Here is a 57671-nt window from a genome sequence, read left to right on the forward strand (position 1 = left end):
ATTTCTTTTAACTACAGAGCGTAAATCGCCTAAAGCTAGCACTAAATTATCTCGATTAATTTCTAAAACCTGTCCGCTAGTTTCTGTATTTACCAGTTGCACCCAATCTCCAACTTCAATAGCAGAATCATCAATTTTAACGACAGGTTTACGTTCTTCTTTAACTTCGTTTTTAACTAAGCTTTTTTGCAGATTTTGTCTTAATTCTTTGGTTATTAATTTATCTGCTTGTTTTTCTTTTATTTCAGCAATGGTATTTTCTACTAATTTATTCGCGTCGCGGATGATGTTTTGAGCTTCTAGTTTGGCTTCTTTAATTAAAACCTTTTTATTTTCTTCTAAAAACAGTTTTAATTTTTCATTTTCTGCAACCAAATTTTTAACCTTGTTTTGCTGATTTGCTAAATTGATTTTAGTTTCTTGGATTTGCCTTTTCTCTTTCTCTAAATCTACCAGTAAACTATCAATACTATTCTGATTTTTTCCTGTTTTCTGTTTTGCTAGTGCTAAAACTTCTTTTTGCAAACCGATATTTTGAGCAATTTCAAAAGCATAAGAACTTCCAGGTTTACCTAAATCTAAAATATAAAGCGGTTTCATTTTGCTATTATCAAATAGCATGGAAGCATTTTCCAATCCACTAGTATTGCTGGCAAACAATTTCAAGTTAGAATAATGCGTAGTGATTACACCGCGAACTTTTTTCGCATTTAAAACTTCTAAAACAGCCTCGGCCATTGGGCCACCAAATTGAGGATCGGTTCCTGTACCAAATTCATCAATTAAGACTAATGTTTTTGGCGAGGCATGTTCAACAAAATAGCGCATCTTGGTTAGATGAGCGCTATATGTACTCAAATCAGATTCTATTGATTGATCATCGCCAATATCTGCAAAAATCTGATCAAATATTCCCATTTCGCTAGCTTCATCAACTGGAACAAGCAAACCCGTTTGCACCATCATTTGTAGCAAACCAACAGTTTTCATACAAACCGATTTACCACCAGCATTAGGTCCAGAAACTAAAACAATCCTTAAATTCTCATTCATATGAATATTTAAAGGAATAACCATTTTCTTTTCTGCTGCAAAAGACAACAGCAATAATGGATGCTTGGCGTTTATCAACTTTGTTTTAGCTTCCTTTAATAATACTGGCATATTTGCCTGAATATCAATTGCAAAAAGTGCTTTTGCTCTCACAAAATCCAATTTAGTCAAGAACCCATGATACGACAATAAAAGTGGCGTATATGGCCTTAATTCGGTTGTTAATGCAATTAAAATCTTAATAATCTCTCTACGCTTATCAAACTCTAAATCACGAAGTTTATTATTTAAGGTAAATACCTCTTCTGGCTCTAAATAAACGGTTTGTCCACTTGCAGATTCATCATGAATAAACCCTTTCAATTTCCTCTTGTTTTCCGCCAAAATGGGAATACAAATTCTGCCATCACGAATAGTTAAACTCCCATCAGCAACCCAATTTTTGCCAACTGCCATTTTATAAATAGAATCCATTCTTTTACGCACTTCTTGCTCGCCTTTGGCAATTGCTGCAGTAATTTCTTGTAGTTCTAGCGAAGCATTGGGTTTCATTTTTCCCTTTGGGTCTAAAACAGCTTCTATTTTTTTAAGGATGTTCTTTTCTATTGGCAAGTGCTCGAAAAGAGCTTCAAGATTGGGATACATTTCTTTTCGCTCATCAAAAAATCTGATTACAGAAAAAACTGTTTGTAAGGAGGCATAGATCTGGAAAAGTTCATCTTCCATTAAATAGGTTCCTTCTACTCTAATTTTATCAGCGAAAACTTTAATATCAAAAAAAGTACTGATTTGTAAAGGTTCTTGATTTTCTAAAATGCTTTTAAACTCATTGGTTTGACGAAGAAATTTATTTATTTGGTCGTATTTCGTCATTACCTGCATTTTATTAACCAATGCTTGGCCCATTGTACTTAAACAATGTTGATGCACCATTTGTCGAACTTCATTAAAGCCTAACCGTTCTTGGCAATTTTCAGGATACAGCATATGCTTATTGAACAGGATAATCGATTGAATACATTTTTAATGGATTAGTACCCATTTTAAAAGTTGAATCTAAGGGTTTTACTGGTGGAGCCAACAATGCAGCACCAAATAATGAACTTTTACTATTTTCTACTGCGATAATTCCTGAAAAATATTCTTTTTCCTTATTCAAATTAAGACTGATATTATCGTACATTTTTTTCATCACATCTGGATGCTTGTAATAATAATCAAGACTTTGATTGTACAAAGCAGAATCAATTCCAAATTTTTTATAAATACCCTTGTAGAGTGAAGAAATAACCTTTTTAGAACTATCAATGTTTACAAAAGATGAAGAATATCCATCAACTATGTGAATATCATGCAATACTTTCTCCATTTGATCTGGCTGGATAATGTCTTTTGGAATACCTGGCTTACAGGCATAAAACAAGGCACATAGTATAAGGATGACAAAAAATCTTTTCATTATTTATAAAACCTTTCTTATTTCTTAGCCAAATTGCGCTAAGGTTGTTAATTTTACCAAAAATACTGATAAATGAGCATTACAGATAACTTATTAAAATATAAAAATGAATTAGACCAAGCCGGCGTTAAGTTGGTAGCGGTTTCTAAAAATCATCCGGCAGATGCCGTACTAGAAGCTTATAATGCTGGACAAAGAGTTTTTGGAGAGAATCTAGTGCAAGAGATGGTAGAGAAGCAAGGTCAATTACCACAAGATATAGAGTGGCATTTAATTGGTCACTTGCAAAGCAATAAAGTAAAATATATTGCTCCTTTCGTAAAATTAATAGAATCTGTTGATAGTCTTAAATTATTAAAAGAGATTGATAAGCAGGCTGCAAAAAACAATAGAATAATAGATTGTTTATTGCAAATTTATATTGCTGATGAGGATACTAAATTTGGTTTAGGTTTTGATGAAACCATCGAACTTTTACGCTCAGAAGAATTTGGAACATTAAAAAATGTCAGAATTGTGGGCTTAATGGGGATTGCAACTAATACTGCATTGGATGGACAAACAAAAGCAGAGTTTCATGAGCTTAAAGTACTTTTTGATGGAATAAAATTGAGTTTCTTTAGAAAGGATGATAGTTTTAAAGAGATTTCTATGGGCATGTCGTCAGATTATAAATTGGCAATTGAACAAGGAAGCACGATGGTAAGAATTGGAAGTAATATATTTGGAAAAAGAGTAATTAAACATTGGAAAGCCTAATGAATGTAACTATAAAAGTAGCAGTTAAGGAAGATTGCATTAGATTATTAGAATTAATTAACGAGTTAGCTGTTTATGAAAAGGCACCTGAAGAGGTTACGGTAACATTAACTGAATTTATTGATGCAGGTTTTGGGCAAAAAGAAAATGGGTTAATTATTGGCTTTGCATTATTTTATACCAGATACTCAACATGGAAAGGTTGCCGTTTATATTTAGAAGATTTCTTGGTAACTGATGCTTGCAGAGGAAAAGGAGTTGGCAAATTGTTATTTGAAAAAGTAATTGAAGAAGCAAAAAATGGAAATTATAATGGCATGGTTTGGCAGGTTTTAGATTGGAATGAACCAGCTATAAATTTCTACAATAAATATACTGCTGCTATTGAAAGCGGTTGGTTAAATGCTTCATTCTCGAAAGAGCAAACAAAAAATTTAGTATGAGAAAATTAGTCTTATTTTTTATTGGAATCTGCATTTTCTCTGCATGTAGAAACGAAAAAAACAGAGATAATAGCAAAAATGATATTGCTATCGTTGATACGTTAACTTTTACTTACGATTCTGTTAAGATTTATAGTAGAAATGTAGTTAAAACTACTGTTAAAATTTCAGATACTACAAAAGCAGTTATTACCTATCCAATATTTAAAAATGAAACCTTAAACAATTACATTTTAAGACAAGTTTTTAATTATATTGGTGAAGATGAAAAAGCTACTTCTTATAAAGATATTGCAACTAGTTTTGTAAAAGGATACGATGACTTCCACTTACAAAATGCAACTAGCGCTCAAGCTTGGTGGTTAATTATTGATATTAAAGTACTTCATCAAACTAACAATTACATCGCTTTACAATATATAAACTCAGATTATTCTGGCGGAGCTCATCCAAATACTAGCTTTTCTTATCTGAATTATAATCCAAAAACTAATGTAACACTAACATTAGATTCATTGGTAGCAACTAACCAGCATGAAAAGTTAGTAAGCATTGCTGAAGCAATTTTCAGAAAAGATGAAAAATTGTCGGCGACAGAACAATTAACTGGAAAGTATTTTTTCCGAGACGATAAATTTCACTTACCAGAAAATTTTTATGTAAGCAACAAAGGTTTGGTGTTTTTGTACAATCCTTATGAGATTAAACCTTATTCGGAAGGAATTACAAAATTAATCATCCCATTTTCAGCCTTAAAAGGCATTGCTAAGCCAAATACCATTTTAACAGAAACAAATTAATGCAAGTATTTAAATTCGGAGGAGCTTCTGTAAAAGACGCAGAAGGTGTTAAAAATTTGGCCAAAATTGTGCAGGGATATCCATCAACTAATTTATTGATTGTGATTTCTGCCATGGGGAAAATGACCAATAAGTTAGAAGAATTAACTTGGGCATACGTTAATGGCGAGGAAAAAACACTTCAATTATTTGAAGAAATAAAAGCTTATCATTTCGATATTATTTCAAGTCTTTTTACTGATCATAAAAACCCTATATATGATGATGTAGCAAACACTTTTGTAGAAATAGAATGGCTTTTGGAAGAAGAAGCAAGTGATGGTGCAGATTACTTATACGATCAAATCGTTTCGATTGGAGAATTGGTTTCCACCAAAATTGTGGCAGCTTATTTAAATTTAATTGGTTGTTTCACCATCTGGGGCGATGCTAGGAGCTACATCAAAACAGATAATAATTACCGTGATGCAAATGTAATTTGGGATAAAACAGAACAAGAAATCCAGAAACATTTACCTACTTATTTGGATAAAGGAATTGTGGTAACACAAGGCTTTATCGGTGGTACAAGCGAAAACTTTACCAGTACTTTGGGCAGAGAAGGTTCTGATTATTCGGCTGCTATTTTTTGCGCTTGCCTAAATGCAGAATCAATGACGATTTGGAAAGATGTACCTGGCGTTTTAAATGCAGATCCAAAATGGTTTGATGAAACGGAAAAAATACCTCAATTATCGTATCACGATGCAATAGAACTTACTTATTATGGCGCAACGGTAATTCATCCAAAAACCATAAAACCTATTCAGAATAAAGGAATTCCGCTTTATGTGCGTTCATTTTTGCAACCTGAAGCTGTGGGAACTGCCATTACTGGAGTTGCAACACCGCTACCTGTAGCCTCTTTTATTTTCAAAGTAAATCAGGTTTTGATCTCTATATTTCCTAAAGATTTTTCGTTTATCATTGAAGAAAATCTAAGCCATATTTTCAATATCTTACATAAAAACAAGGTAAAAGTGAATACCATGCTTAATTCAGCCATTAGTTTTTCGGTAAGTGTAGATAATGATGAGGAAAAGATTAAGCAGTTAATTACAGATTTATCTGAAACTTTTAAAGTAAAGTATAACAAAGGATTAGAGCTCGTAACTATTCGTTACTACAATCAGCAAACTATTGACAGAGTTATTATTAACAAGGATGTATTATTGGAAGTAAAAAGCCGACATACTTGTCAAATTGTGATGAAAGATAAAGCGTAAGCTTAGCTAAAATGAATGAGAATATTTTAAAAAATGAGCTTCAATGCTATATTACTGAGCATATTAATGCGGATGTAAATAAAATTGCACTGTCAAAATCGTTGTTTAAAAATGTAAGTTCAGCAGAATTAGCCGGACAAATTGCAGCTAAAAAAAAATCCATTCACAAACTCCCGACATGGTTTAATCACGATAAGATTTATTATCCAGTTTTACTTTCAATAGAACAATGTTCATCTGAAACCACAGCAGCATATAAAGCTAATTTAGCTATTGGAGGTTCATTAATAGATCTAACGGCTGGTTTTGGAGTTGATAGTTATTTCTTTTCTAAGAAATTAGATGAAGTATATAGTTGCGAAATCAATTCAGAATTATTAGAAATTACAGCTTATAATGCTAAAATTTTAGGAGCAAATAACATAAATTTTGTAGTAGAAGACGGAATTGAATTTCTCAAAAAAAACAAGCTTAAATTCAATACGATTTATATTGATCCGGCAAGGAGAAGCCATAGCAATAAGGTTTTTAAGCTCAAGGATTGTACACCAGATGTAACCGAACATTTACCTCTTTTTTTAGAGAAAACGAAGCGAATAATTATTAAGACCGCACCATTACTTGATATTTCTGCTGGTTTAAGCGAATTACAAAACGTCAGTGAAATTCATATTGTAAGTGTAAAAAACGAGTGTAAAGAAATACTTTGGGTAATCGATAAAGGTTTTATTGGTGAAACTAAAATTATTTGTGCGACCTTAAATACTACTACAAAAACCTTCTCTTTTCCTATAAGTGATTTACGATTAACAACCGAAATCGCTAACACATTACCTGTTGGATATATATACGAACCTGATGTGGCTTTATTAAAAAGTGGAGCATTTAATTTGATAGCTGAAAGATTTGGATTGAAAAAGTTGCACTCACAAAGTCAATTATACTTTAGTGAAGAAATAAAATCCGAGTTTCTAGGTAGAATTTTCGAAATAAAATCACTATTAAACTTAAATGAACTAAAAAAAGAAAAAAATCTAAAAGGAAACGTTATTGTTCGAAATTTCCCTGAAAAAGCAGAGAACTTAGTTAAAAAATATAAAATCAGTTCAAGTCATGATGATTTTATCCTGTTTACTCAAACTAATGCTGGCTATTTAGTAATTAAAGCTAAAATCATGCAGCATTATTAAATAAAAAAAGCCTTGCGAAATCCGCAAAGCTTACTATTTTTATATTTCAATTTACGCTTTTTTAACATTCACAGCCTGCAATCCTTTCTTACCTTCTGCAGTTTCAAATTCTACTTCGTCATTCTCTTTAATACTATCTATCCCCCCTACTACATCTTTAAAGTGAACAAAAATCTCTTTATTTCCGTCATAAATAATAAATCCATAACCTTTTTGGATATTAAACCATTTTACTTTTCCAGTATTCATAAAATTGAAAGTTGCATTAATATTTTATATAGTAACTGATTTAAAGTTAATTACAAAAAAATTTAAATGAAAAAAAAGTTGAAAATTACTTATTTGGCTGAGGTGTGGTTCTTAAATAAGGTTTTATCACTTTGTGTCCTTTTGGAAATTTAGCAGGAATATCTTCTGTCTTAATACTATTTACTACAATTACATCCTCGCCATCTTTCCAATCAGCTGGTGTTGCAACGCTATAATTAGCTGTTAACTGCAAGGAATCTATTACCCTTAAAACTTCTGTAAAATTTCTGCCTGTAGATGCAGGGTACGTAATCATCAGTTTTACTTTTTTATCTGGAGAAATGACAAACAATGAGCGAACTGTCATCGTTTCAGAAGCATTCGGATGAATCATATCATATAAATCAGCTATTTTCTTATCCTGATCTGCAATAATTGGAAAATCTACATTAGTGTTTTGAGTTTCATTAATATCGCTAATCCAACCCTTATGCGATTCTGCCGAATCAACACTTAATGCTAGAACTTTTACATTTCTTTTATCAAATTCAGGCTTTAAAGATGCTGTACGACCTAATTCAGTAGTACAAACAGGCGTGTAATCTGCTGGATGTGAAAATAAAACACCCCAGCTATCACCTAAATAATCGTAAAAATCTATTTCACCAATAGATGTTGTTGCCTTGAAATTCGGAGCTGTATCTCCTAATCTTAAACTCATATTCAATTGTTTTTAATTAATAAAATGATATAATAATTGAAGTTACAAAAAGTCTATTAAAACAGTAGATTATTTTGCGCAATAAAATTTATGCGTGACAAATCACTACCCAAACGTTTATTAAATTCTTGAATAGTGTAATCGGCAATTAGTGGCGTATCGGCTTCATCGTGCTGGTGCAAAAAGAAATACACGCTTTGTAAACCATGGTCTAACCAATTTTTAATTCTCACCACCCATTCATCAACTCTAGCTTTATCAGAATCTAAATACTTACCGCCATTGCCTACAAATCGGATAAAAGCCTCTGGAGTTGGTAATTCCATATGTACACAATCTCTTCTTCCACTGGCGTCTGTAATCGCTGCTCCTTTTTTTAGTTTTGCCAATAACATAAAAAGTTGTTTTTTGGCATCGCCGATAAACCAATCCTTATGTCTAACTTCTACAAAAGTCTTTAAATCAGCTGGCAATTTTTTTAGATAATTTTCCAATATTTCAATGTTATTTGGACCAAAATTATCACTAACCTGTAAAAAGCATGGTCCTAAATAGTTACCAAATGCAGAAATAGCTTTAATATATTCGTCTGTTAAAAAATCAGCATCTTTTAATCTTTTGATGTGTGTTATCGTTCTAGAAAATTTTGGACAGAATATAAAATCACCTTTAGTATTTGCGGCAACCTGCTCTTTCCATTTTAAAATTTGTTCTTCTTTCGGAATACTGTAAAAAACTGCATTTAATTCAATCGAATTAAAGTGTTTTACGTATTCACCTAAAAAATCTGCCTCTTTGGTTTTCTTCGGATAAATAAGATCTTTCCATTCTTTTCTGCCCCACTTAGCGCAACCAACATAATATACTGGTTTTGCTGATGACTTCAAACTCTTTAAGGTGATAACAGTTTGCTCCCCGTCTGGTGGCAGCATAAAATCAATTGTATTAATTTCTGCTTCGCTAACTCTTCCAAATTCCATCTTAAATCTTTTTTAATTAAAAACCCCGAAACTTACTAAAAGTTCGGGGTTTCAAATTTAATATTTTGGGAATATTAATACACTTTAATCATAAAAACATAATCTTGCATTTTTTCTACCTGCTTGTTACGTTTTAAGCCTTGCAATTGACTTCTTTTCCCGTAAGGAATTCTTTTACTTAATGAATCTTGAGGAATAGAATTAACTGCTTCTACAATATATCTCGATTTTACTGCAAATGCAGCACCATCCGTTTTATTCTCTTTACCATTAATTACACCAACAATATTACCAGCATTATCTAATAATGGACCTCCACTATTACCCGGGTTTACTGGAATAGCAACTTGATAAGCTAAAGTATCGCCATTTAAACCTGTTTTAGAACTGATGTAACCATCACCTAAAACTACATCATCTTTTGGATAACCTAATGTATATACGATTTCACCAATACCAGCACCAGCTTTTTTGATACTATATGGAAGCGAACCTAAATGATCGAAAGAAGAATCGTTTATTTTTAAAATGGCAATATCATTAATTGGATCTGTATAAAATCTTTTTGCTTTAAATGAAGTTCCTCTACTATTTTGAACGTAAATCGAATCTGCATCCTTAATTACATGATAATTAGTTAAAATGTAACCATTGCTAGAAATTGCAAACCCAGAGCCACCAAATTTAGCTGGCGTTATAGTGGTATTCTGCACTTTGGTGTTAATGTTTCTAATTAAATTATTCTGAGAACGTTTAATTTGACTTACTTCTCTATTTAACGCTTCAAAACTTCCATCTTGTTTAGATTGGTTTTGTATAGAATACAGCATCACCATTGCTAAAATCAAAAATGAAGCAGCAATTGCAATTGCAGATCTATTATTACGCCAAACTCTTACAATTTTAGATGAATGCGGTTTTACTTTAGCACTAATAGCGGCAACATCTAATTGATTATGAGCTGCATCCATTTGTTCTTTCAATACTAAAATGTCAGCATATTGCTTCATCGATTCTAAAAAAACTTTATGCGCAACTACTTTATGATCAACAATTGCATCATTATTTCTCAATTGCTCAAAAGCCTTTTGCTCATCAACGGTAAGTTTACCATTCAGATAATCTTCAATAATTGCTTCTAATTCTATCTCGTTCCTCATTTTATGATTGAAAAAATAACTTTTTTAACCTTTGTAAACACTTATATTTCTGTGTCTTAGCATTATCAGTATTGGTATAACCAAATTTCTCACATATATCATGCATAGATAAACTATGTATGTAAAAATCTTCAATAATTGTTTTACAAGGTTCGCCTAAACTATCTAAGGCCGCCTTCATCTTGTCAAACTGCATATCCTTTTGCTCATGCCATTCCACATCTTCATCAACAGGTAAAACATCTTCAAAGTCGGCTATATTATTTGTTTTTTTGCTTTGTTGTGTAAGTTTCTTCAACCAAATTCGTCGACTTACCGAATACAAATATGTTTTTAACTTACTGCTAAGCTCAAAATTGCCGCCTTTAATTTTATTATATAAAACAATAATAGCTTCTTGATACACATCTTTCGCATCGTCTTCACCACCATTATTGTTTAAAATAAATTGTAAAACCATCGGATAATACCCCGCATACAACTTATTTAATGCTTCTTCTGAGTTGTTAAGTATACCTAATACTACTTCTCTATCTGTTGGAACTGAACTGCTTAACTTAATACTCACCAATTAATACATTTAAACGTGAATGGTAACCCAATGATAGACAAAAAAAATATTTTTTGCTGTAATTATGACTTTCTAATTGAGAATTTTCTTCTTCCAAAAGCTATAATGGCTGCATCAATTCACGTTCAGTCATACCTTTGCTTCAATCTTTATGCCGTCCATATTGTGCAAACACTTTAGCTGTTAATACCAAAAAGCTAGTAATAGTAACCTTTAAAAAAAAAAAATAAAATTTTAAACTATGGGTTACTTTTTCAAAATATGTGCATTAATGGTAGCTTGCAAAAGAAATATGTTTTATAAAATGATTGTCTATTCTATGAAAACAGCCATTTAAAAAATATTTTAACTTTATTTCATATTTGCGGGTTACCTTTTTACCTTTGCGGTATTAACATGTAAATTAATTAATTATTTAAACAGAAAATTAAAATGAAAAACTTATTCAAATTTGGCTTTTTAGCTTTAGCATTATCTTTAGGAGTAGCAGCTTGTAATTCAGAGAAAAAAGCAGATGCAACTGATTCAGCAGCTATCGATTCAGCTAACATGGCAGTAGATTCAGCTAAAGCAGCAGTAGATACAGCTAAAGCAGCAGTAGATTCAGCTAAAGCAGCAGTAGATTCAACTAAAGCTGTTCACTAGTCAATAGTAAATCTTACAAAAAAGTCCTTGCAATTTGCTGGGACTTTTTTGATTCTAAGCATTTTATCGGCTTTTTAGCTATCATAAATGCTTGATAAATGTTACCTTTGCGGCTGAATCAATTTCCTTATTCAAATGAACTTATCTCCGCTTAAAGCTATCTCTCCTGTAGATGGTCGTTATAGAAAAACCACATCAAAACTCGCTGATTATTTTTCTGAATATGCTTTAATAAAATATCGTGTTTTTGTAGAAATCGAATATTTTATCGCACTTTGTGAAGCGAAAGTACCTGGATTAGAACAATTTGATACCAAACTTTATCCGAAACTCAGAATCATTCATCAAAATTTTAATGATGATGATGCACAACAGGTAAAAAATACCGAAAGCATTACCAATCATGATGTAAAAGCTGTAGAGTATTTCATTAAAACAAAATTTGATGAACTTAACTTACAACCTTATAAAGAATTTATTCATTTTGGATTAACATCTCAAGATATTAATAACACAGCTATTCCTTATACTTTCAAACTTGCATTAGAAGAAAGCTATTATCCAACTATCACAGAACTTATTGAAAAAATAAATGGTTTAGCACAAGAATGGACCAATGTTCCATTATTAGCACACACACATGGGCAACCTGCATCGCCAACAAAATTGGGTAAAGAGTTTATGGTTTTTGCAGAACGGTTGAACGTCCAATTACAAAATTTAAAAAATATTCCTAACAGCGCTAAATTTGGCGGAGCTACCGGAAATTTTAATGCGCATCATATCGCCTATCCAAAAATTAATTGGGTTGACTTCTCAAATAACTTTGTAAATGAGGTTTTAGGTTTAAATCGTGCTCAGTATACTACTCAAATAGAACATTACGATCAGTTTGCGGCACAATGTGATGCGCTGAAACGTATTAATAATATCATCATTGATTTAGATAGAGATATTTGGGCTTATATTTCTAAAAATTATTTTAAGCAAAAAATTAAAGAGGGCGAAGTTGGTTCTTCGGCTATGCCTCATAAAGTAAATCCTATTGACTTTGAAAATGCAGAAGGAAATGCCGGAATAGCAAATGCTTTATTTGAATTTTTTGCTGCTAAATTACCCATTTCTCGTTTGCAAAGAGATTTAACAGATTCAACTGTGTTAAGAAATGTGGGTGTTCCTATGGCGCATACAATCATTGCTATCAGTTCTACATTAAAAGGGTTAAATAAAATTATACTGAACAATGAGGCAATCGCGGCAGATTTAGAAAATAACTGGGCTGTTGTTGCTGAAGCTATACAAACGGTATTAAGACGCGAGGCTTATCCAAATCCTTATGAGGCTTTAAAAGCATTAACACGTACTAATCAAAAGATTACTGCGCAAACTATGTCTGCATTTATTGATGAACTAGATGTAAACGATAACATCAAATCAGAATTGAAGCAAATAACACCTTTTAATTACACTGGCATATTTTAACCTCACCCAACCCTCTCTTGAAAGACAGGTAGCTTTCATTATAAATGACCTAAAATAGACATCTACTATCTACTATTTAGAATTAGAATTAATTATTTTTGTAGCATAAAATTAAAGACATGACTATTAACGTATATACAGAGCAAACACCAAATCCTGCTACCATGAAGTTTATGGTTAATAAACTTTTAATTAACGGTAGTGAAGATTTTGCAACTAGAGAAAGTGCTGAACACTCTCCTTTTGCTAAAGAATTGTTCAAATTTAACTTTGTAAGTGGTGTATTTTTCGCAAGCAACTTTGTAACGATTACTAAAACTGAAGATGCTGAATGGGGTGATATTGAGGTTATTTTAAAAGAATTTGTTAAGGGTGCTGTAGAATCTGAACTTAAAATAAAAGAAAACACAAGTGAAGAAACTCCTGCTTTTGAAGGGACAGAGTTAGAAGTTAAAATCCAACAAATATTACATGACTATGTGCGTCCTGCTGTTGAACAAGATGGCGGTGCAATTAGTTACAAATCATTTGATGAAGGTGTAGTAACTGTTGAATTAAGAGGTTCTTGCAGTGGTTGTCCATCATCTACAATTACATTAAAATCTGGCATCCAAAATTTATTGCAACGTATGGTTCCAGAAGTTAAAGAAGTAGTTTCTATGGCATTATAAAATATTAGTTCAATGGCATAGAAAAAAGTCCTAACATTATTGGGGCTTTTTTTTTACATTTTATTTTGAATTTCTTTCCTTACACCATTTGCCCAATCTGTTAATACTTTTTTCTCTTCTGGGGTAAGTTTAGCTTCACTATGTACTATCTTATATGATTTCAAAGGCATTTCATCAACTATTTGTTCGGTTACTTCTTCTAATTTGTGATCTTGTTTCTTTAAAGCATATGCGCCGAACTCTGAAAAATTAAGCTTACTTTTTCCTTCTTTAATATGGTCATCCATCCACCAAGCAACAGGTTGAATATTAACATACCAAGGATAAATAGTAGTATTTGAATGGCAATCATAACATGCTTTTTTCAAAATTCCAGTAACATTTTGTGGAACTATATAAGCTCTATCAATTGATTGTGTTTGTTCAGCAGTCGCTATATTTTTTGTAGGTCTAAATAATTGGATTACAATTAATAAAGCTAATAACGTATATACAATTTTCTTTACCATAAAATTTCAATTTTCTTATAACTAAATATAAAGCAAATTGTCTTTAATCGAAGTATTTTTTGATAGTAGTTAAGATCTCATCCGTGATTTTGCTATTGGTTGCTAAAACTTCCCGAGTTTCTAAAAATTCATCTCCGCCAGCAAAATTCATAATCCTACCTCCTGCTTGTTGCACCAGATATGCTCCGGCAGCAACATCGTATGAGTTTAAATTATATTCGAAATAAGCATCAAATCTGCCGCACGCTACATAAGCGAGATCTACTGCTGCAGAACCAATGCGTCTTAATCCGTGGCATTTTTGCATCATATCGGTAAAAAGCTGAATGTATTGTGCTTGTTTATCAAATTGATAATACGGAAAACCAGTTGCTAAAAGGCATTGAGATAGATTAGTACTTTCAGATACACGAATCTCCTTATTGTTTAAATAAGCTGCGCCACCTTTAAACGTGAAGAACATTTCTCCTCTATTAATCTCATACACTACTCCAATTACGGGCTTCTCTTCTTCGTATAAAGCAATGCTGATGGAATATGTTGGTATGCCGTGAATAAAGTTTGTAGTTCCATCCAAAGGATCAATAATCCAAGTGTAGGTTTTGCCTTTGGTGTTAACGGTTTCTTCTTCTGTAATGAAGCCAGCATCAGGTATCAACTTTGTTAAATTTTTTACCAAAAGCTTTTCTGCATTTTTATCTACGTAGGAAACTAAATCGTTTAGTCCTTTATATTCAATTGCGTTTGAATCGAAAGCCATTGCCTCCTTCCGAATAAAATTACCCGTTAAGCGTGTGATAGCAATAACTTTTGAGCATAATAATTCGTAATTCATCATTAGTAATTCGCGTGTTTCTCTTTGTTTTTAATAGAATAAATCACCAATAATAATCCTGCGATAAATAATAGTGAAGAAATTAGCTCTGCTTGTGTAAATGGAATACCTGCAACTGTATATTTTGAGTTTACACGAATTAATTCAATGAAAAATCTTTCTACTCCATTTAGCATTAAATAAATACCGAACATCATACCTGGTAATTTAATACGGGTACGAATTTTCCATAAAATTAAGAAGAGTATAAAGGCCATTATTACTTCATAAATTGCCGTTGGATAAACTGGTTGGGGCAATTCATTACAATATTTACCAATACAACCTGCAATGTGATCGCCTTCTGTAGCTACGTTATTCGGATAAGTATATGCCCACAACCAATCTGGTAACCATGTAAATGGTTTAGGGTTTAAATTTGGAATTCCCCAATCTCCATCTCCTGATAAATGACAACCAATACGGCCAACACTATACGCTAACATCATTCCTGGTCCACCAACATCTAGCATGTGTAATGGCTTTATTCCGTTTTTACGTGCAATGTAAATTACTGCTGCACCACCGCAAATTAAACCTCCATAAAATGTTAACCCACTAAAAGAAAGTAGACCGCCAATTGGATCTTTTATAAAGCTATCCCAATGTTCAAGATTATCGAAAATCTTTGCACCTAAAAACCCCCATATAGCTGCCCAAACAACCATATGACTCATCAACTCGTGCGGATGAACAGTAACTTCTATTGTTTTTGGCTTAGCTAATTTTACTTTATCTTTTTCCTTGTAGGCCCAATATGCAAACAAAGCTGACAAAGCAATACCACCTAATAGATTTCCTTTAGTAGAAAGGAGCACAGTTTGTGCATCGTTTACAAATAGTTTATAATTTAAGAGTGCATAAATCAATTTATAACCTATTAAAAAACCAAAAAAGGCATTAGAAATAAGTTCTATAGTTGACGCTGGCTCACCAATAACCATACTTCTTTTTTTAGGATGCAGAATTCCTAATGCTTCTTTGCGTTTCAACTCTTTTGTAAAAGCCCAATAACCTGCTACAAATGCAAGTGCTACAAAAACGCCAAAAGTGTTAAATGGAAGTGGCACATCAATGCCAAAAAGATAAGATAGGAAGTGTGAAACGGTAGGAAACATAGTGAAAAATTTAAGCGAAGATAATAAACAGTTTTCAGTTCTCGGTTTTCAGTTGAGAGTTTGCAATTGCAAATTGTGAATTATTAAAACTTAAATGGAATGTTGTTAATTGAAAACTGAATTAATGCGCTAAAACTTCTTCTGCTTCAGCTACTTCAACTTCTCCATCTGCTAAGAGTGATAATAGTTTAACATTTTTAAGTTCGTTTACCATTACAGGGTCGTACTTAGCTCTAACTTTTACATAGTTTTTGGTAAAGCCATGCATAAAGCCATTTTTTTGGTCGTCTTCAAATAACACTTGACCAGTTGAACCAATTTGAGATTCGTAAAATGCCCTTCTTTTTTTATCAGAAAGGATATGCAACATTTTATTTCTATCGAAACGTGTACTTCCTGCAACTTTACCTTTCATTTCTGCAGCTTCAGTTTGCTCACGTTCTGAATAAGTAAATACGTGTAGATAAGAAATATCCAATTTGTTTAAAAATTGGTAAGTATCTAAAAAATCATCGTTTGTTTCGCCTGGGAAGCCAACAATTACATCCACTCCTATGCAACAATTTGGCATTACTGCTTTAATTTTCGCAACACGTTCAGTGTATAATTCACGTTGGTAGCGTCTTTTCATCAAGCCTAATATTTTATTAGATCCAGATTGTAAAGGAATATGAAAATGTGGCACAAACCGTTTTGATGTAGCTACAAATTCGATAATTTCATTGCTCAACAAGTTTGGTTCTATTGAAGAAATACGAATACGTTCTATACCTTCAACTTCATCTAATGCTTTAACTAAATCGAAGAATTTATCTTCTCTTTGTCCATCACGAATACCAAAATCGCCAAGGTTTACACCTGTTAATACAATTTCTTTTACTCCACTTTGCGCAATTTGAGTGGCACGATTAACAACATTTTCGATGGTATCGCTTCTACTTCCACCGCGTGCCAAAGGAATGGTGCAATAGGTACATGGATAATCACAACCATCTTGCACTTTTAAAAAAGTACGTGTTCTATCGCCAATAGAATAAGCTGCAATAAAATTATGATTTACTTTTTCAATGTTTTGTTGATGAACAACTGCTTTAGGGTTTTTAGTTAAATCTGAAATAAATTCTACGATTCTAAACTTTTCAGCTGCACCTAAAACCATGTCTACGCCTTCTATCTCGGCAATTTCTGTTGGTTTTAATTGAGCATAGCAACCCACAATGGTTACATAAGCATTTGGAGAATATTTAAGTGCTTCTTTAACTACTTTTCTGCATTTTTTATCTGCGTGTTCGGTTACAGAGCAAGTATTAATTACATACACATCTGCCGCATCGGTAAATTCTACAACCGAGTAACCCGCATCAGTAAACAAACGACCAATGGTTGAGGTTTCTGAGAAGTTTAGCTTACAGCCAAGTGTATAAAATGCAACTTTTTTCATCGAGCTGCAAAGATACAAAATTGATTGACGATTTTAGATTTACGATGTACAATGACAATGAGTAGACTATTTGTCCTCGTTCCAGCGATAGCTTTCTTGTTCTAAACCTGCCAAGTCGATTACGCGATTAACGACTGTTTGTGCTACATCTTCGATTGTTTTAGGTAAACTATAAAATGATGGATTTGCAGGGCAGATAATTCCTCCAGCTTCTGTTACTATTTTTAGATTGTTAATGTGAATTAGGCTAAAAGGTGTGTCTCTAACTACGGCGACTAATTTACGTCGTTCTTTCAAAATTACATCTGCTGCTCTTGAGATTAAATCGTTGGATATGCCATGAGCGATGCGGCCTAATGTGCCCATTGAGCATGGAATGATGATCATGGTGTCGAATTTCGCAGAACCTGATGCAAATGGTGCATTGAAATCCATTTTATGATAAAAAGTAAAAGGATAATTATCGTATTCCTCATTGCCTAATTCGAAACGCCATACTTCTTTTGCATTATCTGACATTACTACACCTACATTTTCTATTTGAGAGGATAGTTTTAGTAAATTATCTAATAAGAGTTTAGCATAGATAGAGCCACTAGCTCCTGTAATTGCAACGATTATTTTTTTCTTTTTGATCATAATGTTATGTAAAGATACGAAGTGTTTGGGATATAGGTTTTGTTTATAACCAATGGTTTGGTTTGCTCGGCTTGTCACTTAGTGAAAGTCGTCTTTTTCATGATAGTTATTGGCATTAAATTGGAATAGATAGTAAAAAAAATATCAAGTCTGTGTAGTTCTTTGGAATGGGTGTGGTTTGGGATTGCTTTCTGCACAAGCGAGAAGTCTTACTGCAAAGCAAGAAGTCTTTCCGCACAAGCGAGAAGTCTTTCCACACAAGCAAGAAGTCTTTCTACACAAGCGAGAAGTCTTGTTGCCAGTTGAAGAAACCATTCTGTTTTTCAGACTCTCTAATTATATTGAGGGAATCTTACAACTTAAGTTTATAGGGTTGGCTTTCAAATGGAATGTTGGTTTTGCTTTTCTGAGAAAATAATTTTATTAATTGCCGCAGTTGGTGAAGACCTACTTGGCAAGGAAGTGGGGAAATTTAGGTATTTATAAGTGTAGGCTACATATACGCGGAAAAAGAAAAAAGGGCCAAGAATAAATTCTTGACCCTACATCTACCTATGAAAAACATACCCCCGAAAGGGTAAGCTCAAATGTAACTAAATTTGCAAATAAAAGAAAGTTTATACAGGCTTTTTTTTATTATAGTGTAATTGTGACGCAATTAAAATTTAAATATTAGCTGAATAAGCTTTTATTGGCATTAAAACAGATATTTTGTGCTTAAAAAATTAGAACTGTGACTATCAATAATCTCATTTAGCAAGTGTTTATTGTTATCGTTTAGTTTTGTTGCAACTAATGAGCGAATAGAGAACGAACGTAAGGCATCTACTACTGATAAAGTGCCTTCTGCGCTATCTTTTCTTCCTGTAAAAGGAAAAAAATCTGGTCCGCGTTGGCATTGGCAATTGATATTTACTCTGCTCACTTGATTCACTAATGGATCTATTAATGCAGCCACTTCTTGATCATCATTACTGAAAATACTTACTTGTTGGCCGTGAGTTGATTCGATTAAATATTCTATCGTTTCTTCTAAATCATCAAAAGGAACAACAGGTACAACTGGTCCAAATTGTTCTTCAGTGTATAGTTTCATCGCAGCATTAACTGGATAAACAATTGCAGGATATACAAATGATTCGTTTGTTGCACCTCCATTTTCATTAATGATTTTTGCTCCTTTTGAAATCGCATCATCCAAACATTCTTTTAAATACGCTGGTTTATGAGGCTCTGGTAGTGGTGTTAACGAAACTCCATCAACCCATGGCATTCCGAATTTTAGTTTACCGACTGCTTCGGCAAGTTGTTTTAAAAACTGATCTGCTAGGCTACGGTGTACAAAAATGATTTTTAGTGCTGTACATCTTTGTCCGTTAAAAGAAAGTGAGCCTAAAACGGTTTCTTGTACTGCTAGCTTTAAATCGGCCTTTGCCGTGATAATTGCAGCATTTTTTGCATCTAAACCTAAGATAGCACGTAAACGGTTTACTTTAGGGTGCATCTTTTTTAACTCATTGGCAACTTTACTAGAACCAATTAATGTTAACACATTTATTTTTCCAGATTCCATTAATCCTGGAATAATTTTATTCCCGCGTCCGTAAATGGTATTTACTACGCCTTTAGGAAAACAGTCTTTAAATGCTTCTAATAAAGGATAAAATAATAATGTACCGTGTTTAGGTGGTTTAAATAAAATCGTATTTCCCATGATTAACGCTGGGATTAACGTTGTAAAAGTTTCATTTAATGGGTAATTGAAAGGGCCCATACATAAAACTACGCCTAGAGGAGAACGACGAATTTGAGCAACAATGCCTTGTTCCATTGTAAAGCCTGCAGATTGACGATCTAAATCTTTTAAGGCATCAATTGTTGCTTGGATGTATTCGATTGTACGGTCAAATTCTTTAGTCGAATCGGCAAAAGTTTTGCCAATTTCCCACATAATTAATTTTACAACCTCTTGCTTTTTCTCAATAATTTGATGCGTAAACCTTTCCACGCATTCAATTCTTTGGGCAACATTCATTGTTGGCCACTCGCCTCTGCCATTATTATAGGCTGCTACAGCTGCATCTAAAGCTGCGTTAGCCTCTTCCTTATCACAAAGTGGATAAGTGCCAATTATTTTGCGCTCTAAACCATTAGGAGTTTTAATGCAAATAGGTGATAAAACGGTGTGTACATCACCATTCCATGGTAACATTTCTCCATTTGACAGGTATTTACGTTGGTGTACTTCTTCCGCCAGTTTAAAGGCATCTGGAATCTGCTCTTCAGTTAAAAAGAGTGAATTCAATTCTTCTTGAAAGCTCATAATTATAGGTCGGTAATTTTTTTGTATTTAGGAACTAATGATTTCATTACAACCCATGCAATTAAATAAGCTACGGCACAAAATGCAAACATTATGGTGTACGCAACAGTCATATTTGATTGAACTAAAGGTTTTTGAATTTCCAAAAGTTGATTAAACAAATTAGAATCAATTGATTTTAATTTATCTGCAACTTCAACTGGCAGTTTACTCAACGCCATTATATTCAAGTCTATTTTATCACCATATTTACTGGCTAAATCCATTGAAGTTATTTGGTTAACAAAGACATTATTACCCAACTCATTAAACTTGCTGAATGATTCTGAGATGCCTTTATGTGCATAACTATCAAAAATCCAACCGCCAACTTTAGTGACTAAAACCCCACCAATACCACCTGCCATACCACCGATACCTACTACAGAACCTATTGCTCTTTTAGGGAACATATCTGAAACTGTGGTAAAAATATTTGCAGACCACGCTTGATGTGCAGAAGCGCCAATACCGATTAAAACTACTGGAATCCAGAATGAATGATGGCCTAAAGGTTGTGCCAATAAAACTACCAAAGGGAAAAGAGCAATGGCAAACATGGCTTTCATTCTCCCATCATAAACAGCATAACCTTTATCCACAAAATATTTAGGCAGCCAACCACCACCAATACTTCCAAACATTGTCATGCTGTACAATACAGCCAAAGGAAGCATGATATCAGAACCTGTCATGGCGTATTGATCTTTTAAATAACCTGGCAACCAGAACAAGAAAAACCACCAAACGCCATCAGTCATGAATTTACCAAATGTAAATGCCCAAGTTTGTTTGTAGCCTAATAATTTAAACCATGATACTTTATCAACGTTTGCTTTGTCAGCAACTTCGTCTTCATCACTATTAATGTAAGCTAATTCTTCAGCTGAAATTCTCTTTTGTTTCTCTGGAGATTCATAAAAAACTAGCCAAAAGAACAACCATAAAAAGCCAATTGCTCCAACTAATTCAAATGCTCTTTCCCATCCCCAATGTTCTGCAATCCAAGGAACAGTTATTGGCGCCAAAATAGCACCTACGTTAGCACCAGAATTAAAGATACCAGTTGCAAATGAACGTTCTTTTTTAGGATGATATTCTGCTGTCGCTTTAATAGCTGCAGGAAAATTTCCTGATTCACCAATGGCTAAAACTGCTCTAGAAAACATAAAACCTAATATGGATACAGGTAATGCTGCGATACCAAATGTTGTTAAAATAGAAGCTACACCAGTACCAATAGAAATAGAATATGCATGAATTATGGCTCCAATTGACCAAATAATAATGGCAATTCCATAGCCCCATTTTGTACCTAATTTATCTACAAAACGACCAGCGAAAAGCATGGAAATTGCATAGGTAAATTGAAAAATAGCGGCAATATCGGCATAATCACTATTTGACCATCCAAATTGCTCTTCTAAAGTAGGTTTTAGTAAACTGAGCACTTGTCTATCAAGGTAATTTACTGTTGTTGCAAAAAACAGAAGGGCGCATATTGTCCATCTGTAATTGCCAATTTTAACTTGGTTCATAATTTTAGGTTTATATTTTGGTTGATTAGTGTGTTTTTTGTTTAAGGTTTTACTTTATTAATAATTTCGAATGTTTTCATGGTTAGCGAAAACAGGGTATCGTAATCTTTATTTTCTAAAATTTGTTTACTTACTAGTTTACTGCCCATTCCTACAGCGCAAACACCTGCTTTAAACCAGGTATCAATATTTTTCTCTTCAATTTCTACTCCGCCAGTTGGCACAAATAACTGACCCTGAAAAAGCTCTTTAATTGATGATAAATAATCTGGGCCTAAAATATTGGCAGGAAATAGTTTAATAATTCCTGCACCAAATTGATGAGCGACATTAATTTCAGTTGGTGTCATGCAGCCCGGAATCCATAATAAGCCAGCATCGTGAGTTAGTTTGCCAACTTCTAAATCTACAACTGGACAAACAATAAAATCTGCTCCAGCTGCTAAAAAAGCCTTTACTTCTTCTGTATTTTTAATTGTACCGATGCCAAGAAATAAATCTTGCATTTCTGTTTTTAATGCTTCTTTAATGAATTTGAAATTCTCAAGCGCAGCTTTACCCCTATTTGTGTATTCGAAAACACGAACTCCAGCACGGTATAAAGTACGTACAATATCTAAACTTATCTGTGCATCTTCGTAATAAAAAAGAGGCAATAACCCTTGATTTTTGATGGCCTGTATAGCTGCTTCTTTAGTCTTCATTTTCTTTTAATGTCTGGTTAACCTGTTCAATTGTTGCTGTAGTACAATCGCTTGGTATATATAATTTATTAAACGCTGCTGCTGTAGCGAAATTTAAAGTTTCTGACGAATTGTTTTTATGATAAAATCCATAAATCAATCCTGCCATGAAACAATCTCCGCTTCCTACTTTATCTAAAATCTTTTCAGAAACATATTCCTTCGATACAGTTAGCTCGTTTTCTGTATATAATGTGGTGTAATATTTTATTCCTTGTTTATAGTCGAAACGGAAAGTATTAGCTACCGATTTACATTTAGGGTAGTTTTTAATGATTTCTTGAGAAGTAGCCTTTGCTTGTTCAAGATACACGTTTTTATCGCTCGTTTCGTGAATAAACTCTGGCAAGCTAATGCTTAACATTTTTTCTGCTGCCCAAATATTACCCATAATCAAATCGCAATATTGAGCTAATTGAGGAATAATTTCTGACGGCTGTTTACCGTATTGCCATAATTTGGCTCGGTAATTTAAATCGATAGAGATTGTAATCCCTTTTGCACTTGCAGCTTTAACGGCTTCTAAACAAACATCGGCAGCTGCCTGATTTAAAGCCGGACAAATGGCGCTAAAATGAAACCAAGTAATTCCATCTAAAACTTTATCCCAGTTGATAGTTCCTGTTTGCAACTTCGCGAAAGCAGAATTTGCCCTATCGTAAATTACACTGGCATTTTTTAAGTCTTTTCCTTTTGGTAAGTAATATAAACCTATTCTATCTCCTCCGCGATGAATTTTAGAGGTATCAATTTTGCAATTATCCATGTAACGGATGATTTGCTCTGACATGAAATTCTCTGGCAAAGCTGTAAAATAAGCTGAAGGAACATTCCATAATGCCAAGGCTGTTGCTACATTTAATTCTGCGCCACCAACATAAAAAGGCAGTTTATTTTCTGCTAGCCATTCACCATCTCCATCTGGACAGATACGCAATAAAAGTTCACCAAAACTTAAAACTTTGCCCATATTAGAAATTGAAATAGGTTTTTGCATTGTTATAACAAATGTCTTGAATTACTTTTCCAAGCCATGCTTTATCGTAAGGTAATTCTCCATTTTCTACATCTGTGCCAAATAAATCACATAAAATTCGTCTAAAATATTCGTGACGAGGATAAGAAAGGAAACTTCTCGAATCAGTTAACATTCCTACGAATTGGCTTAATAAACCTAAGTTAGATAAGGCATTAATTTGATTGATCATTCCTTGTTTTTGATCTAAAAACCACCATCCAGAACCCCATTGCACTTTTCCAGCAACTGTTCCGTCTTGATAATTACCAATCATCGTTGCCATTAGTTCGTTATCAGCTGGATTTAAGTTATAGAGAATAGTTTTTGCCAGTTTATTATTCAAATCTAATTTATTTAAAAACTTAGATAATGATTTTCCTTGTGGGAAATCTCCTATCGAATCGAAACCTGTATCTGGACCTAGGGATGATAATAAACGATCGTTATTGTTTCTTAAAGCACCAAGATGGAATTGTTGAACCCATCCTTTTTCGTGATCCCAAAGTGCAAAATTGAAAAGCATAGCTGATTTGAATTTCAAATTCTCTTCTAAACTTATTGCTTCGTTATTTCTTATTTTAAGGAAGATAGTTTTGATTTCAGCTTCGGTATAATCTTCAGCATAAATTTGTTCTAAGCCATGGTCAGAAACTGATGCGCCGTTTGCTGCAAAGTAATCATGACGAGATTTTAACGTGGACAAGTAGGTATCGTAATCAGCGATTGTTGTTCCAGTTAACTTTGCCAATTTATCGATGTAAACATTTAAACCTGCTACATCATCTGCGTTCATTGCTTTATCAGGTCTAAACGCTGGCAAAACTTTAATATCAACGTTGTTATTTTTTATTTGCTGATGATATGCTAAACTATCTAAAGGATCGTCGGTTGTACATAACGTTTTTACGTTCATTTTACGTAATAAACCTTGTACGCTGTATTCCTTTGTTTGTAATTTAGCGTTACACTCGTCGTATATTTTTTTCGCATTAGTGGAAGATAAAACTTCGTGAATATCGAAATAACGCTGTAATTCTAAGTGTGTCCAGTGGTATAAAGGATTTCTTAGTGTATACGGAACTGTTTCTGCCCATTTTTCAAATTTCTCCCAATCTGATGCAGCCCCAGTGATAAAGTATTCATCAACACCGTTTGCACGCATCGCTCTCCATTTGTAATGATCACCATACAACCAAACTTGAGTAATATTCTCAAAGTTTTTGTCTTCAGCAATTTGATCAGGCATTAAATGATTATGGTAATCAATTACTGGCATATGCTTCGCAAATTCGTGATACAGCGTTTGTGCTGTTTTGGTTTGCAATAAAAAGTTCTCGTCTAAAAAGTTTTTCACTGGGTGGTATTATATTTTTAAAATCATTTTTACCATTAAGGTATTTAAGTTTCGTATAAGTTATTGTGCAAGTTTATATTACATTATTTCTAGTCGTCATCCCCAACATGATTGGAGATCTTAATGCTATCGCCTTAGGATTCCCGCCTACGCAGGAATAACGAATAAAAATTATACCCCACTAAAAATTGAGAAACCACCGTCTACACAAATCATAGCTCCAGTTACAAACTGCGATGCATCACTCAATAGCCAAACTAAAGCGCCTTTTAATTCATCTGGATCGCCAAAACGTTTAAAAGGAGTTTGTTTAATTACAGATTGGCCACGTGGTGTATAACCATCTGGGGTAGTTAGTAAATTGCGGTTTTGTTCTGTTAAGAAAAAGCCTGGTGCTAAGGCATTCATTCTAATTTTATCGCCATAGCGATTTGCCAATTCTACCGCAAACCATTGTGTATAGCAATCTACCGCGGCTTTACCCATATTATAACCCAATACTTTGGTTACTGCTTTTTTAGAATTCATAGAAGAAATATTTACAATACTTCCTCTTCCTGTTTTAGCAATGGCTTCCCCAAAAATTTGAGTTGGAATTAATGTTCCCCATAAATTAAGGTCTAGGACTTTTTTCATTCCATCCATTTTCATGCTAAAAATGTCTTCATCTGGTTGTAAAACTCCATCTGGCATATTGCCACCAGCTGCATTTACTAAACCATCAATTTTACCAAACGCTGCAATAACCTTTTCTCTTGCAGCAATTAGTTGTACCTCATCCATCGCATCAGCAATTAAAGCAATTGCCTTTCCACCATTTTTATTAATTGTATCTGCTCTTTCGTTTGCGATTTCAGCATTTCTGCCCAAAATACCAACTGCTCCGCCTGCTTCTACAATAGCGTTTACAAATGAATTACCTAGAATTCCTGTTCCGCCAGTTACTACGATTACTTTACCTTCTAAAGAAAATGATTGTTCCATTATTATTTAAGTTCTTTTACTCCAAATGTATCCATGTCAGCATAGTCAAGATTTTCACCTGCCATACCCCAAATAAAACTGTAATTTTTTGTTCCACTACCAGCGTGAATGCTCCAAGTTGGAGATAAAACTGCTTCGTGGTTAGCTACAATAATGTGACGAGTTTCTTGAGGTTCTCCCATGTAATGGAAAACTCTATGCTCCTCATCTACATCAAAATAGAAATAAACCTCCATTCTACGGTCGTGAGTATGTGGTGGAATGGTATTCCAAACACTACCTGTTGAAAGAATAGTTAAACCCATTACCAATTGGCAACTTTGAATGCCGTCTTTATGGATGTAACGCATAATTTTGCGTTCATTAGCAGTTTCTACACTTCCTAATTGTGCAGAAAAAGCATCAGCATTTTGCAAATATGTTGTTGGATATGTTGCGTGAGCTGGCGCTGATAAAATATAAAATACAGCAGGTTCATTTGCATTTTTGCTACTAAACTTTACATCTTTTACACCTTTACCCAGATATAAACAATCTAGTTTTGCTAAATTGTACGTTGTGCCGTCAGCTTCAATTGTTCCTGCACCACCAACGTTAATCACACCCATTTCTCTTCTTTCTAAAAAGAAATCAGCACGCAAAATATCATATGTACCTAAAGGCACAACTTTGGTTGTTGGTGTGATTAAACCAGTAACCATTCTATCGTAGTGAGAATACACAAAATTAGCTTTGTCTTTCTCTTTTAATCCGTCTAACAAAAATCTTTCTCTGATTTTGTCAGTTCCATAAGTTTTAAAATCTTCTGAGTGTACGTGTTGTATAATCTTCATTTTATTGTGTTTTTCGTCATTGAGAGGCACGAAGCAATCTCCTTGTTGCAATTCGCTTTAAGATTGCTTAGTGCCTCGCAATGACGGTTTATATATTATAAAGATACTCCTCTTTTCCAAGGAATAAAATCATCTTGATTTAGTAAAACAGCTTTTGGAATTACTTCGCCGCTGGCTGCTTTAATGCAATATTCTAAAATATCTTCTCCCATTTCTTCAATGGTTTTTTCACCTTCAATTATTGACCCCGTGTTGATATCAATAATATCGCCCATGCGATTTGTTAAGGCATTATTGGTTGCAACTTTAATTACTGGACAAATTGGATTTCCAGTTGGCGTACCCAAACCTGTGGTAAATAAAATTAAAGTTGCTCCACTTGCAGCTTTACCTGTAGTTGCCTCCACATCATTTCCTGGTGTACAAACTAAATTTAAACCACTTTTTGTAGTGGGTTCAGTGTAATCTAGCACGTCTACAATTGGCGATGTGCCGCCTTTTTTTGTTGCGCCATTACTTTTGATGGCATCGGTAATTAATCCATCTTTTATATTTCCTGGTGAAGGATTCATATCAAAACCAGAGCCTGCGTTTTCTGCAGCCTGATTATAAGCGCTCATTAACTTGATAAATTTCTGAGCTGCTGCTTCGTCTTTCGTTCGATCAATGATATTTTGCTCTGCTCCACATAATTCTGGAAACTCTGCTAATAAAACTGTTGCGCCTAATCCGACCAATAAATCTGAACAATAACCGACTGCAGGATTAGCAGAAATACCACTAAAACCATCGCTACCCCCGCATTTAACGCCAATATTTAATTTGCTTAATGGTGCTGGTTTACGTTCTATCTTATTCGCTTCTATTAAACCTCCAAAAGTTTTTTTAATTGCTTCTGCAATCATATTTTCTTCGCTTTGCGATTTTTGCTGCTCGAAAATATATAACGGCTTATCGAAATTTGGATTTCTCTCTTTTAAATCAGTCAGAAAATCTTGAACCTGCAAATTCTGGCAACCTAAACTAAGTACTGTGATTCCAGCTACATTTGGGTGATCGGCATAAGCAGCTAATAATTTACTTAAAATTGCCGCATCTTGTCTAGTTCCTCCACATCCACCTTGATGGTTTAAAAACTTAATGCCATCTATATTTTTAAAAACTCTATTGTTTCTAGCATTTTCAAAGGAAAGTGGTGCGTCAAAAGTCGAGATATCAGTTCCGTCTTTAAAAGCCTCCACCAGTTGGTGCGTATATGCTTTATATTTTGCAGTTACCGTGTAGCCTAATTCATTGTGTAAGGCTTCTCGAATAACATCTAAATTGCGGTTTTCGCAGAAAACAGTTGGAATAAATAACCAATAGTTTGCTGTACCAACTTTGCCATTTTGACGATGATATCCGTTAAATGTGCGGTTTGCAAATTTCGAAACATCTGGTGCTTTCCATTCGTAATTGTAAGGACGATATTGGTAAGGTGCTGCTGCATGTTTTAGATTTTCCACAGTCATTAATGCACCTGCTTTTAATGAAAATTGTGTTTTACCAACTAAGGTTCCATACATAAAAACTTCATCCCCAACATTCATATCTGTGGTGTAGAACTTATGCTTTGCATGAATATCATCTACTAAAGTATAGGTTTCACCTAGATAGTTTATTACCTCACCAGCTTTTAAATCTGTTAATGCGATTAGTACATTATCTTTTGGATGAATTTTTAAAACCTTATTCTTCATTACAATACATTTATTTTTGAAGTAGTTTCCTCTAAAGCTTGAGGTATTTCACCAGCAACTATTTTATTGAACTTTTCTTTTACCGATTTGGTAAAGCCTGGTAATAGGTTTAAGTCTGTACCCCAAAAGTCTACATCATTCAGTACACTTGTTGCATAATTGGTGACATTTGCAGATAACTGATCGTAAAAATATTTAGCGTTATTATCTGTAATAAGATATTCCAACCCTTGAAATGATCCGTAAAATTTACTTCCCTCTCTATGATCGACTTTCATAAACACTAAATAAGCTGCAAAGCCAAGGGCAATATGTTCTGGAACTTTATTAAATAATTTGTAATACTTCAATAACAATGGCAAAATGCGAATCTTCATTTTCATGGTGTATTGAAAAGTGATATTAACCCACAAGTGCTCAATAGCAGGATTTGCAAAACGATCTTTTACGGTATTGGCAAAAACTGTTGCTTGTTCTTGCGTAACTTCGTACGGTATAGCTGGACCAATTTCTACAGCCATTAAATCTTCTATATACGTTTTTAGTTGGTCGTTGGTCATTGCATTTTTAACTGTATCAATACCTGATAGAAAAGCAATACCAGAACTCAACGTATGTGTTCCGTTTAACAAGCGAACCTTTAGTTCCCTATAAATTTCTATATCGTTTGCAATCACAACTCCTGCATCAACTTTGGCAAACTCTAAAACGCTTGCTACTTTTTCATCGCCTTCAATGGCCCACAAACGGTAAGGTTCTGTCATTGACAGCAAATTATCTGTATAACCTAATTCATCTTGTAAATTGGCTAATGTGGCGGCATCTGGTTTGCCTGGAACAATTCTATCCACTAACGAATTACAAAAAGTATTTGATGAAACTACCCAAGCTATAAAACTGGCTTCCAACTGATTAAATTGCGCAAGCTGCAATACAAACGATGCTAATTTAATTCCGTTATCTGGAATCAACTCTGTTGCTATAATAACTAAACCACTTTCTTTTGAACCGTTAAAAGCTTTAAATCTTTCGTACAATACAGCTAAAACTTTGGCAGGGAAAGAAGTTGGTGGATTTAAAGTGATGCTTTCGTTTACAAGGGTTATGCCTACTTCTGTGGTATTTGAAACGATAAGTTTCAAATCTTTAGATTTTGCAATAGTTAAAACTTCATTCCAGTTTTCTTCGGCAGAAATAACTCTACTGATAGCTGATGAAATAATATTTTCTGATACGGGTTGACCATTTTCCAGTCCGCGTACACAAAGCGTATATAATGAGTTTTGAGAATCAAATTCGGTTGTTGATCCACTTGTTGATTTTACTACCGCAATTCGACCATTAAAAATTCCTTGACGATTTGCTTTATCTATGAAATAATCTGGTAAACCGCGTAACAAAACACCGGTTCCAAACTGAAGCACCTTTTCTGGAAGTTCGAAGATGCTATCGTCTGGTACAACCACATTTTTTGGATTGATTAAATTTAGATTTTCTTGAGATAAAATCATTTCTAATGAATACTGCTTTTCAATTATAAAATTTGTTCACAAAAAGACGGCAATGCCCTTTCAAAGCATATTGGTTAAAGCAATTATACTTATTAATTGCTAGTAAAAACCCTATTTGAGTGCAAATATTTGCGCAATCGTTCCCGAGAACGTTGTGGTAAAATGTGGTTTATTTATGGATTGAACTTTACTTTTTCTGCACCTACCCAATTTATTAAATTTGGAATATCATAATAGTTCAGCACATTATGAATTACAACTCCATATCGGTCTTTTGCCAAAGGCTGATTTAAGACATATTGGTAAGTCGAAATACACTGATACAAATTGATTTTAGCAATTTTAGAATCGAAAAATGCAGCATGAAGAGCTGGCAAACCAACCAATCCGATAGCATTGATTTCAATTGGTAGTTCATTTAATTCTACATTCTTATCTATAAATTCCATTATACTTAACACATCTGTAACTCGTTGTCCAATAAGAGGCTTACCAATATGTAAAGCTAACATCGCATTTCGATATTCCTTATTGAAATATTTAGGATCGTTTAATTCTGGTTTATCCATGGTTTCTCCATTTCCGCGAAGGTCAACAGCTACTATAATTTCTTCGCTTCTCTCAGATAAGGATTGAGAAATAATACTATCGCGTTTCTTTGTATCATCACTTACCCAAATTACTATCTTTTTAGCTTTAGCTGATGGATAGTAAATACGAATTGGTAAAGGAACTTCATTCCTTTTGCGAAGAATAATTTTATCAAACTTAGTATCAAAGTGACCAATTTTCCCTTTTCCAACTTTTTCTATTTCTGTTTTTTCACTCGTAAGCCTTATTCCAAGTAATTCTCTGATTTTCTGCTTTCTTTGATCGATTGGTAGTTGCGAAAATAATCTTCTGTGTTCAGCTTTTTCGCTAAATAATTGAAGGTTTTTTTGAGCAACAGTCACTTCATCAGGATAGCTTGAATTTACTTTTCCTTTTATAGTCGCAAATAAATCCTTATCCAGTAATATTTCTAAATTCCCCTCAATAATTGGCTTTGCATCATAATAAAACCATTTTCTAAACCATTGTACGGCAGCTTCTCGCTTAGGTTTTGAAATGCCATGACCATCATCATAAGTAAAAAGTGATAGCTTTTCCGAAGATGCTAAACTTTGATACACTTTCTTGAGTTCTTCAACAGATTGCAATGTTCCATTATAATCTATAAAATCATATCGCCCTGCTAAAACTAACATTGGTTTTGGAGCAGCAGCAATCAAATAATCGCTCATCTCTAAATGCGCATTTCCTTCTCCTGGAATTTGTGCGCAACCATCAGCAGCACCAGTCATTTCCAAAGTTCGTTCTCTGCTTGCTAAATAACTACATGGCGCAATAATTTTTACACGATCATCAAAACCCGCAAAATAAATGGCTTGCATAGCGCCACCACTATTTCCAATGCACCCAATTTTGGCTTTATCAACTTCTGGTCTAGTTTCCAAATAATCTAATCCGCACACATTATCTAATAGTTCATATGCTGCAACAGAAGTACCCAAAAGATTAGAGGATAAATTTAATAAGGTATGCTCAGTAGTTGAGCCTCGAGTAAGTGCTTTCCCAGTTTCATCCGTTAATTGAACTCTTTCACTTTGAGAAATTGGATCGATTACAAAAACTACAAAACCATTCTTTGCAAAAAGAATAGCTGTTTGTTGATAGGATTCGGTTGCTTTAGCTAAATCTTCATGTCCACAAAAAAGCAAAACTGCAGGAAATTTCCCTTTACCTTCTGGGATATACAGATTTGCCGTAACATGATGGTTTTTAAAGCTCTGGTAAACAATTTTCTCTATACGATAATCTGTTTTTTGGATTGTTCCTGTTATTTGTGGATTTAAACTTGCTTTTTGAGGCAATGTTCCAATAACTATTTTAACTTTTTGTTTTACTGATTGGATATACGCACTTGTATTTGTTTTGGAAGTTAGTGCTTTGTTAAATTCTATTTTTCTTGCATCGTATTCCGAATGCATTTGCTGAATGAGATAAGTATTTAAACTTACATCAGTTTTCCAGTCGAGTATAGTTGATTTTTGAGCAAAAGCAGTGCAAATAAAACATTGAAATAAAATGAAAATAGCTAAATTTTTAATCATAATTGATTTCTTAGCATTTTATACAAAACTTATGGATTAGCCTTTAACCATTTAGGGTATTCTTTATTTAGAAGATTATTTGGCCATGCACCGTACCAAGCGTAACCATTTCTACGTTCAAAACTAATATCAGCTACATTGTCTTTTATCGAATTATCTCTATCTCCAAATATGGGTTTGTTGGATTGAAAGTCGTAAAATCTAGCCCAAATTACAGCAGTTGGATCAGCTATTAAACCTCTCTCTTTTCCATCAGGGAATTTCTCAAATTTATAACCAGTAATTTTTGTTGCTTCAAACCAATTGATTGCATTGGTAATTGCTTTCCTTATCTCAGGTGATGGATTTTTTAATCGCATTAAAAATCTAACGATCCCAACAGATTCTGATGTACTTAAAGATGCAGGCTCAAAATTTCTAGCTTTCGCGGGTTTCAATGTGTTTTGATCGTATTGTGCAGCCCAAATAGTTGGCTTTCCATTTTGCAAAACCTGTGTTTTTAATATACAATCTACTCCTCGTTTAACTGCATCTTCAGCTTTGCTGATGTAACTTTTGTCAACAACATCAAAATCATTTGCTTGTGTAGCAATACCGTGCATAATGTTCAACACATTTACAATTGCATCATCATTATACGTTATTTCGGCTCTATAAATGCTTTTATCTGGATAATATTGTGGCCAACCACCATTTGCATATTGGGCTTTTAATAGGTAATCTATTCCCCTTTCAGCTGCTTGTAAATAGGTTTTGTTATTTGTTGCTTTATAAGCTTTTACTAAGGCATTAATTTCTCTACTAGTTGCTTTGTTATCAATCGTAGCATGTTTTTCTGTTGTGGCTTTAATTTTAGCCATCAATGCATCGTTTAGTGGAGTTTCATATTTCACCACGCTCCCGTCTTCCAGTTGTTTTGGCCAAGCTCCATTACTCAATTGATAAATCAACATTTTCTCTGCTATCTGATCTGTTTTTATCGTTGTTTGCGTAGCATTTTGAGCTGAAACGCATGAAAACAAACACAGGCAAACCGAAGTATAAACTATCGCTATTAATCTTTTCATTCTATTTCTTTGAGCTTGTTTGTTTTGCTAACCAATTCACTAAATTAGCCGCTGCTTTTAAATTATCATAGCTTGCCGGCAATTTTCTACCATCCACATACTCATTGTATAGCCAAGGATCTCCAATTACAAAAACAGTTCCTTTTCCATATTTAGTAACCGACATCACATTATCGCCATCTTTATCTTTTAAAATCGATTTTGCATTGCCTGAAAGTTTTAAACTGCTATATTCTTTAATGAAAAGATTGGTTGAGTTTTTAAAAATTTCATTTCCAGCAGGGACTACGACTTTTGCAGTTTCAAAATTAGAAGGCACTGGGACTGTCCCTTTACTATCCTTGTTAAACTGCACACCAAATTTTATGGCCAATTCATTAAAATGATCTAATTCGCAATTTGGTGCATCGTTAGCCATTAACACCAAAACTCCGCCAGCTTTTACCCATTCGGTAATTGCTTTAATATGAGCGCTCCCTACAAAATTTGGTTTTGGATTTTCTTTCTCAAAGTCTGGGTCTACAATGATATAAATCGACGAATTTTTTAAGTTCGCTATTGTTGGTGCTTGATATAATGTATTGGTCTTAAAACCTGCGTTATTGAATTGGTCTCCCCAAAAAGAAAAACCTCCATTTGCGAGTTCTTCCCATTTGTAATGCCAAGAAATGGTATTATTGCTTTGGTCTAGTTTAGTTTCATTATTGAAATAAGAATCTAAGGTTACCATTTTACCAAAGCCAGGTTTTGGTAATTCAGCAATTTCCATTTCGTTCGCAGCCAACAAAAATGCACCAACACCTTTCGGATCATTGGTAATTACTTTCTCACTCAAATAATACGAATAACTACCATCTCGATACGGTTTTCCACCCAAGCCGGAAACACTAACCGTTCCTTTTAAATTAATTTTTCCTACCGATGCCTGTTCAATAAATTCAGTTCTAATGCCTTTATATCCTTTATCTGCCACTGCAAAATAGGAAGAAGGCAAATAACCCATGCGCACGGCTTTTGCAAAGGTATACACAAACATATTTGCTGCAGATGCTTCATGGTAATTTCCTTTGCCAGTTGGTTGATCTAAAATATCATACCATAAACCTGATTTCTGATCTTGTACTTTTTGAACTGCCAACGCATATCTATTTAAAATGGCTAGTAATGCAGCACGTTTAGGATGATTTTTTGGAAAATTATCTAATGCATCAACTAATGCCATTCCGTACCATCCCATTGCTCTAGCCCAAAAATTTGGAGATTTGCCTGTAGTTTTATTTGCCCATTGTTCAGTTTTTGATTCGTCCCAACCGTGATATAACAAGCCGGTTTTAGCATCTCTAGCATTTTTTTCCATCCAAATAAACTGATTTGCGATGTCATCAAATGCTTTTTCGTTTTTAGTCAACGCTGCATATTCTGCATAAAAAGGTTCGCCCATATACAAACCATCTAACCACATTTGATTTGGATACACTTTCTTGTGCCAAAACCCACCTTCTTTTGTTCGAGGTTGTTGTTGCAATTGATCCCACAACAAGGTTGCGGCTTTAAAGTATTTTTGCTGACCAGTTACTTTGTATAATGTGAGTAGTGAACGACCATTTTTGATGTTATCAATATTGTAATCGGTTTGTTTATAGCGGTTAATTGTCCCCTCTTTAGTGACAAAAAAATCCATGCTTTTTTGCATGTACTTAAAATATTCCCCATTTCCGGTTCTTTTCCAAATGCCATTTATTCCTTCAAGAATTACACCTTGATCGTATGCCCATTTTACAGGCTTTGGATTTGATGGTTCGAGATTTAATGAATCTTTCCAAATTTCCATAACCGTACTAGCCATTTGTTGTGATAACGACTGTTGTGCCTTAGCGTGTACAGTTAGACCTACGAAAGTTGCTACGCTTAGATATTTAAAAAGGGATGTTTTCATACTATTTGTTAATCTGTACTGATTTTTCTGTCGCTCCAGCTAAAAATTCGGTTTTGTTTGTCGCTTTTGAAGTATCTAAACCCGAAGTTTTAATAGCGGTGTTTCTATCTCCGCTTATGCGGAAAAGCAATTGTGCTGTATTATAATTAATAGTCGAAAAGTTGATATTATTTCCATTTTGGATATTAATTAATGGATTTGCTTTATCAACTACCAAGTTTATTTTACTTAAGTTTAAGTTTTTAGCTTCCTGAATATCAATACCTTCCGTGGCTTTAGCACTAAAATTATCAATAGTGATGTTGCTAATACTCAATTCTGGTAAACCTCTAATAAAAATTGCTTTAGTCGCCCCATCACACACAATATTACTGATATGAAAATCTTTAAAAACAGGAGTTTCTTCAGTTACAGGCAATATTTGAATTTTAGGCGCATCTCTTTTCTCTCCTGTTAAGGGAACAGGATCTACTGCAGCATAATACATATCGAACAAAATTGCTTCACCGACAATGTCTTTCATATTGATATTTTTAACGAAGATTTTCTCTACTACTCCGCCTCTACCACGAGTTGTTTTAAAGCGAAGCCCAATATCAGTTCCAATAAATGAACAATCGGATACGAAGATGTTTCTCGCTCCTCCAGACATTTCACTTCCAATGACAAATCCACCATGTGCATGATAAACAGTACTATTGCGGATAATTACATTTTCGGTCGGCATTCCACGTTTTCTGCCTGCAGCGTCACGACCAGATTTAATGCAAATTCCATCATCACCTACATCAAAAGTACTTCCTTCAATCAATACATTTTTACACGATTCAATATCAATACCATCACCATTTTGTGCATACCAAGGATTTTTAACGTATACATTTCTAACAGTCAAATCTTCACACATAAGCGGATGAAGATTCCAAGCAGGTGAGTTTTGAAAAGTAACTCCTTCTAGTAATATTTTTTTGCAAGAAGTAAGTACCAATAAATTTGGACGTAAAAAATCTTTAACTGATGCATAAAAATCGGATGTTTTATCTGCAGTAATTTCCCCTGGATTTTTCAACGAAGCACCCTTAAATGTTTTTTCTGAAGGATACCACGTTTTTTTATCTTCGCTGGTTAGCCCACCAGAGGCTATTAATTTTTTCCATTGGCTTTCGGTTAGTTTATCCTTTTTAACCATTCGCCAAGCATCACCAGCCCCATCAATAATTCCATAACCTGTAATCGCAATATTTTGTTGTTTAGTAGCAGATATTGGCGATTGATTTCGCATTTGTGGTAAACCTTCCCAATTACCAGCTACCAATGGATATTGATCAAAATCTTTTGTAAACTGAAGGATAGCGTTTTTTTGGAGATGTAAATTTACATTGCTTTTTAATTCAATCGGACCACTTAGCCATAATCCTTTTGGAATGACAACTACACCACCGCCTTTTTTATTGCAAGCGATAATGGCATCATTAATGGCTTTTGTATTTAAAGTCAAACCATCGCTTTTAGCACCATATTTTACAATAGTAAATGTGTCAGTTTTAAATGAAGTTTTAGCAACAACCGGAAGATTACTAAATGAATAATTTGGCTTAACACCTGATTGAGCGTTAACAAAGAATGAGGCATTTAGTATGAGGAAAGCGATAGTATAACCTATTTTTTTCATGTTCGTAACTACAATTTATATTGGTTTGTGGAGCTTTATACTAACAAGTCTACATAGTTTTAGACAGGAATAAAACAAAATGACCGAAAATAACTATGCAATCGTTACCGTTTTGGAGTTAAAATGTATAACTCATTACTTTTCAATTCTAAACCAATCAAAATCTGCATAGCCAGCATCATTTGTTTGTTGTTCTCTAACGGAAAATAGGCCAACTTTAGCGCCTACCCATTTACCAGGCGCAGCTTGAAAAACATCAATTACATTCGTGAATTTATCGCCATCAAAACTATAGCTAAACTGGCATTTTGCTCCTTCGCTTACAGTTACACTCAAATAAATAGTTGAAGAATTTAATTTAATTAGTATTTCTTCATTGTCCAACTTGCCTTTGTCTGCTGCTTTGCAAGTAGTATAAACTAGATAATTCCCATCTTTTTTACTTTTGATAGCAAGATTAGCATAACTTAAACCAGCTACAATTAATCCAGCTTTTTCATTTTCTAATTTGGTATTTGGAGTAAAAGTTAATTTTGTAACTGCTGTAAATTTCTCGGTCGGAAATTTCTGCAACAGTAAATTAGGTACTTCCCAATAATTTTTAGCACTGTCTGGAATTTTAACTGAGTATAATCGTAATGAACCCTTTGTTGGATTTAAAAATGACCACGTTGCAGATGGATTAGCTTGCCATTGCCATTGTAAACCTAAATTTATTCCGTTAAACTCATCACTTTCTGCTGGTGTGGCTATTGCTACTTGTTTAGTAATTGAAGGTTTTTTATAGGTTAAAACCGGTTCGCCAATTCCATCACCATCTACATCAATTCCAATTACTGGCCAATTATTTACCCATTTCATAGGCTGTAAATGCACAACTCTGCCGTATGCTCCTTTATCTTGAAAATGCAAGAACCAATCCTCGCCCGATGGCGTATTAACCCATGCGCCTTGATGTGGGCCATTTATTAGAGATTTTCCTTGGTCCATCACCACCTTACGTTCATAAGGACCATACACATTTTTTGACCGCAACACCAATTGCCAACCTGTACTTACTCCGCCAGCTGGAGCAAAAATGTAATAGAAACCATTTCGTTTATAAAACTTAGGCCCTTCAATTGTCGGATCTAATTCGTGTCCATCATAAACTAGTTTACCTTCATCAATCTCTTTATCACCAGCAGCATTCATTTTCTTAACCACGATAATACTTTTAATTCCTGCCCTACTCCCAGCGTAAGCGTGAACTAAATACACTTTTCCATCTTCATCCCAAAGTGGACAAGGATCAATTAAGCCTTTTCCTGTTTCTACCAAAACAGGTTCAGACCATGGGCCGGTGGCTTTTGTAGCTTTTGTTAAGTAAATCCCAAAATCGGGATCAGGATAATAAATATAAAATTCTCCATTATGGTAACGGATAGCGGGCGCCCAAACTCCATTTCCATGTTGGGTTTTAGCAAAATGTTCAAATGGCGGTTGTCTTTTTAAGGCATGGCCGATAATGGTCCAATTTACCAAATCTTTAGAATGCAAAATCGGCAACCCTGGAACAGCATCAAAACTAGAAGCTACTAAATAGAAATCATCGCCAACTCGTACTGCATCTGGATCTGAATAATCAGCATCCAATACTGGATTTTTATACTTTCCATTTCTTAAATCTGGCACCCAAACTTTTGAAACTGGATTTTGAGCACTAACAATTAGCGTAGAGAAAGTGATTAAAATGGTAATTAATTTCTTCATTTATTATTTTCTTATGATTTGTCATCCAAAACGTAGTGAAGGATCTAGTAGAATAATTAGATTCCTCGTAAACTCGGAATGACAAAATTACTTAGAGGGAAACCACGCTGCATTTCCTTTAAAAATAGTTGCTAGTGTATATTGCTTTACTTCCTTTTTAGTGAGCTGTTTAGACCAGCTTACTCTACTTTCTTTTACAAAACCAGGCCCGAAAGAACCATATTCTGCATAAAAAGTAGTTTCGTGATTATTATTTTCATTCCAAACATGCCATCCCTCTGGTAAAATATGCGCACCCATTTCTGTTCGGATAAAAACTGTTTTGGCATAAGGTCTCCATGGTCTACCTAAATACACTTTTTGAAATGCTGGATCAGCGGTGAGTTTACAGTCTAAAAACACAAAGCCAAATGACTGAGCTTGTGTAGTTGATGCTGCAGTGATGTAAGAATTTTTTTTGCTATGGATGCGACAACGTTCAAAAACAACAGTTGCAGCGCCAAATATAAAATCAGTTGTACCTTCGATATAGCAATCAACGTAATATTGTCTGCTAGTATCAGCAGATGGAAAAAGTGTATCCTGATTCCCTAAAATTTTGCAGTTTTTAATAACAACTCGATCTGCTTCTACATGTAATGCTACAACCTGCCCAACTGATCCCGCTGAGTTTTCAAAGGTTAGATTTTCTGCCTTAAAATCATTTCCTTGTACTAAGACAGTATGCGATGTATAGGTATTAATTCCATTTTTTCCAGAATAATCATCGAAAGTGATGATTGTATAATCTTTGTTTTCACCAATTAATGAAATTTTAGATTTTTGAGATGGAATAACTAGTTTCTCCTTATAAATTCCATTTTTTATATAAATAGGCACTTGAATTTCAGATAAATCTCGTACTGCACTTACCGCTTCCTGAATGGTTTTAAAATCACCACTACCGTCTTTCGCTACTGTAAAAGATTTAGGATAGGTTTGCGCATTGGCGGAGAAAGTTATAAATAGAAAGAATGTAAAAATGTATGTTTTCATGCGTTATAATTTTTGCCACAGATGGGCAGATTATTTCATATTAATTTTTAATCTGCGCATCTGCGGCCACCTCCTTTGGATTCCAACCGTTAAAAATCTTATCCAAGGTATATTCTTGTACGGTAATTTCATTTAATTGATGCGACCAAGCTACTCGAGTTTTAGGGTTTGCACCAGGCCCTGTATTATTGTATTCCGCATAAAAAGCGGTTTTTTCATTACTTTCTTTTCCCCAATTATCCCAACCTTCTGCTTTAATCATTTTACCCAAATCACAATTGATAAAAACAGCTTTTGCAAATGGGCGCCACGGTCGGCCTAAATAATATGAATTTGCTGGAGCATCACCTAAAATTTTACTATTTAGAAAAACATATCCATATTTCGACGTATCTGGCGATGATGATGCCGTAATATAACCGGCGCTTTTGCAGAATATTTCACACTCATCAAACACAGCGGTGGATGAACCGAAGATAAAATCAACTGTTCCCTCTATATAGCATTTGTAATAATACTGGCGACTTGCATAACCATACGTATACAAAGTATCCTGAAAACCTAGCATTCTACAGTTAACAAACTTAGCTTTATCACCCGCCACAAATAAAGCAACTGCTTGTCCAACAGGACCAGCTGTATTTTGAAAAGTTATATTCTCTGCTGAGAATTGTGGGCCATAAATATAAAAGCTGGCCGAACCAGATGTACCTTTTTCTTCGCCAAAAGTATTTTTCCGTTGTGCCCAGTCATCGAATGTTAAAATAGTTTTTTCTACGCTTTCGCCAATTATTTTTACGAGTTGCTTTGAAGCAGAAAGATTTAATTTTTCTTTATACACTCCATTTTTAATAAAGATGGTTGTAGCTACTTTTCTGAAATCGGGCACAGCATTAATCGCTTCCTGAACTGTTTTGTAATTCCCAGTTCCATCTTGTGCTACAGTAATATCGTATTGAGTATTGATATTAAGTTTTGAAATTGTAGAATGTTTAATCAATAGCGAATCAGCAGGTTTTTTAGCAGGTTGCAAAGCTAAAAGTGTACTAACTAAAATGATTGATAATTTTAAAAAAAGTTTCATAAATGATTTATTTTTTTATCAAATATTTAGCTAAACCTATTTTAGTTTCCTTAACTCCTTCAGCTACCAAGCCAGCTACAACTTTTGCTCCGTATGGGCTTAAATGGGTATCATCTTTTTTCCCGATAGGGTAATTAACATGCCCAGAATCTACATAGTTAAATAACTTTTTTGAGGGTTCATCTCCTAAATCCATTAATACTTTTGATGTTTTACGCTCCATATCAATTAGTGGTATATGCAATGAATCTGCTAGTTTTCGCACTATAGCTGGATACCCTTTATGCGTATTTGTTAAAACTCCATTTTTAAAGTTTCTACGAGCTATTGGAGTTAATAAAACTGGGGTTGCTTTTTTTGCCTGAGTTTCTTGAATGTATTTAATCAAATTGGATTTAAATTCATTTATTGATGTTCCAATTTCTGGTTTGTCAATTTTTTCGTCGTTATGTCCAAACTCAATTAATACAAAATCACCTTCTTTCAAGCTTGTTAAAATAGCGTCCCATCTTTTTTCAGTGATGAAAGATTTTGTACTTCTTCCGTTTAAAGCTCGATTATCAACTTTAACATTTGTATCAAAAAAAGATTGCAATTCCATTCCCCATCCAGTTTCAGGAAAAGATTTTGGTTGTTTATTCGCAGCAGTGGAATCACCTATAATGTAAAGCGTAATAGGTTCTTTTTTAACAGCGATAAATGACATTAAGATAACCCCTAATCCTACTAGCAGATTTTTATACATGTTATAATTGGTTTTAAATTCAATTATTTTATTCGAATTTCTAGAAAGCAAATTACTTAACTTTTACAGCATTTATGGTAATTAATTATGCAAAATTTGCCGATTAAATTCAAAAAAAAGGGCAGATTAATCTGCCCTCTTCCTATTAAAATAAAGTAGTTATCTCCATCTTGGATCACCTATTCCATTTGCTATCAGCGTGCTTTCGCTAATGGTAAAATTACCACTCGCTGGTGCTGTAAACCCTGGATTTAACGTTGTAGATGTCCCTGTATCATATTTAGCATTCGCGGTAGCGCTTCCAGCTAAATATGTTGGTGCGTTAAAGTAGTTATTGCCTGTAAAATTGGCTGCCACAATAATGGTTGATGCCTGATTTGTTAAAATACCTCCAGAATTTGCAACTATGTTTTTTGAGAAAAATATCTGGTGATTTGCTAAGCGAACATATAGCAATCTATTTGCGGCACCATTACACATTCCGTTTAATGTATTTGTAGAAATTGTAATAACTGATGTTATGGCAGGGAAGTTAGTTGAACCTGTAGGATCCATTCTAAAGAAATCTCTTGCTAAAGCTGAATTATAAACTGTATTATTAGAGAAGTTTACAGTTTTAGCTATACCCGTTCTAAAATCAATAAAATCTCCACCACTGCATTCAATATTACTAATGATATTACCTTTTATTGCTACAGATTCAATAAGCGCTTTAACATTTACATAAATTAACCCTTTAACATAATTTTTGATTATGCAATTTTCGATAGAAAGATTGCCGTAAGCATTATCAGAAGCTTCGTCATAAATAATGGCTTGATTACCATTTAATGATCCAGTACCATCAATATCCAAATCTTTTAAAGCCAAACCAGCATTACCCTTCAACCTAATGATCATACCTTTAATCATTGGCTTATCCGTTGGCTTAGCACCTTTTATTGATATAGATTTAGTTGCTGTTATATCTGCATTAATGTTATAAGTTCCTGGGAAAAGTGCAAATACATCTCCTGCATTTGCATTGGCCACTAAAGTAGTTAGATTATCTGTTGGGTAAACAGCAATTGCGCCACCCAAGTCTAGCAATGTTGTAAAGGTAATCGTACCTCTAACTTTTGTTCCATTTAATAATTTTGCGGTATATAATGTTTCTCCGGTTAAACCCGTAACAATAGCCTCACCCGCAGCAATTTCTGCAGCAGTAACAGTCCGGATAATATTACCTGGGGATAAAGTAATTGTGGTAGCTGTTTGTCCAGCTGGCCAGTTTAAAGCAACAGAATTTGATGTTAATTTCGCAGCATTTATAGCTGAGAAAATTTGCTCAGGGTCCGTCTTAACAGAAGCCGAAACCCATTTAGAATCATCTAACCCTTCACCTACAGCCTTTACCCTAATATAATATTGAGTATCTCCTGATAAGCCAGTTACTGTATACGGGACTTGGGTAAATGTTATATTTGGAATAGTTTTAACAGCAGTACCTGAAAAATCTCCATTCTCAAAAACTTCTATGATATATGTTTTAGCATTATTAACTACAGCCCAAGTTAACTTAACACCTGTTTTATTTACTACGGTTGCTGTTAAACCAGTTGGAGAAAATACTCTATCAACGTTGAGCTTTGTAATTTCATCCATCATACCATCTTTACAAGCTGAGAAACCTATAATGGTCATCAGACAGAAAATGCTGATATATAATTTATTTCTTTTCATAAAATAGGGATTATAAGTTTAAAGGTTTATTGTTTAGCATTCCGTTTGAAGCATCTAAGAACACTTGCCATATTGGCCAATATTGCTGCAGATTAGGCTGTTTTACATATAATGCGTCCCAATATTTTATTGTCTCTGTTGTTGTACCTAAAGCCCAAGTTTTGTTAGCAGTATAACCAGCGGCTGCACCAATTGCATCTGTATCTCCAAAATTTAACCCATAAATTTCAACAGTTTCTCCATTGGCTAAAGTTTTGTAGTAAATCTTAGCAGGAAGATTAGCATATTTCCCTGTTCTGTTTTCTAGTTGTTGCAATTTAGCTTTAGCCTCTGCCAATTTTGTATCTAACAAATTCCAACGAATTAAATCAGCTTTTCTAAGCATTTCACCAGTAAATTCTAATGCTCTTTCATTTACAATTGCATCAAAGAAAGTTATCTTGGAAGCTGTAGCAGCTGCCATAAATGTCGTAACTTTTGCTGGGGCTGTTGGATATGCTCTATCACGAATCATTTTTAAATATGGAGCAGCCGCTGTAGGACCGTCAATATCATTAACTGCTTCTGCTGCCATTAAAATTACATCTGCATAACGCATATACATCCAGTTTAAGCCATCATCATTTGTAGAAGTAACTCTGCGTTTCATCCACTCATAACGATATTTTCCAAAATATAAGGCATTTAAGTTCGATGGTACTTGAGCCGCACCTTTGGTACCATCTCCACCATCCCAAGCATAAGGAACAATGCTTACATCTCTACGTACATCTTCTTTTTCATATTCATACAACATAATCGGATTAGGGCCATTTGTACCGCCTTTATTCTGACCGGTATATTGATCTGTTTTTAAATGTCTTACACCTAAATCAAAAATTACCCTACCTCTACCTTCACTAAATGGAATTTCCCACATCGATTCCAATCCTGCCGCCCCAGTCTCTTCATTTAATTTCCTAAATAATTCTTCGTATCCTAGTAATTTTAACTTACCGCTAGCTATAATTTCTAAACATTCCTTTTTAGCAATGGCATACATTTTATCGTGAGATAATTCTGGATCTGTACTTAACCTTACAGTACCATCTAAGCGTTGTGCATAACCACCTGCTGCTAACGCTAAACGAGCTCTTAAACCTTTTGCAAATGCTTTGTTTATTTTTTCTACGCTGGTAACACTTGAATTCTCATTTGGCCAAGGCAAATAACCTGCCGCTTCATTCAAATCTGCTAACAACTGTTTATAAATAATATCTCTATCACTTCTGGGCAAATAACTTGTTTCGCTAGTAACTGGTTCAAACCTTGCCGGAACATCGCCCCAGCCCTTAATTAAATCATTATATACAACTGCTCTTAAAGTTAAGATTTGACCTAAAATTTGTGCCATTTGAGGATTGCTCTCTATCTTCCCATAAGTTCTAATTCCCCTAATAGCTAAATTTGCCCTTTCAATACCTTCATAAAATTTAGCATAGGCATTATCCAAAGTGTTCATTTGGCTATTATTTACGTTGGTATTATAATTACTCAATCTTGCCTTATCATCACCAGTTGATTTTAAAGAATTATTTACTTCGGTGTCATTATTAATCCCGTAATAAACCAAAAAACGACCCCTATAAGAGTTAGTTTCTCCGAATGATTGTAGCACTCCTGCAATTGCACCCTCAGCTAAACCTGGTGTCGAAAAAATCACAGATTCATCTAACGTAGATTTTGCTGGAGCATCCAAAGCGTTTTTACAACTACTAATTGCGGCAAATCCTGCGAAAACAAATAGTATATATATTATCTTTTTCATATTCTTATTTTAATATTTCCTAAAAATTAACGTTTAACCCAAAAATGAATGACTTGCTTCTTGGGTAAGCAGAATAATCTACTCCAGGTGTTAAATTATCTTTTCTTCTTGTAGATACTTCAGGATCAAAACCTGTATAATTTGTCCATAACCACAAGTTATACCCAGAAGCATAAACTCTCAACTTTTTCATTTTCAATTTTTCAGAGATTTTAGCTGGAAGTGTATACCCCAAAGTAACAGTAGATAACCTTAAAAACGAACCATCTTCTACAGCCCAATCACTCAATACAAAAGATTTCATATATGGAGACCATAATGTAGTATTGGCATTCATTGCTGATAATTCTGCTGGATCATTACTTAGTGTACCATCGGCACGTAGATTTGTCCAACGCTTACCTGTTGCCATGATATCAATCATATTTCTAGAACTGTACTTACTGCTTGATGTATATTCTATTTTGTTAGCATTGTAAATATCATTTCCGTAACTCCAATTAAAATAAGCACCAATATCAAAATTATAAATTCGAGAGTTTAATGAGAAACCACCAGTATTTAGTGGATTAGCATTACCAATAACAGACCTATCTGATTGGTCGATTTTACCATCACCTGAAATGTCCTGAATTTTCATTGTACCAGGACGAATTGTTCCTAGAAATTCTTTCCCATCAACAACACCAGCCTTTAATGTCCAAGTATCTGTTGCCGGATTATATCCAGAAAAATCTGACACCTCATATCTACCAGCATTTTTATAACCATAAATACGACCAATTGATGCACCTGTTTCCACCAAATAATCTATACCTATTTCTGTTGATGCCCAGCCAGAAGTACCATTTAGATTTTTAAGTGGTCCTAATGAGGTAACCTTGTTCCTATTGAAACTGATATTAGCGTTTACAGAGAGATCAAAGTTTGTCTTTCTCACAGCATTCCAGTTTACCGAAAACTCTAGACCTTTGTTTTCTGTTTGGCCTACATTACGGTATTGTATATCATAACCAGTACCTGGAGTTTGAACAGCCAGTAATAAATCCTTGGTTTTATTTAGGTAACCATCTATTGTTCCAGTGATTTTAGAATCAAGCAAAGCAAAATCTAAACCTATATTTCTAGTCACGTTTGTTTCCCACTTTAAATCTGGGTTTGCCATTGTTTTTGAAGCTGCCCAATAATTGCTAGATCCATTTATCCACACCGTATTAGAGTTTAAAAAAGATTGGGTCATTTGACCGGTAGGAATATTATTGTTGCCGGCAGCACCATAACTTGCCCTTAATTTCAAATCGCTCAGCCAAGATTTTGTACCATTCATGAAATCTTCTTGAGAAATTCTCCAAGCTCCAGAAACTGAGGGGAAATATCCCCATTGGTTACCAGGGGCAAATCTAGAAGATCCATCTGCCCTTAAGGCTAGGCTTAATAAATATTTTCCCTTATAATCATAATTAGCTCTTCCAAAAAACGATAGTAATTTATCATCAGGTTCGTAAATATTAGCTATGATAGAAGCCTTACCTTGAGTGGTTAATACTCTTGTTTGATCAAATCCAAAAGTTTTTGGATAACCACGAACCTCGTTTGTTAAAACATTTAATTCAGTTTTATTGTACTCATGTCCCAATAACACATTTAGGTTATGATCTTTGTTTAAAATTTTACCAAAGCTATAATTTAAGGTATTGGTATTTCTTATTCCATTTCTATTTGTATTCATGCTATTAAGAACAGGTAGATTAGGAAAATCAGAAAGGTTTTTCACATAGTATGTTGTAAGCCCATAAAAACGATCTTGGTCATTTCTAAAGCCATCATAACCTACTTCAGAACGTAGTTTCAGGTTATCAATTATCTCATAAGTAACAGCCCCGTTAAAGTTATAAGTTTTACGGTGAATAGTTTGATCATTATCTGTAATTGACGTTAACGGGCTGTATAGATTGAATTCGTCATTGGTTTCTGTTGAAGATGTTAAGCCAGCCACTGGAAATGGAGGATATAACATGGCATTCTTTAAACGAGAATCTGCAGAAGACTTTTCATTTTGCTCATTTGCACCACCACCATTGGTTTTGGTATCAGAATAACGAACTCCAAAATCTAACGTCAGGTTATCAAACAATTTATGATTAAGCTTAAAGTTAACATTTTGTCTTTGAAAATCAGACATTTGCATAATTGCCTTATCCTTAACAAAACTATGGCTTAAGCTGTATTTAGTTTTATCACTTCCACCACTTATACTGAGATTATTGTTAAAAGTTGTTCCTGTGCGACCGAATATAATGTCTTGCCAATCGTTTGGTTGTACATTAGCATATAAATCAATATCCTGAAAATTTCCGAAATACTGAGTGTAGTCAGTAGGAGATTTATCTAAGAGAGATCTTTCGTATTGCCAGGTCACATAATCTAATGGAGTAAGTACATTTAACTTATTTGCCATTTCTCTAGTGCCCACAAAAACATTATAGCTAATGCTGGTTTTGCCAACCTTACCACTTTTTGTTGTTACTAAAACCACACCATAAGCACCTCTAGCACCATAGATTGCTGTTGAAGAAGCATCTTTTAAAATGTCAATGCTTTCTATATCTTGAGGAGCAATATCTGCAATTGAACTAACAGTAAAACCATCTACAATATACAATGGTGCATTGTCGCCAGTAATTGAACCTCCTCCTCTCACTCTTACATTTATTTGTGCATCAGGCGATCCTTCTGTTGAAGATATGATAATTCCAGGTAAACGACCCTGAATAGCTTCTAGGGCAGAAGAAACTGGCGCAGCAGCAATTACCTCTGCACTAATTGATGATACTGAACCCGTTAAGTCCTTTTTACGAACAGTTCCGTAACCCACATTAATGACAACTTCATTTAAATTTGAAACTTCTTCTTCCAATGCAAAATTTACTTTGGTTTCATTGCCAACAGACACTTCAAGCATTTTAAAACCCAAGTACTTGGCTTGTAAAACAACGCTACCAGTTGCTGGGACATTAATTACGAATTGACCATTTGAATCGGTACTTGCTACGGTTGATGTACCCTTTACGGTAACAGAGGCACCAGGAATTGACAATTTAGTTGCCTTATCAGTTACCTTCCCTGTAATTTGCCTAGTTTGTGCTTTAGCTATATTTATGCCCATAGCAAGCACACAAAAGAACAGTAAAATTTTTTTCATACAATTAGGTTATATTTTGGTTGGTTATAGATGACGTATAAAGTCTTCTATTAACAAGTCTACATTGTTTTTTTTATAAAGTATAACAGTACAGGACACTAAATTTGTGCAATCGTTCCCGACAACGTTGCCAAAAATTCAATCTAAAAAGTTATATTTAAAATCATAAAGAAATGGTACTATTATTAATTTAGCTTTTTATTCCTTCTACTAGTCAAAATACAGCGTTAAACCATGTTTGAGCCCGTAACCATAAAAGATATAGCCAAGGCCTTAGGCCTATCCACTTCTACTGTTTCAAGAGCGTTAAGGGATACGCATGAAATAAGCGCTGCGACAAAAAAAATTGTTTTAGAATATGCTAAAGAAATCAATTACCAACCAAATCCAATCGCATTAAGTTTAAAAGAACGCCGCAGCAAGTCTATAGGAGTAATAGTGAGTGAAGTTGCTAATAGTTACTTTTCTCAAGCAATTAACGGCATAGAATCTATTGCATACGATAGAGGTTATCATGTTATTCTTACTCAAACTCACGAATCCTATGACCGCGAAGTAATCAATGTGCAGCATTTAGCTTCAAGATCAGTAGATGGATTATTAGTTTCCTTATCTTCTCAAACTAACGACATTTCACATCTTAATTACTTACACGAAAAAGGTTTACCAATTGTTTTTTTCGATCGTGTAGCGGATGAAATTGAAACACATAAAGTGATAGCAAATAATGAGAAAGGTGCTTTTGAAGCAACCAGTCATTTAATAAAATCAGGTTACAAACGCATCGCTCATTTAACAAGTTCAACTCAACTATCAATTAGTATTGAACGTTTAAAAGGATATGAAGCCGCTTTAAAAGCCAATAACATTGAGACTAATCCATCTTATATTAAACATTGCCCACATGGTGGAATGATTTATGAAGAAACAGAAAATGCAATTAAAGAATTGATGGCATTAGATGAAAAACCAGATGCAATTTTTGTAGCTGGCGATAGATTAAGCACTGGATGCTTAAGCGTTTTCAAAAATCTAAACATAAGCGTTCCAAATGATATGGCTATTGCAGGGTTTAGCAATTCTGATGTACTGGATTTGTTTAATCCTTCATTAACTTCTGTTCGACAACCAGCTTTTGAAATTGGCCAGTTGGCAACGCAAATGCTATTACAATTAATTGAAGCCAAATATCCAGTAGAAGAATTTGAGAAAAAAATACTAGATACCAGTTTATTTGTAAGAAATAGTTGAGGCTTACCCTATTTCGAAATTACTAGCCAATTGCTGTAATTCTTCTTGAGATATTAATTTGGGATTATTGTATTGTTTTTCCAACATAGACAATGCCACTTTGATATGTCCCGTTGTTGTATTTATTAAACACTCCCCATTTTCTATGGTGGCAGAGATGTACTTTCCAATTCCTCTATTGATATCAGAAAACCTAAGTACTAATTCATGGAATATAAACACTGGATAATTCATACGTTAAAAGTAAAACGCCAATGTTAAGTGTATATGAAGTTAAAGTTATTTTTTGTTAACATTAACTTAACATTGAAATTGATTTAACGACTATTAAATTGAAGATTACGGTAATTTATAAGCCTGTCTTCCAAGCAATTTCCATTCCTTACCTTGTTTTTGCCATACTAAAAGAATACCCAAATGTACTTCTCCAGGTTTACCCCCATCATTAGTTTTTGCATGTAATTCATGGCGTACCAATGCAGTTTTACCTGTAACTTTTACACTTTGGTTTTTAAATTCTATACTCACAAAGTCTGATGCACCACTTACAATCGCTTCAACAAAAGCAGCTTTATCTTGTACTTTTCCGCTAGAATGTCCATAGCTTAAATCAGTTGCAGCAACATTTTCTAAGGCGGCCTTCTCTCCACTAATTAATGCTAATCTTAAGTTTTCTACAGCAGATAAAACTTTTTTTTCTTCGGTAGTTTGAGCTTTAACCATAACATTTGCGCTCGCTAATAAAAGGAGAAGAATGTACTTTTTCATATTTCTTAACTAGAATTTTCACCAATATACAGGTTTTAACAGTATTTTTAAAAATACCCGAGCTAGGAATAAAGAATTATCCAGTCAAGCAAAAAACTCTGAACCATAATCCTTCCTTAAGTCCTACATATTGCATTTCCAATAAAAACCCATCAATTAACAAATTAAACAAAAGGAGCCATTATTTTGCCTTAAGGTTCGCCTCGTGTTAAGTTATTGTTTAAACCATAATAAATCCGCACCTAGTCCGCCTTTTTATTGGTTAATGCAGACTAGATGCGGACTAGATGCGGACTTGCTATTAAGATGACTCGAATTAACCCTGTTTGTTTACATTTTAAACTAGGTTTAAGAATAAAGGAGAAACTGGGTGAAAAACAAGGATAAATGGTAGACTTTAATTGTCTAGGTAATTTGTAAACTATATAAAAGCTTTAACTGTAAAGAAAAGTTCCGCAACTTTTTTGTTTGGCCCATAGATAGCTCTCATAAAATTCTCAATAAAAAACCCCTTAGACATAAGGGGTTTCTACAAAAAATTATGAGGAGCTTAACTTAAAAAATTCTATATAATTGGTGCGAATGCATTTTTATCTAAGGGTTTTAAAATGAGTTTACAGACATCGGGATGTGCTAGAATATGTTCAATATCTGCTTGTATTTCTGAAGCTGTAAGTACTACAATACGACATGAACTTTTGACTTCTACTGAAAACTCTTTAAATCTCTCTAAAAAACCTAAACCATTTAATCCTGGCATGTCTAAATCAAGCACTATAAGTGATGGCATTGCCGATTGATTATATTGATGCTCGTAAAGATATTCAAGTGCTTCCGTAGCATTCTCCATTACCATTATTTCTCCATCTGTATTGATACTCTTCAACACATGTGCAGTGATCATCTGGTCTATGAGATTATCATCGACTACCATTATCCTATTCCTATGCTCCATCAATACTAAATTTGTTGCCTTTCGGTTTATATTTTAAAGAGTTATACTTTAAATAAACGTTATCAACGAAGTTCAGTTTAATACAGTCAAAACAAAAGCCATATTATTTTTAGTTAAAATTCGATGAATAGAAAGCTACTGTTTTTTCATTTATTTTACAGTCACGGTCGTAAAACATAGATTTTAAGAGAAGTAATAATTTGTTTACTAAATCAAAGTCATTAAGTTATTTAAGCAATTGGTAGAACTATTTCCCCACAATGTGGTTGATTTACCAAAATCGGGGAATTAAATCCCATTTCCTCAATTTGATCACTTAAATTGATTTTGTAGCCAATAAAGAAGTATTTTCCCCACAATTCCCCAATTTTACCTATTACCACAAGAAGTCCCATTCTTTTTTCTTCCAATATTATTCTAATGCTTTAACAAAATATGTGGTTAAACATCTAATTCACAGGTTTTAGGTCATCTCAAGAAGCATTGGGCATTATATGGCATTGCTATTGTCTAATAGTCAATGTAATCAAGTCCCTAATGAAATATTTAAAATTTTTATTTATCAGTATTGTTTTTTTCGTTTTAGCTATTACAGCTGGATCAAGCCATAGTGTAACCAATACGTTATTAACTAAAAGTAAACCAGCCCCAACTTTACAAAATAAAGATGATGTAGGCTATGAAAATAAAAATTTGCCTTTACACGGCGATGTTTGGTTCGCATTTGCTGCAATAGGTGCTATTAGCACTTACTTAGCTTTCAAAAGAAAATAGTTTAATCCTTTTAATTTGTTTAAACAAATTAATGTTCTCTGCTCAAATAATAATAAACAACAAAGCCAATCGATGATTGGCTTTGTTGTTTAAGTTTTATAGAAGTTGAAAGGTGATGAATAGTTTCAATTATCTTACCATATTATTTACTTAAATATTGTTTCTTTTATTCGTGCAACTCTAAAATAATAAACCAATTAAACAGTTTATATGACAATTGAATTCTCTTGAAAAATCTTTTCAAAAACCTGTTCTGATGATAAATAAGATTTCAAAAGTTGGATCTGATTTTTTGCTCTAACCAAATTATGTTCAGCATAAGCAGTATGATAATATATATCATCATTTAAGAAATCAGTTAAAAAGCGTAATGCCTGCATATAAATCATAAACTTACCGCTAAAAATAAACTGCTCTTTTTCAGATGCTGAAAGTGCTTCGCCCATTTCTTCCATATAACCGCGATAAATAGCAAAAAACATTTCCTCTCTTACCACTACTTTAGTAAAATCCTTTTCCTCTTCATTGGCTTCAGATAAGTAAGTCCTCATCATATCTCCAACATCGCTGATGTAATAACCAGGCATTACGGTATCCAAATCTATCACACAAATTCCTTCACCTGTTTGATCGTGAAGTAAAACATTATTAATTTTTGTATCGTGGTGAACTACTCTTTCCTTAAGTTTTCCATTTTGGATAAGCTCTTGATATTTAGTCGCAATGTAATCAAGGTTTGTTAATTCATCTATTTCAGCAGCAGCTTGATGTAAACGATCTGGATTTGCATTTTCTAATGCGCTTTTAAACTGTTTTACACGCAGTGAAAGATTATGAAAGTCAACAAGCGTATATTTTAGTTTGTTGGTATTAAATGCATCCAATTCTTTAGCAAATTGACCAAATTGTTTTGCTGCCTGATAAGCCTCATCAGCATACTTTACATAATCAGCAGATTTAGAATTTTTAATAAAAGGAAATATTCGGTAATATCCTTCATTAAAAATCACCATCGTTTCATTTTTTAAATTGGGCAATGGCGATACAAATAAGTAATCTGGTGCATGTTGATCCAGAAATTTTCTCAACTCCAAAAGATTTTCATCTATATGTGTTGGCTCCTTAAAAACATTCGTATTTATTTTCTGTAACAGGTAGTCATTTTCAATACCCGAAATTTTCCAGGTATAGTTAATTAGTCCAGAGCCGTGAAGCTCTATTTTATAATCATCGAATTGCAAACCATAGCTAGCTAAGATTTCTTGAAACATATTATTTAGTGTAGTATAAGGGTGTGATTGAGCAAACTATAGTAGGATTATGTTAAACCCTTTGCCGCCAAAGCAGCAAAGGGAATAAACAACCAATTAAAACTATTATTTTAAGAACTCGATTTCAAATTGATTTAAGAAAGGGTTACCATCAATACCAAATTCTGGTAAAATACTTATGTTTAACCAATATAACATCGTAGCACCAACCGCAGTAGGCGTTAATAAAATTGATTTCCCTTTTGAATTTGGATCAGGAGTAACTGTACCTGGAACATCAGTGCCAAGCGATACCCATGTATAAGGCCCACTAAGCTCCATGTTATAACCTCCTGGGGCTTTGTTATTTAAAATTCCTTCAGCTCCTTCATCTATTGGCCAATACCCTGTTAAATTTGCATAATTTGGATGCTGGGTCATATCCTTTAAATTCTTATTAGCTAGAATTGTCGCTGCATCAAGAGCAGTGTTAAAATAGCATAAATCAGCCGCTTGGAAAGATAAAGCAGTACCACCATTATCTACGTTTTTATAGCCAATAGTTAGTTTTTCATTCGTACTCAAACTTTTTCTTGAAAGTATATTTGCTGTTGTTACTTTTACTCCATCAAGATACGTTGTTAAAGTTCTGGTTGTTGAATTATCCATTTTTACAGTAAGTGTAATAGTATGCCAAGATAAATCGGCTGCGTTACCCCCACTATATTCTACTTTTCCTGAACCACCATTTAAGGTACCACCAATTGCAGCTGAAACACCTGCCCCACCTTCTCTAAACATCCATCCAGTTATTGATGAACCTATCATAGATGTACCTTTTGAAAGAAATCCTGGATAGGAAGTTTGCGAATTAAATTTCACTTGCATTTGAACAGTAAAATCTTTTGTTTCTCCTGGATCATATAATCCATTGTCATTCATAACCTGAGCTAAAACACTAGCACCTTTAAACAAAATAGTATTAAACCCACTTTTCTTAACTTCTTCTTGTTTTAAGTTTTTATTAGAAGCAATTAAAAATCCAGCTTTTGGATCATCGTTGCTCCCACCATGATTTGTGGTCACAATTACTAACCAATCTTCATTCGCATAGCTTTTTCTGGCTTTTATGGCAGTTACAATATTACCCACATATTCATCCGCTTTTAATACAGCATTTTTGTAAGTAGTATTACTAGCCGTAAAACCTCCATTTGCGCCTGCGGCCTCTACATCTCTAAAGTTAACTACTATTGCACCCAGTTGAGCTTGAGTATTTAGGATATTAATTGTTGAATCTTTTACTCCAAGATCTGTACTAACGATTGGCGCAATATCTGCAATCTTTAAATAATTACGAAGATTTGCCCATGGCGATACAATCGCTGTTTTTAAAGATTTATATTGTAAGATATAATCGAATGTATTTCGAAAAACACCTGGCGCTTCATGTGAATTCTCTTTAGGAGTTGGTAAAAAATCATCATTTTTTATTTGATGTTTGCTATAGCTTACTCCATTCACCATTGATGCCCAAGATGCTACATCATTAGCTACCGAACCACGTATTACATCGTATGTGTATTTTGATGTTTTTCTTAAATCTTCAATTGCAGGTGGCGCTATTGATTTTAATTCAGCTCCTGCTAAGCCATCAATGCTAATCACAATTACTTTTCGTAGTACGGTATTTCTAGTAATTGGTTCTTCAAAAACTGGAGGTGGGTTATCGTACTTTTTACAGCTAATAAAACCTGTAAGTATTGTTGTAATCAAAGTGCTAAATAGAATAGCTTTTTTATAATTAATTTTCATCTGTTTACAATTTTATCAATAATATTATTGTTTAATTACACCTAATTCGGCCATTGCTGCATAAGCTCCTGCTGTCCATCCGTTCTTTAACACTACTTTAATAAAACGTGGTGCAACCACACCATTAGGAAATAAATATTCATAACGGGTAAAAGCATTTGGAATTTGAGTTGTACCAACACTTGTAAAATTCACATTATCATCACTAATCAATATCTCTACATCTTTTACGCGTTGTGCTGTAGAGTTTCTAGGGAAAAAATACATTCCTTTTATTGGTGTTCTTACATTCTGACTATAAATAATAGTATAAGGATAACCTTGAGCAGCTGTTGGCGCTGGCGAATATTGTGAATGCCAATAGGTTGCGCTATTATTATCTAACATAGCAGCAGGTGAACCTTCATTAGATTGTGAAGAACTTATCTGTAAAATTGTTGGCGCTATATTGGCCGTACCCCCAGCTTTTGTTAATGGGTTATAGGTCCAAACCTGTTTTGTCATTAATGGATATTTAGCAGAAACTTTAGCTACCATTTGTTTACTGATAGTAATACCCCAAGCATCAAAAAATGCAGATAAATCTAATTGGGCATAATCCGATAATTTCTCGTAGGTAAAATCATGTTTATCAATATCATTATTAGATAGACGCTGAACATGACGAGCTTCAGTATATAATTTAGTCATCCCTCCGTAACCGTACGTATCAAAAAGTTGCACGAAAGGCGTAATACGCATAAATGGATCATTGCCTAATACTGCATCCGCTGTATTATCGAAATTTTTAAACCCAGTACTAATTGTTGTTGGTGTTGTGGTAGTACCTGTTGCCCATGCGATAGCCAAAGGAAAACCGCTGTTAACTGAGGGATGCAACACTTTATAATCAGCATTAATACGATTAGCAACTTTAAAACTGAATAAATTGTTAGTGGTTTCACCTAATGTACTCCAGCTCCAAACATTAGGTTGCTGGCAGTTATGACCAAATTCATGGTAACTTCCCCACATGCCAACACTAGTAGTAACTCCTTTTAGACTAGTAAAACTTTTAAACCATTCACTATCATTGGTACCAACAAATGGAATACCTGAGTGACCATAACCCAGAGTAAGTTGAATATCCAATACTCCTCTCCACGGCCCTTGCGGGCTTCTGTCTCTTTGATCAGATGCGTTATCTGATAAGCCCATCCATGCATTATAATCAAGGTCAAAAACCTCATTCCACTTGGTCATTACAGCTGTTGGATTATTTAATGGTTCACTTGAACTAAAAGTTGCTATTACTTTATCTCTCGGTATTAAGAAAACAACACGTTTGGTTCTAAATTCTAACCAAGGCACTTTTGATGCTTTTACTTTAATTACCCAATCTGCATCGTTAGTTTGACCTAAAATAAAATCTGGAGAAACTACTGCGCCCGAAATAATGAATTTTACAGGTTGAGCAATTGCAAAGCTTGCGTTAATATAAATAGTACCTCCATAGATATTACGCATGTAATTTACTCCAGGATATAAAGCTTTTACATTGTAAATGATAGGATCGCGTAACAAAGGTACTTTACCAGATAAATTATCTGTATGACCACCTATTTGCATATTTAAGCCATTTACACCAGCGGGAACAATGATTTTAATCAATTCTCCTGGTGCAGCATAGTAGCCAGTGCTATATTGTGGCTCAGGTGCAGCTTGAATACGTAAGTTTTGTGCAGTTTGATTTTCAAAATTCAAATCTAAAATAAACTCTTGATTTTGTACACGAGGTTCAGTTTGGTCGACCAATCCTGGAAATAAACGAGCTTTAGCATATCCAGAGCGATCGATGTTCTGCATATTGGTATCTACCGTTACATCTGCCTGATTCTTTGAAGCATCATCATAACCATCTGGCGCTTCAATACCGTATTTTTTACAGGCAGTTATACTGCATACGATTGCTATAATCGTGGTTAGTTTTATAAATCTTTTTGTGTTCATAGCTTTAATTAGTTATTGCGAACGTCTGTATATAATAATTTCCAAACTTTACCATCTAAGTTCCAATCGGCTGGCGGAGCAATGCCCATCCATTGGTAAATTTGCGTAGGGATATCAACACTGTTGATCACTACTCTATAACTAGAAGGAGTAATTAGAGGACTGATATTTGGGGACAAATCTTCAAAAGAAGCTCTAGTTACATTAGCATTAGCTGTAAAATTGTTATTCTTTCCAGACATGTCTGCTATTGTTGTTCCTGTGGTTTCATTTCCAGGCCACCATCCTAATAAATTACCAAAATAAGGGCTAGTTGTTGTGATTTGTTTTCTCATGCTTGCAATCAGCTCATCATCTGTCATCGCTATATTATATAAGGCTATATCCTTTATAATGATATTAGTTAACTCATAGCTATTTACTGCTTGTATTGCACCAACTTGAATTGGTGTATTGTTATCTATACTCTTTCCTGTAATGTCTAAATTTGCTGTCTTCTTAACGCCATCGGTAAATAAGTTGAGGTATCTTCTACCGCCTAAATTAAAAATCTTAAAAGCAATACTATGCCAAACTCCATCAC

Annotated in this window: 50 protein-coding genes (1 of these 50 running past the window's edge); 10 read left to right on the forward strand and 40 right to left on the reverse strand. The window is 34.1% G+C overall.

From position 1 onward, the window contains the following. Both WC622_RS06825 and WC622_RS06830 read right to left on the reverse strand, forming a co-directional pair. The coding region (locus WC622_RS06825; protein ID WP_372818534.1) for an endonuclease MutS2 at nt 1-2040 on the reverse strand (2040 nt) is incomplete at its 3' end. Nucleotides 2041-2044: 4 nt separating this feature from the next. After that, nucleotides 2045-2512 (reverse strand): DUF4296 domain-containing protein, encoded by a 468-nt coding sequence (locus WC622_RS06830; RefSeq protein ID WP_372818535.1) that lies wholly within the window; start codon nt 2510-2512, stop codon nt 2045-2047. A gap of 72 nt (nt 2513-2584) precedes the next feature. Here WC622_RS06830 and WC622_RS06835 point away from each other — a divergent pair, with 72 nt between their 5' ends. The 5 genes from WC622_RS06835 to WC622_RS06855 are packed head-to-tail and all read left to right on the forward strand — an operon-like array spanning nt 2585 to nt 6969. Continuing rightward, nucleotides 2585-3271 carry a YggS family pyridoxal phosphate-dependent enzyme gene (locus WC622_RS06835; RefSeq protein WP_372818538.1) on the forward strand — a complete coding sequence of 229 codons (687 nt, stop codon included), beginning with the start codon at nt 2585-2587 and terminating at the stop codon, nt 3269-3271. After that, nucleotides 3271-3714, forward strand: a complete 444-nt coding sequence (locus WC622_RS06840) for an N-acetyltransferase family protein (protein ID WP_372818540.1) — start codon at nt 3271-3273, stop codon at nt 3712-3714. The genes WC622_RS06835 and WC622_RS06840 overlap by 1 nt, the downstream gene beginning before the upstream one ends. Continuing rightward, complete coding sequence (locus tag WC622_RS06845) at nt 3711-4514, forward strand: DUF3298 domain-containing protein (RefSeq protein ID WP_372818541.1); 804 nt, start codon at nt 3711-3713, stop codon at nt 4512-4514. Before WC622_RS06840 ends, WC622_RS06845 begins: the two co-directional genes overlap by 4 nt. Next, on the forward strand, nt 4514-5779 hold the full coding sequence (locus WC622_RS06850; RefSeq protein WP_372818543.1) for an aspartate kinase: 1266 nt from the start codon (nt 4514-4516) through the stop codon (nt 5777-5779). Before WC622_RS06845 ends, WC622_RS06850 begins: the two co-directional genes overlap by 1 nt. Before the next feature lie 11 nt (nt 5780-5790). Then, nucleotides 5791-6969: a class I SAM-dependent methyltransferase gene (locus tag WC622_RS06855; RefSeq protein ID WP_372818545.1), complete on the forward strand. Its 1179-nt coding sequence runs from the start codon at nt 5791-5793 to the stop codon at nt 6967-6969. A gap of 51 nt (nt 6970-7020) precedes the next feature. Here WC622_RS06855 and WC622_RS06860 read toward each other — a convergent pair whose 3' ends face one another. The 5 genes from WC622_RS06860 to WC622_RS06880 form a co-directional block, all read right to left on the reverse strand. Then, the gene (locus WC622_RS06860) at nt 7021-7218 is read right to left on the reverse strand and encodes a cold-shock protein (protein ID WP_372818547.1); all 198 of its coding nucleotides are present in this window, start codon (nt 7216-7218) and stop codon (nt 7021-7023) included. Nucleotides 7219-7303: 85 nt separating this feature from the next. Then, nucleotides 7304-7939, reverse strand: a complete 636-nt coding sequence (locus WC622_RS06865; RefSeq protein ID WP_372818549.1) for a peroxiredoxin — start codon at nt 7937-7939, stop codon at nt 7304-7306. Nucleotides 7940-7995: 56 nt separating this feature from the next. Next, nucleotides 7996-8919, reverse strand: a complete 924-nt coding sequence (locus WC622_RS06870; protein ID WP_372818551.1) for a DUF72 domain-containing protein — start codon at nt 8917-8919, stop codon at nt 7996-7998. 74 nt (nt 8920-8993) lie between these two features. Continuing rightward, nucleotides 8994-10079, reverse strand: coding sequence for a S1C family serine protease (locus tag WC622_RS06875; protein ID WP_372818553.1), 1086 nt, complete (start codon nt 10077-10079; stop codon nt 8994-8996). Nucleotide 10080: 1 nt separating this feature from the next. Further along, entirely contained in the window at nt 10081-10647 is a 567-nt protein-coding gene (locus WC622_RS06880; protein WP_372818555.1) for an RNA polymerase sigma factor, read from the reverse strand. Nucleotides 10648-11082: 435 nt separating this feature from the next. Here WC622_RS06880 and WC622_RS06885 point away from each other — a divergent pair, with 435 nt between their 5' ends. The 3 genes from WC622_RS06885 to WC622_RS06895 all read left to right on the forward strand — a co-directional run bounded on the left by WC622_RS06885 (nt 11083) and on the right by WC622_RS06895 (nt 13448). Then, entirely contained in the window at nt 11083-11295 is a 213-nt protein-coding gene (locus WC622_RS06885) for a hypothetical protein (RefSeq protein ID WP_173268726.1), read from the forward strand. A gap of 135 nt (nt 11296-11430) precedes the next feature. After that, on the forward strand, nt 11431-12777 hold the full coding sequence (gene purB / locus WC622_RS06890) for an adenylosuccinate lyase (RefSeq protein WP_372818557.1): 1347 nt from the start codon (nt 11431-11433) through the stop codon (nt 12775-12777). A gap of 119 nt (nt 12778-12896) precedes the next feature. Next, the gene (locus tag WC622_RS06895; RefSeq protein ID WP_372818558.1) at nt 12897-13448 is read left to right on the forward strand and encodes a NifU family protein; all 552 of its coding nucleotides are present in this window, start codon (nt 12897-12899) and stop codon (nt 13446-13448) included. A gap of 53 nt (nt 13449-13501) precedes the next feature. Here the strand turns inward: WC622_RS06895 and WC622_RS06900 are convergent, their stop codons facing one another. From WC622_RS06900 to WC622_RS07020, 25 genes are all read right to left on the reverse strand, one after another. Beyond that, complete coding sequence (locus WC622_RS06900) at nt 13502-13957, reverse strand: heme-binding domain-containing protein (RefSeq protein ID WP_372818560.1); 456 nt, start codon at nt 13955-13957, stop codon at nt 13502-13504. Nucleotides 13958-14000: 43 nt separating this feature from the next. Beyond that, nucleotides 14001-14792 carry an inositol monophosphatase gene (locus WC622_RS06905; protein ID WP_372818638.1) on the reverse strand — a complete coding sequence of 264 codons (792 nt, stop codon included), beginning with the start codon at nt 14790-14792 and terminating at the stop codon, nt 14001-14003. A 2-nt stretch (nt 14793-14794) separates the two neighbouring features. Continuing rightward, nucleotides 14795-15949 (reverse strand): prolipoprotein diacylglyceryl transferase, encoded by a 1155-nt coding sequence (locus tag WC622_RS06910; protein ID WP_372818562.1) that lies wholly within the window; start codon nt 15947-15949, stop codon nt 14795-14797. A 121-nt stretch (nt 15950-16070) separates the two neighbouring features. Next, the gene (mtaB, locus tag WC622_RS06915) at nt 16071-17390 is read right to left on the reverse strand and encodes a tRNA (N(6)-L-threonylcarbamoyladenosine(37)-C(2))-methylthiotransferase MtaB (protein WP_372818564.1); all 1320 of its coding nucleotides are present in this window, start codon (nt 17388-17390) and stop codon (nt 16071-16073) included. Between the two features lie 66 nt (nt 17391-17456). Beyond that, complete coding sequence (locus WC622_RS06920; RefSeq protein WP_372818566.1) at nt 17457-18029, reverse strand: UbiX family flavin prenyltransferase; 573 nt, start codon at nt 18027-18029, stop codon at nt 17457-17459. A gap of 697 nt (nt 18030-18726) precedes the next feature. Beyond that, nucleotides 18727-20352 carry an NADP-dependent glyceraldehyde-3-phosphate dehydrogenase gene (locus tag WC622_RS06925; RefSeq protein WP_372818568.1) on the reverse strand — a complete coding sequence of 542 codons (1626 nt, stop codon included), beginning with the start codon at nt 20350-20352 and terminating at the stop codon, nt 18727-18729. Nucleotides 20353-20354: 2 nt separating this feature from the next. Next, the gene (locus WC622_RS06930; protein ID WP_372818570.1) at nt 20355-21929 is read right to left on the reverse strand and encodes an MFS transporter; all 1575 of its coding nucleotides are present in this window, start codon (nt 21927-21929) and stop codon (nt 20355-20357) included. Nucleotides 21930-21970: 41 nt separating this feature from the next. Beyond that, entirely contained in the window at nt 21971-22633 is a 663-nt protein-coding gene (locus WC622_RS06935; RefSeq protein WP_372818572.1) for a bifunctional 4-hydroxy-2-oxoglutarate aldolase/2-dehydro-3-deoxy-phosphogluconate aldolase, read from the reverse strand. Beyond that, on the reverse strand, nt 22623-23669 hold the full coding sequence (locus tag WC622_RS06940) for a PfkB family carbohydrate kinase (protein WP_372818574.1): 1047 nt from the start codon (nt 23667-23669) through the stop codon (nt 22623-22625). Before WC622_RS06940 ends, WC622_RS06935 begins: the two co-directional genes overlap by 11 nt. Then, nucleotides 23644-25044 (reverse strand): glucuronate isomerase, encoded by a 1401-nt coding sequence (gene uxaC / locus WC622_RS06945; RefSeq protein ID WP_372818576.1) that lies wholly within the window; start codon nt 25042-25044, stop codon nt 23644-23646. Before uxaC ends, WC622_RS06940 begins: the two co-directional genes overlap by 26 nt. A 171-nt stretch (nt 25045-25215) precedes the next feature. After that, on the reverse strand, nt 25216-26028 hold the full coding sequence (locus WC622_RS06950; RefSeq protein WP_372818578.1) for an SDR family oxidoreductase: 813 nt from the start codon (nt 26026-26028) through the stop codon (nt 25216-25218). A gap of 2 nt (nt 26029-26030) precedes the next feature. Next, the gene (gene kduI, locus WC622_RS06955) at nt 26031-26861 is read right to left on the reverse strand and encodes a 5-dehydro-4-deoxy-D-glucuronate isomerase (RefSeq protein WP_372818580.1); all 831 of its coding nucleotides are present in this window, start codon (nt 26859-26861) and stop codon (nt 26031-26033) included. Between the two features lie 95 nt (nt 26862-26956). Then, nucleotides 26957-28600: a UxaA family hydrolase gene (locus WC622_RS06960; protein WP_372818581.1), complete on the reverse strand. Its 1644-nt coding sequence runs from the start codon at nt 28598-28600 to the stop codon at nt 26957-26959. After that, nucleotides 28600-30111: a tagaturonate reductase gene (locus WC622_RS06965; RefSeq protein ID WP_372818582.1), complete on the reverse strand. Its 1512-nt coding sequence runs from the start codon at nt 30109-30111 to the stop codon at nt 28600-28602. The genes WC622_RS06960 and WC622_RS06965 overlap by 1 nt, the downstream gene beginning before the upstream one ends. A 173-nt stretch (nt 30112-30284) precedes the next feature. Next, on the reverse strand, nt 30285-32264 hold the full coding sequence (locus WC622_RS06970) for an alpha/beta hydrolase family protein (protein WP_372818584.1): 1980 nt from the start codon (nt 32262-32264) through the stop codon (nt 30285-30287). 29 nt (nt 32265-32293) lie between these two features. Further along, nucleotides 32294-33331, reverse strand: a complete 1038-nt coding sequence (gene pelA, locus WC622_RS06975) for a pectate lyase (protein ID WP_372818586.1) — start codon at nt 33329-33331, stop codon at nt 32294-32296. A gap of 1 nt (nt 33332) precedes the next feature. Then, on the reverse strand, nt 33333-35267 hold the full coding sequence (locus WC622_RS06980) for a glycoside hydrolase family 88 protein (protein WP_372818588.1): 1935 nt from the start codon (nt 35265-35267) through the stop codon (nt 33333-33335). A gap of 1 nt (nt 35268) precedes the next feature. Further along, nucleotides 35269-36939 carry a glycoside hydrolase family 28 protein gene (locus tag WC622_RS06985; protein WP_372818590.1) on the reverse strand — a complete coding sequence of 557 codons (1671 nt, stop codon included), beginning with the start codon at nt 36937-36939 and terminating at the stop codon, nt 35269-35271. A 135-nt stretch (nt 36940-37074) separates the two neighbouring features. Further along, entirely contained in the window at nt 37075-38691 is a 1617-nt protein-coding gene (locus WC622_RS06990; RefSeq protein ID WP_372818592.1) for a glycoside hydrolase 43 family protein, read from the reverse strand. A gap of 87 nt (nt 38692-38778) precedes the next feature. Continuing rightward, complete coding sequence (locus WC622_RS06995; RefSeq protein WP_372818594.1) at nt 38779-39726, reverse strand: pectinesterase family protein; 948 nt, start codon at nt 39724-39726, stop codon at nt 38779-38781. A 40-nt stretch (nt 39727-39766) separates the two neighbouring features. Next, entirely contained in the window at nt 39767-40810 is a 1044-nt protein-coding gene (locus WC622_RS07000) for a pectinesterase family protein (protein WP_372818596.1), read from the reverse strand. 7 nt (nt 40811-40817) lie between these two features. Then, nucleotides 40818-41555: a rhamnogalacturonan acetylesterase gene (locus WC622_RS07005; RefSeq protein ID WP_372818598.1), complete on the reverse strand. Its 738-nt coding sequence runs from the start codon at nt 41553-41555 to the stop codon at nt 40818-40820. A gap of 159 nt (nt 41556-41714) precedes the next feature. Beyond that, on the reverse strand, nt 41715-43277 hold the full coding sequence (locus tag WC622_RS07010) for a DUF4957 domain-containing protein (RefSeq protein WP_372818600.1): 1563 nt from the start codon (nt 43275-43277) through the stop codon (nt 41715-41717). 10 nt (nt 43278-43287) lie between these two features. Then, complete coding sequence (locus tag WC622_RS07015) at nt 43288-45084, reverse strand: RagB/SusD family nutrient uptake outer membrane protein (protein ID WP_372818602.1); 1797 nt, start codon at nt 45082-45084, stop codon at nt 43288-43290. Between the two features lie 19 nt (nt 45085-45103). Next, complete coding sequence (locus WC622_RS07020; RefSeq protein ID WP_372818604.1) at nt 45104-48286, reverse strand: SusC/RagA family TonB-linked outer membrane protein; 3183 nt, start codon at nt 48284-48286, stop codon at nt 45104-45106. Nucleotides 48287-48520: 234 nt separating this feature from the next. Between WC622_RS07020 and WC622_RS07025 the strand changes: the two genes are divergently transcribed. Then, on the forward strand, nt 48521-49537 hold the full coding sequence (locus WC622_RS07025; RefSeq protein WP_372818606.1) for a LacI family DNA-binding transcriptional regulator: 1017 nt from the start codon (nt 48521-48523) through the stop codon (nt 49535-49537). A 3-nt stretch (nt 49538-49540) separates the two neighbouring features. Here WC622_RS07025 and WC622_RS07030 read toward each other — a convergent pair whose 3' ends face one another. The 4 genes from WC622_RS07030 to WC622_RS07045 all read right to left on the reverse strand — a co-directional run bounded on the left by WC622_RS07030 (nt 49541) and on the right by WC622_RS07045 (nt 51670). Then, nucleotides 49541-49759 (reverse strand): hypothetical protein, encoded by a 219-nt coding sequence (locus tag WC622_RS07030; protein ID WP_372818608.1) that lies wholly within the window; start codon nt 49757-49759, stop codon nt 49541-49543. Between the two features lie 117 nt (nt 49760-49876). After that, complete coding sequence (locus WC622_RS07035) at nt 49877-50305, reverse strand: nuclear transport factor 2 family protein (RefSeq protein ID WP_372818610.1); 429 nt, start codon at nt 50303-50305, stop codon at nt 49877-49879. A 565-nt stretch (nt 50306-50870) separates the two neighbouring features. Continuing rightward, nucleotides 50871-51260, reverse strand: coding sequence for a response regulator (locus WC622_RS07040; RefSeq protein ID WP_372818612.1), 390 nt, complete (start codon nt 51258-51260; stop codon nt 50871-50873). Between the two features lie 230 nt (nt 51261-51490). Beyond that, the gene (locus tag WC622_RS07045; RefSeq protein ID WP_372818614.1) at nt 51491-51670 is read right to left on the reverse strand and encodes a hypothetical protein; all 180 of its coding nucleotides are present in this window, start codon (nt 51668-51670) and stop codon (nt 51491-51493) included. A 127-nt stretch (nt 51671-51797) separates the two neighbouring features. Here WC622_RS07045 and WC622_RS07050 point away from each other — a divergent pair, with 127 nt between their 5' ends. Then, the gene (locus WC622_RS07050; protein WP_372818618.1) at nt 51798-52034 is read left to right on the forward strand and encodes a hypothetical protein; all 237 of its coding nucleotides are present in this window, start codon (nt 51798-51800) and stop codon (nt 52032-52034) included. Between the two features lie 206 nt (nt 52035-52240). On the opposite strand, the gene WC622_RS07055 is transcribed toward WC622_RS07050, so the two are convergent. From WC622_RS07055 to WC622_RS07070, 4 genes are all read right to left on the reverse strand, one after another. Further along, nucleotides 52241-53305 carry a phosphotransferase enzyme family protein gene (locus WC622_RS07055; RefSeq protein WP_372818619.1) on the reverse strand — a complete coding sequence of 355 codons (1065 nt, stop codon included), beginning with the start codon at nt 53303-53305 and terminating at the stop codon, nt 52241-52243. Nucleotides 53306-53410: 105 nt separating this feature from the next. Beyond that, the gene (locus WC622_RS07060) at nt 53411-55099 is read right to left on the reverse strand and encodes a LamG-like jellyroll fold domain-containing protein (RefSeq protein ID WP_372818621.1); all 1689 of its coding nucleotides are present in this window, start codon (nt 55097-55099) and stop codon (nt 53411-53413) included. Nucleotides 55100-55123: 24 nt separating this feature from the next. After that, nucleotides 55124-57088, reverse strand: a complete 1965-nt coding sequence (locus WC622_RS07065; RefSeq protein ID WP_372818623.1) for a M60 family metallopeptidase — start codon at nt 57086-57088, stop codon at nt 55124-55126. A gap of 8 nt (nt 57089-57096) precedes the next feature. Beyond that, nucleotides 57097-57671, reverse strand: partial view of a hypothetical protein gene (locus WC622_RS07070; RefSeq protein ID WP_372818625.1) — the end only. 1183 nt of this gene lie beyond the right edge of the window; 575 of the gene's 1758 nt are visible here — the last part of the coding sequence; its start codon lies beyond the right edge, outside the window — the gene reads right to left on this strand; its stop codon occupies nt 57097-57099.

The organism is Pedobacter sp., assembly GCF_041662865.1.
Taxonomy (GTDB): domain Bacteria; phylum Bacteroidota; class Bacteroidia; order Sphingobacteriales; family Sphingobacteriaceae; genus Pedobacter.

Coding starts and splice junctions, on each gene's coding strand:
- WC622_RS06840 (WP_372818540.1), top strand. CDS start 3,271: ATGAATGTAACTATAAAAGTAGCAGTTAAGGAAGATTGCATTAGATTA.
- WC622_RS06950 (WP_372818578.1), bottom strand. CDS start 26,028: ATGGAACAATCATTTTCTTTAGAAGGTAAAGTAATCGTAGTAACTGGC.
- WC622_RS06910 (WP_372818562.1), bottom strand. CDS start 15,949: ATGTTTCCTACCGTTTCACACTTCCTATCTTATCTTTTTGGCATTGAT.
- WC622_RS07015 (WP_372818602.1), bottom strand. CDS start 45,084: ATGAAAAAGATAATATATATACTATTTGTTTTCGCAGGATTTGCCGCA.
- WC622_RS06960 (WP_372818581.1), bottom strand. CDS start 28,600: ATGAAGAATAAGGTTTTAAAAATTCATCCAAAAGATAATGTACTAATC.
- purB (WP_372818557.1), top strand. CDS start 11,431: ATGAACTTATCTCCGCTTAAAGCTATCTCTCCTGTAGATGGTCGTTAT.
- WC622_RS07000 (WP_372818596.1), bottom strand. CDS start 40,810: ATGAAACTTTTTTTAAAATTATCAATCATTTTAGTTAGTACACTTTTA.
- WC622_RS06935 (WP_372818572.1), bottom strand. CDS start 22,633: ATGAAGACTAAAGAAGCAGCTATACAGGCCATCAAAAATCAAGGGTTA.
- WC622_RS07020 (WP_372818604.1), bottom strand. CDS start 48,286: ATGAAAAAAATTTTACTGTTCTTTTGTGTGCTTGCTATGGGCATAAAT.
- WC622_RS07055 (WP_372818619.1), bottom strand. CDS start 53,305: ATGTTTCAAGAAATCTTAGCTAGCTATGGTTTGCAATTCGATGATTAT.
- WC622_RS06980 (WP_372818588.1), bottom strand. CDS start 35,267: ATGAAAACATCCCTTTTTAAATATCTAAGCGTAGCAACTTTCGTAGGT.
- WC622_RS06845 (WP_372818541.1), top strand. CDS start 3,711: ATGAGAAAATTAGTCTTATTTTTTATTGGAATCTGCATTTTCTCTGCA.
- WC622_RS06995 (WP_372818594.1), bottom strand. CDS start 39,726: ATGAAAACATACATTTTTACATTCTTTCTATTTATAACTTTCTCCGCC.
- mtaB (WP_372818564.1), bottom strand. CDS start 17,390: ATGAAAAAAGTTGCATTTTATACACTTGGCTGTAAGCTAAACTTCTCA.
- WC622_RS07035 (WP_372818610.1), bottom strand. CDS start 50,305: ATGAAAAAGTACATTCTTCTCCTTTTATTAGCGAGCGCAAATGTTATG.
- WC622_RS06970 (WP_372818584.1), bottom strand. CDS start 32,264: ATGATTAAAAATTTAGCTATTTTCATTTTATTTCAATGTTTTATTTGC.
- WC622_RS06900 (WP_372818560.1), bottom strand. CDS start 13,957: ATGGTAAAGAAAATTGTATATACGTTATTAGCTTTATTAATTGTAATC.
- WC622_RS06925 (WP_372818568.1), bottom strand. CDS start 20,352: ATGAGCTTTCAAGAAGAATTGAATTCACTCTTTTTAACTGAAGAGCAG.
- WC622_RS06850 (WP_372818543.1), top strand. CDS start 4,514: ATGCAAGTATTTAAATTCGGAGGAGCTTCTGTAAAAGACGCAGAAGGT.
- WC622_RS07060 (WP_372818621.1), bottom strand. CDS start 55,099: ATGAAAATTAATTATAAAAAAGCTATTCTATTTAGCACTTTGATTACA.
- WC622_RS06855 (WP_372818545.1), top strand. CDS start 5,791: ATGAATGAGAATATTTTAAAAAATGAGCTTCAATGCTATATTACTGAG.
- WC622_RS06985 (WP_372818590.1), bottom strand. CDS start 36,939: ATGAAAAAAATAGGTTATACTATCGCTTTCCTCATACTAAATGCCTCA.
- WC622_RS06940 (WP_372818574.1), bottom strand. CDS start 23,669: ATGCAAAAACCTATTTCAATTTCTAATATGGGCAAAGTTTTAAGTTTT.
- WC622_RS06990 (WP_372818592.1), bottom strand. CDS start 38,691: ATGAAGAAATTAATTACCATTTTAATCACTTTCTCTACGCTAATTGTT.
- WC622_RS06870 (WP_372818551.1), bottom strand. CDS start 8,919: ATGGAATTTGGAAGAGTTAGCGAAGCAGAAATTAATACAATTGATTTT.
- WC622_RS07065 (WP_372818623.1), bottom strand. CDS start 57,088: ATGAACACAAAAAGATTTATAAAACTAACCACGATTATAGCAATCGTA.
- WC622_RS06865 (WP_372818549.1), bottom strand. CDS start 7,939: ATGAGTTTAAGATTAGGAGATACAGCTCCGAATTTCAAGGCAACAACA.
- WC622_RS06885 (WP_173268726.1), top strand. CDS start 11,083: ATGAAAAACTTATTCAAATTTGGCTTTTTAGCTTTAGCATTATCTTTA.
- WC622_RS06905 (WP_372818638.1), bottom strand. CDS start 14,792: ATGAATTACGAATTATTATGCTCAAAAGTTATTGCTATCACACGCTTA.
- WC622_RS07005 (WP_372818598.1), bottom strand. CDS start 41,555: ATGTATAAAAATCTGCTAGTAGGATTAGGGGTTATCTTAATGTCATTT.
- WC622_RS06860 (WP_372818547.1), bottom strand. CDS start 7,218: ATGAATACTGGAAAAGTAAAATGGTTTAATATCCAAAAAGGTTATGGA.
- WC622_RS07025 (WP_372818606.1), top strand. CDS start 48,521: ATGTTTGAGCCCGTAACCATAAAAGATATAGCCAAGGCCTTAGGCCTA.
- pelA (WP_372818586.1), bottom strand. CDS start 33,331: ATGAAAAGATTAATAGCGATAGTTTATACTTCGGTTTGCCTGTGTTTG.
- WC622_RS07040 (WP_372818612.1), bottom strand. CDS start 51,260: ATGGAGCATAGGAATAGGATAATGGTAGTCGATGATAATCTCATAGAC.
- WC622_RS06920 (WP_372818566.1), bottom strand. CDS start 18,029: ATGATCAAAAAGAAAAAAATAATCGTTGCAATTACAGGAGCTAGTGGC.
- kduI (WP_372818580.1), bottom strand. CDS start 26,861: ATGAAGATTATACAACACGTACACTCAGAAGATTTTAAAACTTATGGA.
- WC622_RS06835 (WP_372818538.1), top strand. CDS start 2,585: ATGAGCATTACAGATAACTTATTAAAATATAAAAATGAATTAGACCAA.
- WC622_RS06895 (WP_372818558.1), top strand. CDS start 12,897: ATGACTATTAACGTATATACAGAGCAAACACCAAATCCTGCTACCATG.
- WC622_RS06965 (WP_372818582.1), bottom strand. CDS start 30,111: ATGATTTTATCTCAAGAAAATCTAAATTTAATCAATCCAAAAAATGTG.
- WC622_RS06875 (WP_372818553.1), bottom strand. CDS start 10,079: ATGAGGAACGAGATAGAATTAGAAGCAATTATTGAAGATTATCTGAAT.
- WC622_RS07050 (WP_372818618.1), top strand. CDS start 51,798: ATGAAATATTTAAAATTTTTATTTATCAGTATTGTTTTTTTCGTTTTA.
- WC622_RS06830 (WP_372818535.1), bottom strand. CDS start 2,512: ATGAAAAGATTTTTTGTCATCCTTATACTATGTGCCTTGTTTTATGCC.
- WC622_RS07010 (WP_372818600.1), bottom strand. CDS start 43,277: ATGAAAAGAAATAAATTATATATCAGCATTTTCTGTCTGATGACCATT.
- WC622_RS06930 (WP_372818570.1), bottom strand. CDS start 21,929: ATGAACCAAGTTAAAATTGGCAATTACAGATGGACAATATGCGCCCTT.